61 protein-coding genes, 1 other RNA gene and 1 pseudogene (1 of these 63 cut by a window edge) are annotated in these 56,869 nt (G+C 47.6%); 37 read left to right on the top strand and 26 right to left on the bottom strand.

Annotated features, from left to right (window positions below; all coding sequences use genetic code 11):
- The 3 genes from AB7038_RS08730 to AB7038_RS08720 all read left to right on the top strand — a co-directional run.
- Positions 1-449: the 3' portion of a DUF554 domain-containing protein gene (locus AB7038_RS08730; protein ID WP_036414286.1), read on the top strand. Its footprint begins 247 nt before the window's first position; only the last 449 of its 696 coding nucleotides appear in the window; its start codon lies off the left edge, out of view; the stop codon is at positions 447-449.
- Positions 450-682: 233 nt separating this feature from the next.
- Positions 683-1,615, top strand: a complete 933-nt coding sequence (locus AB7038_RS08725; protein WP_004235888.1) for a nucleoside recognition domain-containing protein — start codon at positions 683-685, stop codon at positions 1,613-1,615.
- 17 nt (positions 1,616-1,632) lie between these two features.
- On the top strand, positions 1,633-1,914 hold the full coding sequence (locus AB7038_RS08720; RefSeq protein ID WP_004241818.1) for a GNAT family N-acetyltransferase: 282 nt from the start codon (positions 1,633-1,635) through the stop codon (positions 1,912-1,914).
- 54 nt (positions 1,915-1,968) lie between these two features.
- Here the strand turns inward: AB7038_RS08720 and AB7038_RS08715 are convergent, their stop codons facing one another.
- Both AB7038_RS08715 and AB7038_RS08710 read right to left on the bottom strand, forming a co-directional pair.
- Positions 1,969-2,310, bottom strand: coding sequence for a DUF1869 domain-containing protein (locus tag AB7038_RS08715; RefSeq protein ID WP_004235890.1), 342 nt, complete (start codon positions 2,308-2,310; stop codon positions 1,969-1,971).
- Positions 2,311-2,317: 7 nt separating this feature from the next.
- Entirely contained in the window at positions 2,318-2,650 is a 333-nt protein-coding gene (locus AB7038_RS08710; RefSeq protein WP_024474017.1) for a DUF1971 domain-containing protein, read from the bottom strand.
- 924 nt (positions 2,651-3,574) lie between these two features.
- Between AB7038_RS08710 and AB7038_RS08705 the strand changes: the two genes are divergently transcribed.
- The 8 genes from AB7038_RS08705 (at position 3,575) to AB7038_RS08670 (ending at position 10,997) form a co-directional block, all read left to right on the top strand.
- A complete protein-coding gene (locus AB7038_RS08705; protein ID WP_368888672.1) occupies positions 3,575-3,892 on the top strand; it encodes a helix-turn-helix domain-containing protein in 318 nt (105 codons plus the stop codon).
- 111 nt (positions 3,893-4,003) lie between these two features.
- Complete coding sequence (gene fimA / locus AB7038_RS08700) at positions 4,004-4,564, top strand: type 1 fimbrial major subunit FimA (RefSeq protein WP_369453141.1); 561 nt, start codon at positions 4,004-4,006, stop codon at positions 4,562-4,564.
- An 83-nt stretch (positions 4,565-4,647) separates the two neighbouring features.
- Positions 4,648-5,190: a fimbrial protein gene (locus AB7038_RS08695; protein ID WP_368888670.1), complete on the top strand. Its 543-nt coding sequence runs from the start codon at positions 4,648-4,650 to the stop codon at positions 5,188-5,190.
- A gap of 52 nt (positions 5,191-5,242) precedes the next feature.
- Complete coding sequence (locus AB7038_RS08690) at positions 5,243-5,923, top strand: fimbria/pilus periplasmic chaperone (protein WP_368888669.1); 681 nt, start codon at positions 5,243-5,245, stop codon at positions 5,921-5,923.
- 94 nt (positions 5,924-6,017) lie between these two features.
- A complete protein-coding gene (locus AB7038_RS08685) occupies positions 6,018-8,591 on the top strand; it encodes a fimbrial biogenesis usher protein (protein WP_369453140.1) in 2,574 nt (857 codons plus the stop codon).
- A gap of 439 nt (positions 8,592-9,030) precedes the next feature.
- Complete coding sequence (locus AB7038_RS08680; protein ID WP_368888667.1) at positions 9,031-9,618, top strand: fimbrial protein; 588 nt, start codon at positions 9,031-9,033, stop codon at positions 9,616-9,618.
- A 20-nt stretch (positions 9,619-9,638) separates the two neighbouring features.
- A complete protein-coding gene (locus tag AB7038_RS08675) occupies positions 9,639-10,196 on the top strand; it encodes a fimbrial protein (protein WP_368888666.1) in 558 nt (185 codons plus the stop codon).
- 24 nt (positions 10,197-10,220) lie between these two features.
- On the top strand, positions 10,221-10,997 hold the full coding sequence (locus AB7038_RS08670; RefSeq protein WP_072870832.1) for an outer membrane protein: 777 nt from the start codon (positions 10,221-10,223) through the stop codon (positions 10,995-10,997).
- 63 nt (positions 10,998-11,060) lie between these two features.
- On the opposite strand, the gene sfmF is transcribed toward AB7038_RS08670, so the two are convergent.
- The 6 genes from sfmF to AB7038_RS08640 form a co-directional block, all read right to left on the bottom strand.
- A complete protein-coding gene (gene sfmF, locus AB7038_RS08665) occupies positions 11,061-11,594 on the bottom strand; it encodes a fimbria assembly protein (protein WP_369453139.1) in 534 nt (177 codons plus the stop codon).
- 11 nt (positions 11,595-11,605) lie between these two features.
- Positions 11,606-12,610 (bottom strand): fimbrial protein, encoded by a 1,005-nt coding sequence (locus AB7038_RS08660; protein ID WP_369453138.1) that lies wholly within the window; start codon positions 12,608-12,610, stop codon positions 11,606-11,608.
- A 7-nt stretch (positions 12,611-12,617) separates the two neighbouring features.
- Complete coding sequence (fimD, locus tag AB7038_RS08655) at positions 12,618-15,206, bottom strand: outer membrane usher protein FimD (RefSeq protein WP_369453137.1); 2,589 nt, start codon at positions 15,204-15,206, stop codon at positions 12,618-12,620.
- A gap of 43 nt (positions 15,207-15,249) precedes the next feature.
- On the bottom strand, positions 15,250-15,945 hold the full coding sequence (locus AB7038_RS08650) for a fimbria/pilus periplasmic chaperone (protein ID WP_440590463.1): 696 nt from the start codon (positions 15,943-15,945) through the stop codon (positions 15,250-15,252).
- Between the two features lie 175 nt (positions 15,946-16,120).
- Positions 16,121-16,666: a type 1 fimbrial major subunit FimA gene (fimA, locus tag AB7038_RS08645; protein ID WP_369453135.1), complete on the bottom strand. Its 546-nt coding sequence runs from the start codon at positions 16,664-16,666 to the stop codon at positions 16,121-16,123.
- Positions 16,667-16,813: 147 nt separating this feature from the next.
- On the bottom strand, positions 16,814-17,047 hold the full coding sequence (locus AB7038_RS08640; RefSeq protein ID WP_369453134.1) for a helix-turn-helix domain-containing protein: 234 nt from the start codon (positions 17,045-17,047) through the stop codon (positions 16,814-16,816).
- A gap of 1,042 nt (positions 17,048-18,089) precedes the next feature.
- Between AB7038_RS08640 and AB7038_RS08635 the strand changes: the two genes are divergently transcribed.
- Positions 18,090-18,407, top strand: a complete 318-nt coding sequence (locus AB7038_RS08635; RefSeq protein ID WP_369453133.1) for a thioredoxin family protein — start codon at positions 18,090-18,092, stop codon at positions 18,405-18,407.
- Here AB7038_RS08635 and AB7038_RS08630 read toward each other — a convergent pair.
- On the bottom strand, positions 18,402-19,316 hold the full coding sequence (locus AB7038_RS08630; RefSeq protein WP_368888662.1) for an effector binding domain-containing protein: 915 nt from the start codon (positions 19,314-19,316) through the stop codon (positions 18,402-18,404). The two genes, AB7038_RS08635 and AB7038_RS08630, sit on opposite strands and share 6 nt — an antisense overlap.
- A gap of 345 nt (positions 19,317-19,661) precedes the next feature.
- Between AB7038_RS08630 and AB7038_RS08625 the strand changes: the two genes are divergently transcribed.
- The gene (locus tag AB7038_RS08625; RefSeq protein WP_175547159.1) at positions 19,662-21,221 is read left to right on the top strand and encodes a methyl-accepting chemotaxis protein; all 1,560 of its coding nucleotides are present in this window, start codon (positions 19,662-19,664) and stop codon (positions 21,219-21,221) included.
- A 6-nt stretch (positions 21,222-21,227) separates the two neighbouring features.
- On the opposite strand, the gene AB7038_RS08620 is transcribed toward AB7038_RS08625, so the two are convergent.
- Entirely contained in the window at positions 21,228-21,596 is a 369-nt protein-coding gene (locus AB7038_RS08620) for a MerR family transcriptional regulator (protein WP_368888661.1), read from the bottom strand.
- A 71-nt stretch (positions 21,597-21,667) separates the two neighbouring features.
- Here AB7038_RS08620 and AB7038_RS08615 point away from each other — a divergent pair, with 71 nt between their 5' ends.
- The 4 genes from AB7038_RS08615 (at position 21,668) to AB7038_RS08600 (ending at position 25,926) form a co-directional block, all read left to right on the top strand.
- The gene (locus AB7038_RS08615) at positions 21,668-22,456 is read left to right on the top strand and encodes an SDR family NAD(P)-dependent oxidoreductase (RefSeq protein WP_369453132.1); all 789 of its coding nucleotides are present in this window, start codon (positions 21,668-21,670) and stop codon (positions 22,454-22,456) included.
- Positions 22,457-22,547: 91 nt separating this feature from the next.
- Positions 22,548-23,081, top strand: coding sequence for a GNAT family N-acetyltransferase (locus AB7038_RS08610; RefSeq protein WP_368888659.1), 534 nt, complete (start codon positions 22,548-22,550; stop codon positions 23,079-23,081).
- A 113-nt stretch (positions 23,082-23,194) separates the two neighbouring features.
- Positions 23,195-25,369 (top strand): ornithine decarboxylase, encoded by a 2,175-nt coding sequence (gene speC, locus AB7038_RS08605; RefSeq protein WP_369453131.1) that lies wholly within the window; start codon positions 23,195-23,197, stop codon positions 25,367-25,369.
- A complete protein-coding gene (locus AB7038_RS08600; RefSeq protein ID WP_369453130.1) occupies positions 25,366-25,926 on the top strand; it encodes an SMI1/KNR4 family protein in 561 nt (186 codons plus the stop codon). Before speC ends, AB7038_RS08600 begins: the two co-directional genes overlap by 4 nt.
- 26 nt (positions 25,927-25,952) lie before the next feature.
- On the opposite strand, the gene aac(6') is transcribed toward AB7038_RS08600, so the two are convergent.
- Positions 25,953-26,402: an aminoglycoside 6'-N-acetyltransferase gene (gene aac(6'), locus AB7038_RS08595; RefSeq protein WP_369453129.1), complete on the bottom strand. Its 450-nt coding sequence runs from the start codon at positions 26,400-26,402 to the stop codon at positions 25,953-25,955.
- A complete protein-coding gene (locus tag AB7038_RS08590; protein WP_369453128.1) occupies positions 26,402-27,316 on the bottom strand; it encodes a LysR substrate-binding domain-containing protein in 915 nt (304 codons plus the stop codon). The genes aac(6') and AB7038_RS08590 overlap by 1 nt, the downstream gene beginning before the upstream one ends.
- Positions 27,317-27,414: 98 nt before the next feature.
- On the opposite strand from AB7038_RS08590, the gene AB7038_RS08585 reads away from it, so the two are divergent.
- Positions 27,415-28,329, top strand: a complete 915-nt coding sequence (locus AB7038_RS08585) for a DMT family transporter (RefSeq protein ID WP_369453127.1) — start codon at positions 27,415-27,417, stop codon at positions 28,327-28,329.
- 18 nt (positions 28,330-28,347) lie between these two features.
- On the opposite strand, the gene AB7038_RS08580 is transcribed toward AB7038_RS08585, so the two are convergent.
- Positions 28,348-28,884, bottom strand: coding sequence for a DMT family transporter (locus AB7038_RS08580; protein WP_072871335.1), 537 nt, complete (start codon positions 28,882-28,884; stop codon positions 28,348-28,350).
- Between the two features lie 94 nt (positions 28,885-28,978).
- On the opposite strand from AB7038_RS08580, the gene AB7038_RS08575 reads away from it, so the two are divergent.
- Positions 28,979-29,872: a LysR family transcriptional regulator gene (locus AB7038_RS08575; RefSeq protein ID WP_072870792.1), complete on the top strand. Its 894-nt coding sequence runs from the start codon at positions 28,979-28,981 to the stop codon at positions 29,870-29,872.
- Positions 29,873-29,875: 3 nt separating this feature from the next.
- Here AB7038_RS08575 and AB7038_RS08570 read toward each other — a convergent pair whose 3' ends face one another.
- Positions 29,876-30,316, bottom strand: a complete 441-nt coding sequence (locus AB7038_RS08570; RefSeq protein ID WP_072870789.1) for a hypothetical protein — start codon at positions 30,314-30,316, stop codon at positions 29,876-29,878.
- Positions 30,317-30,560: 244 nt separating this feature from the next.
- Here AB7038_RS08570 and AB7038_RS08565 point away from each other — a divergent pair, with 244 nt between their 5' ends.
- Positions 30,561-30,905: a DMT family protein gene (locus AB7038_RS08565; protein WP_004238534.1), complete on the top strand. Its 345-nt coding sequence runs from the start codon at positions 30,561-30,563 to the stop codon at positions 30,903-30,905.
- Positions 30,906-31,047: 142 nt separating this feature from the next.
- Positions 31,048-31,479 (top strand): carboxymuconolactone decarboxylase family protein, encoded by a 432-nt coding sequence (locus AB7038_RS08560; RefSeq protein WP_368888654.1) that lies wholly within the window; start codon positions 31,048-31,050, stop codon positions 31,477-31,479.
- 35 nt (positions 31,480-31,514) lie between these two features.
- On the opposite strand, the pseudogene AB7038_RS08555 reads toward AB7038_RS08560, so the two are convergent.
- Together AB7038_RS08555 and fosA13 are read right to left on the bottom strand one after the other, a co-directional pair.
- A pseudogene (locus tag AB7038_RS08555) lies at positions 31,515-31,961 on the bottom strand (VOC family protein).
- 35 nt (positions 31,962-31,996) lie between these two features.
- On the bottom strand, positions 31,997-32,428 hold the full coding sequence (gene fosA13 / locus AB7038_RS08550) for a FosA13 family fosfomycin resistance glutathione transferase (protein WP_368888652.1): 432 nt from the start codon (positions 32,426-32,428) through the stop codon (positions 31,997-31,999).
- Positions 32,429-32,754: 326 nt separating this feature from the next.
- On the opposite strand from fosA13, the gene AB7038_RS08545 reads away from it, so the two are divergent.
- From AB7038_RS08545 to AB7038_RS08520, 6 genes are all read left to right on the top strand, one after another.
- Positions 32,755-33,912 carry a double-cubane-cluster-containing anaerobic reductase gene (locus tag AB7038_RS08545; RefSeq protein ID WP_046024269.1) on the top strand — a complete coding sequence of 386 codons (1,158 nt, stop codon included), beginning with the start codon at positions 32,755-32,757 and terminating at the stop codon, positions 33,910-33,912.
- Between the two features lie 9 nt (positions 33,913-33,921).
- Positions 33,922-34,728, top strand: coding sequence for an acyl-CoA dehydratase activase (locus AB7038_RS08540; RefSeq protein WP_369453126.1), 807 nt, complete (start codon positions 33,922-33,924; stop codon positions 34,726-34,728).
- On the top strand, positions 34,721-34,963 hold the full coding sequence (locus AB7038_RS08535) for a putative Se/S carrier-like protein (protein WP_368888650.1): 243 nt from the start codon (positions 34,721-34,723) through the stop codon (positions 34,961-34,963). Before AB7038_RS08540 ends, AB7038_RS08535 begins: the two co-directional genes overlap by 8 nt.
- A gap of 118 nt (positions 34,964-35,081) precedes the next feature.
- Positions 35,082-38,636, top strand: a complete 3,555-nt coding sequence (gene nifJ / locus AB7038_RS08530) for a pyruvate:ferredoxin (flavodoxin) oxidoreductase (protein ID WP_369453230.1) — start codon at positions 35,082-35,084, stop codon at positions 38,634-38,636.
- A 5-nt stretch (positions 38,637-38,641) separates the two neighbouring features.
- On the top strand, positions 38,642-38,965 hold the full coding sequence (locus AB7038_RS08525) for a GNAT family N-acetyltransferase (protein ID WP_369453125.1): 324 nt from the start codon (positions 38,642-38,644) through the stop codon (positions 38,963-38,965).
- Between the two features lie 147 nt (positions 38,966-39,112).
- Positions 39,113-39,403, top strand: a complete 291-nt coding sequence (locus AB7038_RS08520; protein ID WP_369453124.1) for a DUF5339 domain-containing protein — start codon at positions 39,113-39,115, stop codon at positions 39,401-39,403.
- Positions 39,404-39,452: 49 nt separating this feature from the next.
- On the opposite strand, the gene AB7038_RS08515 is transcribed toward AB7038_RS08520, so the two are convergent.
- Complete coding sequence (locus AB7038_RS08515) at positions 39,453-40,115, bottom strand: HAD family hydrolase (protein ID WP_004241865.1); 663 nt, start codon at positions 40,113-40,115, stop codon at positions 39,453-39,455.
- A 157-nt stretch (positions 40,116-40,272) separates the two neighbouring features.
- Between AB7038_RS08515 and AB7038_RS08510 the strand changes: the two genes are divergently transcribed.
- Both AB7038_RS08510 and AB7038_RS08505 read left to right on the top strand, forming a co-directional pair.
- Entirely contained in the window at positions 40,273-40,767 is a 495-nt protein-coding gene (locus AB7038_RS08510; RefSeq protein WP_072871331.1) for a DUF523 domain-containing protein, read from the top strand.
- A gap of 106 nt (positions 40,768-40,873) precedes the next feature.
- Entirely contained in the window at positions 40,874-41,611 is a 738-nt protein-coding gene (locus AB7038_RS08505) for a phosphatase (protein WP_368888829.1), read from the top strand.
- A 33-nt stretch (positions 41,612-41,644) separates the two neighbouring features.
- On the opposite strand, the gene AB7038_RS08500 is transcribed toward AB7038_RS08505, so the two are convergent.
- The 6 genes from AB7038_RS08500 to AB7038_RS08475 all read right to left on the bottom strand — a co-directional run bounded on the left by AB7038_RS08500 (position 41,645) and on the right by AB7038_RS08475 (position 46,429).
- Positions 41,645-42,424: a creatininase family protein gene (locus tag AB7038_RS08500; RefSeq protein WP_369453123.1), complete on the bottom strand. Its 780-nt coding sequence runs from the start codon at positions 42,422-42,424 to the stop codon at positions 41,645-41,647.
- Positions 42,424-43,830 carry a purine-cytosine permease family protein gene (locus AB7038_RS08495; RefSeq protein ID WP_143970699.1) on the bottom strand — a complete coding sequence of 469 codons (1,407 nt, stop codon included), beginning with the start codon at positions 43,828-43,830 and terminating at the stop codon, positions 42,424-42,426. Before AB7038_RS08495 ends, AB7038_RS08500 begins: the two co-directional genes overlap by 1 nt.
- Positions 43,831-44,108: 278 nt before the next feature.
- Entirely contained in the window at positions 44,109-44,921 is an 813-nt protein-coding gene (locus tag AB7038_RS08490) for a DUF2145 domain-containing protein (RefSeq protein WP_369453122.1), read from the bottom strand.
- A 1-nt stretch (position 44,922) separates the two neighbouring features.
- Entirely contained in the window at positions 44,923-45,363 is a 441-nt protein-coding gene (locus AB7038_RS08485; protein WP_369453121.1) for an STM0539 family protein, read from the bottom strand.
- A 15-nt stretch (positions 45,364-45,378) separates the two neighbouring features.
- Positions 45,379-45,888 (bottom strand): DUF2569 domain-containing protein, encoded by a 510-nt coding sequence (locus AB7038_RS08480; RefSeq protein WP_072870754.1) that lies wholly within the window; start codon positions 45,886-45,888, stop codon positions 45,379-45,381.
- 37 nt (positions 45,889-45,925) lie between these two features.
- Complete coding sequence (locus AB7038_RS08475) at positions 45,926-46,429, bottom strand: GNAT family N-acetyltransferase (protein ID WP_072870751.1); 504 nt, start codon at positions 46,427-46,429, stop codon at positions 45,926-45,928.
- A 358-nt stretch (positions 46,430-46,787) separates the two neighbouring features.
- Between AB7038_RS08475 and AB7038_RS08470 the strand changes: the two genes are divergently transcribed.
- From AB7038_RS08470 to AB7038_RS08450, 5 genes are all read left to right on the top strand, one after another.
- A complete protein-coding gene (locus tag AB7038_RS08470) occupies positions 46,788-47,315 on the top strand; it encodes a histidine phosphatase family protein (protein WP_369453120.1) in 528 nt (175 codons plus the stop codon).
- Between the two features lie 866 nt (positions 47,316-48,181).
- The gene (locus AB7038_RS08465) at positions 48,182-48,700 is read left to right on the top strand and encodes a fimbrial protein (RefSeq protein ID WP_046892588.1); all 519 of its coding nucleotides are present in this window, start codon (positions 48,182-48,184) and stop codon (positions 48,698-48,700) included.
- 59 nt (positions 48,701-48,759) lie between these two features.
- Positions 48,760-49,434: a fimbrial biogenesis chaperone gene (locus AB7038_RS08460; RefSeq protein ID WP_369453119.1), complete on the top strand. Its 675-nt coding sequence runs from the start codon at positions 48,760-48,762 to the stop codon at positions 49,432-49,434.
- A gap of 51 nt (positions 49,435-49,485) precedes the next feature.
- Positions 49,486-52,026 (top strand): fimbria/pilus outer membrane usher protein, encoded by a 2,541-nt coding sequence (locus AB7038_RS08455; protein ID WP_369453118.1) that lies wholly within the window; start codon positions 49,486-49,488, stop codon positions 52,024-52,026.
- Between the two features lie 102 nt (positions 52,027-52,128).
- Complete coding sequence (locus AB7038_RS08450) at positions 52,129-53,028, top strand: fimbrial protein (RefSeq protein ID WP_369453117.1); 900 nt, start codon at positions 52,129-52,131, stop codon at positions 53,026-53,028.
- 55 nt (positions 53,029-53,083) lie between these two features.
- Here AB7038_RS08450 and AB7038_RS08445 read toward each other — a convergent pair whose 3' ends face one another.
- Both AB7038_RS08445 and AB7038_RS08440 read right to left on the bottom strand, forming a co-directional pair.
- Positions 53,084-53,383 carry an RnfH family protein gene (locus AB7038_RS08445; RefSeq protein ID WP_072870737.1) on the bottom strand — a complete coding sequence of 100 codons (300 nt, stop codon included), beginning with the start codon at positions 53,381-53,383 and terminating at the stop codon, positions 53,084-53,086.
- Entirely contained in the window at positions 53,376-53,810 is a 435-nt protein-coding gene (locus tag AB7038_RS08440) for a type II toxin-antitoxin system RatA family toxin (protein ID WP_004238510.1), read from the bottom strand. The genes AB7038_RS08445 and AB7038_RS08440 overlap by 8 nt, the downstream gene beginning before the upstream one ends.
- A gap of 300 nt (positions 53,811-54,110) precedes the next feature.
- Between AB7038_RS08440 and smpB the strand changes: the two genes are divergently transcribed.
- The 3 genes from smpB (at position 54,111) to AB7038_RS08425 (ending at position 56,453) form a co-directional block, all read left to right on the top strand.
- Entirely contained in the window at positions 54,111-54,593 is a 483-nt protein-coding gene (smpB, locus tag AB7038_RS08435) for an SsrA-binding protein SmpB (protein WP_004238509.1), read from the top strand.
- A 48-nt stretch (positions 54,594-54,641) separates the two neighbouring features.
- Positions 54,642-55,005: a transfer-messenger RNA gene (ssrA, locus tag AB7038_RS08430) on the top strand.
- Positions 55,006-55,085: 80 nt separating this feature from the next.
- Positions 55,086-56,453 carry a PIN-like domain-containing protein gene (locus AB7038_RS08425; RefSeq protein WP_369453116.1) on the top strand — a complete coding sequence of 456 codons (1,368 nt, stop codon included), beginning with the start codon at positions 55,086-55,088 and terminating at the stop codon, positions 56,451-56,453.
- A 185-nt stretch (positions 56,454-56,638) separates the two neighbouring features.
- Here the strand turns inward: AB7038_RS08425 and AB7038_RS08420 are convergent.
- The coding region (locus AB7038_RS08420; RefSeq protein WP_369453115.1) for a hypothetical protein at positions 56,639-56,869 on the bottom strand (231 nt) is incomplete at its 5' end.

Below are 56,869 nucleotides of genomic sequence, written 5' to 3'. Positions count from 1 at the left end.
CCGGTAAAATAAAAACCCGGCTTCCGGCACGGGGCGGGGCACAAGAAAGTTTTATCGAAAACTATGTGGTGCTGATATTCCTGTTCTGTGTCAGCGGTACCGGGATTTTCGGGGCGATGCATGAAGGCATGACCGGTGATCCTACCGTTCTGCTGACCAAAGCTTTTATGGATTTTTTCACCGCGATGATATTTGCCTGCTCACTGGGTATTGCGGTGTCGGTTATTGCCGCGCCGATGCTGATTATTCAGCTGGTACTGGCGGGCAGCGGTGCGTTATTAATGCCGTTTACCACACCGGCCATGATGGCTGACTTTACTGCGGCGGGCGGGGTATTATTAATCGCGACCGGACTTCGGATCTGCGGTATTAAAATGTTTGCGGTGATTAATCTGCTTCCGGCACTGGTACTGGTGATGCCGCTGTCTCTGCTCTGGTCATCTTTCTGAATTATGATGTAAATCAGCCGGATAGATATAGCAGACAGCGGCAGTCTATCATGCGGGGTTATTTTTTGGTTATTGATCCCGCAAAATAGCATCTGGTTGAATGAATTATCCGGAAATACAGGATTGGCTGCTTTTATCTGCTTTATTTGAACCACTTCAAAAAATTGAATTACTTCTGAAATCACAGGGTTATAATCCGGAAAACCGATTCAGTTACTTTCCGTATTCATTCCATGGATGTCATCAGTATTATCATTTCAGCGGGTAAATCCTCCGTTGATGTCGCGCTTTATACCTTATTACCGATTATGGTCGTGATGCTGATCATAATGAAATACCTTTCTGTCAGAGGCGTGCTGGATGTGATAGTCCGCTGGCTGGCACCTTTACTCAAACCATTCGGCTTAACCGGGATGAGTGCATTTGCGCTGATCCAGATAAATTTTGTCAGTTTTGCCGCACCGCTGGCAACACTCGCGATTATGGATAAGCGGGGAGTATCTGATCGCCATATGGCCGCCACTCTGGCGATGTGTTTTGCCATGGGGCAGGGGAATGTGTTTTATCCGCTGATGCCGTTCGGGCTGCACTGGACAACCTCCATTATTATCTCGGTTGCCGGGGGATTGTGTGCGGCGGCTTTTACCTGGTATGTCACCGGCCGCCGGTTATCGGCGACAGAGACCGCAAGCTCAGAGCCGCTGCCGGATGCGGAGCAGAATAATCAGGGAATTCTGTCGGTTATCAACAGCGCGGGGGCGGATGCTATCCGTCTGGCACTCGGGGCTATTCCGATGCTTATCCTGTCATTATCCATTGTCGGGTTAATGCAGGCCGCCGGGGTAATTGAATGGCTGCACCATATTCTGATGCCGGTACTGAATTTTATGCATATTCCGGACAGTTTTGTGCTGCCTGCCCTGGTCAAATGTGTGGCCGGCGGGACGGCGTATTTCGGGGTGATTTCTGATCTGGTACAGCAGGGCGCGGTAACCGCCAATCAGATTAATGCATCTGCCGGTTTACTCATCCAGACATTTGATTTACCGGGGATCGGCATTTTTCTCGGTATCAGTTCCCGGTTTGTCCGTCTGTTCCGTTATGTGATCCCGGCAGCACTGATCGGTATTCTCATCCGCACGGTTTTGCATATAGTATTATTTTAAGCCGGAGGAGATAAGTGATGGATATTCGTGAAGATGAAACCAGTTTTTATATTCTGTCTGAGGACGGCAAAAGCCGGATAGCGGAAATCACCTTTGTGTATACCGGGGATAATCTGGCGATTATTGACCATACTATGGTGGATGACAGCCTGCGCGGGCAGAAAGTCGGTAATAAGCTGGTTGCGGCGGTGGTTGAGAAAATGCGTCGTGAACAGCGGAAAATTATTCCGCTCTGTCCGTTTGCCAAAAGCGTGTTTGATAAAACCCGTGAGTATGACGATATCCGTCACGCCGGATAATGCACAATGCCGGAGGGGAAACGGGGTTTTCCCCTCACGGTACAGACAGAACAATTACCATCCGCAGATATTGGTTTCTTCATCCATATCGTAGCCGCGGATAATATTAATCAGATCCTTGACGATTTGCGCCGCGTTTTCAGCATCGGCTAATTCAGCAGCGGAATCCACGTCTTTATCCACTGAAACACCATTATTTTTATTGGTCATGGTGACCATCAGTGCCGCATCATTAATCTTTTCTTTGCCGTCTAATTCACTGACCAGCAACGCGATTTCTTCTGCTGCAATCTCAGGGATATATAACTTTTTCGGATTCAGAAAGAGTTTCTCCGCTTTCAGGCCGTTACTTTCATTTATCAGCTCTAATAAAAAGCCTTTGTTTTCGTCGTTCATGATTGTGTTACTCCTCGGTCAGGATCTCTGGGGCGACATAAAAATCGACATTAAACACAGTATCGTCAGTAACTGCTTCTATCCGGTGCCAGGTTTCCGGCGGAAAGACACCAAACTGCCCGGCTTCGATCACCAGGGTGTCAGTTGGTTCAGGGCTGGTTTCATCTGCATAGGAATAATAAACAATCGTGCCCTGCATAACAGACAGTTTAGGATAAACGCCCTGACGGGTGCCTTTATCCAGATGTCTTTGCCAGATAGATTTCGGTGCTGTTTCTTTGGTCCAGAGCGGCGTGCTCCTGACATGAATATAGTTAGTCGGAATAATGATGCGTTCCATCTGTGTTCTCCTGAAGTTAAACACATGATTAGGACTCAATCTTAAAATACTTTTCAAAATTTAAAAAGTATTTTAGATGCAACTTCAGAGGAAACCGCACGATTTACCCGCTGACAGCAGATAAGCCCGGAAAGCATACAATGCAGGATGATAACCTTTTTATTTTCATGGTTATTTGATAGTTTGCTTATTAATTGTGGTACTGTCGGAATGGAAGTGCTGAGGAATACGTGAGCAGAATCTTTTACATAGCATAATTATTATTAGCCTCGAAATAATATAAGACGTATTATTTAATTAACTTAACGCAATGAATAACATTAAAACGGAAGAAATGATTTCTTAATGAAAATTTATTCTTAATTAAAATGGTTTTTTATTTACAGAAAACAGATGTATCTACTCAATATTTAAACCTTCCTGAATAAAATAACAACAATTAAGTGTGTAATCACATATTATGAATAAAAAGGATTTATGAATCAGTGTAAATAATATTTTATGTTGAGTATTCAATCTGATGTGGTTTTATTTGTCTAATTTCAATCATGTGAGGACGAAATCGGATTAATTCATTATTAAGCACTTATTTTTTAGATATAAAATCTGACATAGATAAATTTTACGGAATTAACACATGTAACTAAATGTTTCATTTCAATGACAGTTGTATTTTATTAATTTATTGATTTATATGAAGTAATTTTAATTTTATTGATTTTGTATAATTATCAGTAATTGGATTAATACAAATCAATAGATAAAATCTATCATTAGTGAACATTAAAGGCGTAAATAACGATTGGATTAACGTGTTTGAACCTCAGTATTATTAGTCGCAAGTAAATAAATTAAGAGCATCACTGCATTTACTACAATGAGTATTTATAAAGTTTATATTCTGTAAAAGCATAAGGTATATTTATGCAATCACTAGATACTGTGCGATTTTTTGTCGAATATGACGCCAATAAGTATTTGGGAGCCTTGTTACGTCTGAGAAGAAAAGAACTGGGTATAAGTGGTCAGGAATTATCCGGAATGCTGAATATCAGTCAGCAGCAAATATCACGTTATGAGAATGGATTAACTAACTTCAATATCGTTATCCTTTTTCGGTTTTTTTCCTCATTAGGAATGACGTCAGAAGAGGTTGTCAGAATCTTTAAAGAATTGGGGCTGTTTTATTCTGATTTAAATATGAGTCAATATCAGAAATTAAGAATAGAGGAGGGGAACTAATAATATCAGAAAACATGGAGTAAATGGATTTTTTACAGGAACAACTCACCTGTCAGTTGCAAATAATAATATTTTAACATCAAATAAAATTAACAATGAGGATTAAAGCGTATGTTGAATAAACAACGTTTAGTTATGTCTGTGGTTGCTCTCGCTGTATTATCCGCAAGTCAGTTAAGTATGGCAGCAACAACCGTTACCGGTGGTACTGTTCACTTTACCGGACGAATTGTGAATGCTGCGTGTGCTGTCAGTGCTGACTCTACTGATCAGACAGTCAATATGGGGCAGTACCGCACTGCATTCTTTACTGCCAAAGGGAAAAAATCCGGTGATGTACCGTTTTCTATTAAATTAGAAGACTGTGATACCAGTGTATCCACCAAAGCATCTGTTTCATTCTCCGGATTATCGTCCGCAGATGACCCGACTGCATTGCAGACCAGTAATATCAGCGGCGGTTCAGCCGGTGCGGCGAAAGGTGTCGGTATTCAGATTGCTGATCACCTGGGGAAAGTGGTGAAACCGGATGGTTCTGTTTTTTCAACCGCACAGAACTTAGTGGATGGCGTGAACGTTCTGAACTTCTCCGCAAATTATATTTCAACTCAAGCCACGGTAACTCCGGGTGGCGCGGACGCGGATGCCACTTTTACAATGCAGTATCAATAAAGTCGCCTTTTATTGCCGAACCCGTTAGCGCGTTATTAGTGGCCCGGGTGACCGGGCCACTGTTTGCCGATTGGAGTAAAAGAATGCATAAATTAATCAGCACGGTATTTTTGTTGTACGGTATTTCTGCCGGTGCTTATGCCGGAAATAAAACGCATACCATTATTGACGGGGGTATGGTGCATTTAAGAGGCGGGCTGGTGGAGGCCGGATGTACCCTTTCAACAAACAGCGAAAATGATGTTATTGATATGGGGGAATTCAGAACAAATCAGTTTAAGGGAACCGGAAGTTATTCAGGTAATATCCCGTTTAAACTGGTAATAACCAATTGCAGTACGGCGGTAAGCAATAAAGTAGGGCTTTCTGTCTTTGGCTATATTAATGAAAAAGATCCGCAAATAATTAAACTTGAAGATAGTGATGAAACGGCCAAAGGCGTGGGAATAGCCATTCTGGATAGTGATGGCGATATTATTATTCCTGACAACATACCCTCAAAATGGATAAATTTCCACGAAGGTGAAAATGTATTGCACTTTAATGCCAGATACAGAGCGACGGATATGCAGGTAACCGGCGGAAAAGCCAATGCATCAGTATGGTTCCATTTAACATATAAATAATAATTAAATATTCTCTGCGGGGATTTAAATAATGTACAGGTCAGTATTTAATATGAGAAAAATATTATTTTCTTTTATCATCGTATTCCTTTTTCCGGCAGTGGCATCGGCAGGCGGAATTGCACTGGGTGCAACCCGTATTATTTACCCGATGGAGGCAAAGCAGGTATCTCTGGCGGTAACGAATACAGATGAAAAAAATCGTTTCCTGATTCAGTCCTGGATAGATGATGCTTCTGATAAAAAAACAAAAGTATTTACAGTGACTCCCCCTTTGTTTGTCAGTAAACCAAAGAGTGAGAATACGATAAAAATCATTAATACAGGTGCTGAGTTACCCAAAGACAGAGAGAGTTTATTCTGGCTGAACAGTAAAGCGATTCCGTCCGTTGAGCGTGAACAGGTCGCAGATAAAAACGTCCTGCAAATTGCCGTTCTGGCCAGGATCAAAATGTTTGTCCGCCCGGCAGGCTTACCGGTAAAAGCGGGGGACGCTTATAAGATGCTGAAGTTCAACAGAGTCAGCGGCGGAATAAATGTGACTAACCCGTCACCGTATTACCTGACCGTTGTTAATATGACGATTGCCAATCAGAAAGTTGAGAGTTTTATGGTTGCGCCATTCGCTGAAAAAATAATTAACACAGCACAACCGGCTGCCGGCAGAATCTCATATCAGACAATTAATGACTATGGTGCCAATACACCGGTAATTAACATTAATTCATATTAACTACTGTTATCTTATTTTATACGGAGCGCATTTTATGCAGAAATTAACTCTGCTGAAAGGATTGCCATGCTTTAAATTTAACAAGATAATGTTAATGCTTTCATGTGCAATAATAACCGGCAACATAGTCATTATTAAGAGCGGCTATGCAGATGAATTTTTTAACCCTGCGTTTTTATCAGATAATGGTAATGAAGTTGCTGATTTAAGCCGGTTTGATAAGGGACTGGGGCAGGCTGCGGGCGAATATCGGGTTGAGGTTTTTCTCAACGGGGAGTATGTGGCAACACAGGATATTTTATTTGTCAGTAACGACAAAGAGGGTGAAATAAAACAAGGTACAGATGATACCGGTTTAATGCCCTGTTTAACCATGGATTGGTTTAAAAAATACAATATTGATACCAGTAATGCGGTATTACTGAATGACAGCTGCGTGGATTTTCGCTCAACTTACGATAAATCACAGGCCCGTTTTGATTTTGAAGAACAGAAGCTGCGTGTGGATATTCCGCAGGCATCATTTATCAATAATATCAGAGGCTATATTCCGCCGTCAGAATGGCAGGAGGGAATCAACGCTCTGTTACTGAACTATGGTTTTACCGGCAGCCACAGTAAAAACACCAAAAATGATGAACGATATAATAACTATTTTTTAAACCTGGACAGCGGTATTAATCTCGGAGCGTGGCAGCTGAGAAATACCAGTACCTGGAATTACACATCTGACCGGCGCACAGATAACAGCCAGTGGAATAATATCCGCACCTATGTGCAGAAAGCGATTATTCCGCTGAAAAGTCAGCTGACCATCGGTGACAGTTTTACAGAAAATGATATTTTCGACAGCGTGGGGTTCAGAGGGGTAAAACTGGCCTCTGATGATAATATGCTGCCGGACAGTATGCGCGGCTTTGCACCGACTGTCAGAGGCGTTGCCAACAGCAATGCTCAGGTGACTATCCGTCAGAACGGTTATGTTATTTATCAGTCTTATGTTTCCCCCGGTGCATTTGAAATTAAAGATCTGTATGCAACGTCCAGCAGCGGTAATTTAGATGTCACGGTAAAAGAAAATAACGGCACGATCACGCAGTTTACGGTTCCGTATTCTGCGGTACCGATGTTACAGCGTGAAGGCCGGACAAAATATGAAGTAACCGCAGGGGAATACCGTTCCGGTTCATCCATGCAAAATAGCCCGGATTTCTGGCAGGGAACTATCAGCCACGGCTTTTCAGAAGGTGTGACGGTATATGGCGGAACACAGTTATCCGATAATTATCGTGCGTTTTCTGCCGGTGCCGGGAAAAACCTCGGTGTATGGGGTGCTATCTCAGCGGATATTACACAGGCCAACAGCCGCTTACCTAATGGTGAGCATAAACAGGGGCAATCTGTCCGGTTTTTATATGCCAAATCACTGAACGAACTGGGAACAAACTTTCAGCTGATGGGATACCGTTATTCCACCAAAGGGTATTACACATTAAGCGAAACCAGTTATAAACAGATGAGCGGCTATAATATCAAAACCCAGGACGGGCCTGAGTATAAAGACGCTGAAATCATTGATTATCATAACCTCTATTATACCAAAAAGGGGCAGTATCAGATCAATATCAGTCAGCAGTTTGATGGTTACGGCTCTGTATATATTACCGGTAGTCATCAGACCTACTGGGGAACCAGTGAAAGTGATCAGTCATTTCAGCTGGGTTTTAACGGCAACTGGGAAGATATCACCTATGGCGTAAACTGGTCACAAAATAAATCGGTCGGATTAGCAGATAAAGATAAGCGGATTGCCTTTAATATTTCGGTACCGCTGAGCCGCTGGTTTGGCGGCGGGGATGCTGCGGATATTACCGGATCCCGGAACAATATTTATTCCACGTATACCCTGACAAGGGATGACAAGAATAAAGTCTCTCAGCAGCTCGGGATATCCGGGACATTACTTGAGGATAATAACCTTAATTATAACGTTCAGCAGGGATATGCCAATAAAGGTGAAAGCGCATCCGGCAGTGCATCGGTTAATTATCAGGGAGGATACGGTGAGGCCGGTGCCGGTTATAACTACGGCAGGAACTGGCAGCAGGTGACTTATACGGTCCGCGGCGGTGTTCTGGCGCATCAGAATGGTATTACATTAAGTCAGCCGCTCGGCCAGACCAATATATTGGTTGAAGCGCCGGGAGTTAAAGATACCTCTGTTGAAAATGCAACCGGTGTTTTCACCGACTGGCGCGGCTATGCCGTTATTCCGAATGCGACCGCTTACCGGAATAACCGGGTTGCACTGGATGTTACCTCATTACCGGATAATGCCGAACTGGATAATGCCGTGGATTATGTGGTTCCGGTACAGGGTGCGATTGTTAAAGCGAATTTTAAATCCCGTATCGGCCTGAAAGCCATGGTGACACTGTTACAGAAAAACGGAAAAGTGGTGCCGTTCGGGGCAATTGTTACCGATGAGCATACCGGTAAAGCCAATATTGTCGGTGACGATGGTGTCGCATTTATGTCAGGTCTGCCGGAAAAAGGAAAACTGAATATTGTCTGGGGAAATGGTGCTGATTCACAATGTACGGCTGAATATCATTTAACGGCCGGAAATAATACCCCGATCAGTAATATCAGTGCCCGCTGTTTATAACACGAATCAGGTAAAGTGAGTTTTAATTATGCGTAATATTATATTATCAGGTTTACTTCTGGTTTGTGCAAACAGCTATGCGGTAACCTGTACTTCAGGATGTAATAACGTCTATCTGACGATAGATAAAAATCTGGCGTCAAGTGAAAATACGCCGGGTGTCCAGATGGACAGTAATACTATTACAATACCGGCCTTAAAAATGACGGCATCGCATAACGGATATCTTATGCAGTGGGCTAAATTTAATGGTGACCCGATTCCGACTCCGCCGTTTTATACTACCAACTGGCAATTTAAAAAGGTGGATGATTATATTTCGGTGGCATTATCCAGGGATAGTCCTTGTATCGGTAATACCGGAACAATTTATGTGCCGTTTAATGCCAGGGTTTATGGTCCCGGTTGTGTCCCCATAGTTCATCAGCCTGGAGATGCCATGTCAGTAACTCCCCGTGACTGGCAGAGCCGGCTTCGTATAGACAGACAAATTGTCAGTGGCACGTATTCAAAAAATATTCTGATTGGTCAGTTTGGTTTTTGTCAGCCGGATAACTGTGCTTCCGCACAGGCGGTACAAAATGTGTATTTATCTCTGAATATTACGGTTCCGCAGACATGTTCCATTAATGCAGGGCAAACAGTGACCGTCGATTTCGGTAATGTTTCAACCGGCGCATTTAAAACAGCAGGCGGAAGAGCCCGGGGTGTAAATCCGAAGGAAAGCACCTTATCAGTGACCTGCGACAATATCGCGGCGGGAACAAACTTAAGAATGCGTTTACAGGCTAATAACGTCGCCGGAAATATTGTGATCTCTAATAACAGTGATGTCGGGTTTATTGTCACTGACAGCAGTGATAAAGAACTGACCCCCAACAGCCTGTCGAGTTTTATTCCTTTTTATCTCGACGGAAACACGCGGGCTAATGCACGGATCCGTGTTTATCCGGCCAGTGTGACAGGCGTCAGACCTGATGAAGGCCCGGTTACATCACAGGCTTATTTGCGGATTGATTTCCCGTAATTTTCCGGAGGATACCGATAATGAAAAGTACTAACAGTAATTTTTCCGGAACAGGGAATATAAAAGGCATTCTGGCTTTTATGCTGGCGGCAGTATTCAGCCCGGCAGCTGTTTCGGATATCGGCAGTATTAACTTAATTATGAAAGCCAACCTGGTTTCTAATGCCTGTACAATTACGCCGGGGACAATGAACCAGACCGTTGACCTGGGAACATGGGCGGTAAAGCAATTTAAAGAAACGCCGAGAGGTGTGCCGCCGAAGCGGTTTGTCATTAACCTGATTGATTGCGGCCCTTTGGCCTCGGGCGTAAAAGTGAAATTCTCAGGTACGGTGGATCCTGTAAACAATACATTATTTAAACTGGATGCCGGCAGTACGGCCACAAATCTCGGAATTTCTGTTCTCGACAGGAATAAGAGTGTTGTAAGGCCTAATACAGAAACTATTGTATATCCGCTGAGACCGGATGCCACGAATGTTACCCTGGAATTTTATGCGCAATATGTCGCCACCGCTAATTCTGTCGGGGCAGGAACCGCTAATTCTCAGGCAACCTTTACGCTGGAATATCTTTAATATTAATTATTCAGGAACAACATAATGATAAAGAATAAATTACTGACCGGTTGCCTGCTGGCGCTGGCTTCCGCACATGCATTTTCCGCATCACAACCGGGTTTTTATATGTCGGCTAAAGCCGGTGCCGGGTTATTAAAAACAACGGATAATTCGTTACAGGGATCCGGTATGACAGCAGGGGCGTTGTCATATAATATTGAGAAAGAAAATCTGAAAAATATAACGGACACTGTTTTTTCACCGGGGATCGCGGTGGGATATCAGTTTACCGGTGATACTTATCAGCCTGTACGTGTTGAACTTGCCTATCAGCACTACGGAAAGCAGGATGATACGATGTCTTTTTCACCGTCTGTTTCCGGTTACTGGCATAATCAGAAAAATAATACCTTTCCGCTGCCGTCAGAGTCTTCGCTGTATATGAAAACAAAAGCCGATACGCTGATGGTGAATGTCTATTATGACATTCCGGTCAATAATGATATCAGTGCTTATCTGATGGCGGGTGCGGGTGCGGCATTTATCCGTAATGATGTTTCCTGGGATACCAATGTGGCCGGGCAGGCTCTCAGTGCCGGGGCATCAAAAAATGTGACTAATCTGGCATGGTCTGCGGGTGCCGGTATTTCGTGGAATATTAATGAGAATATTTCGCTGGATACCGGTTATACCTATACCGATGCCGGATCGGCAGAAAACAGAATTGTTGCCCGCAACGGGATTAATACCGCAACAGGTTATACTAATACGGATGTGAAATTACATTTACTGTATGCCGGGATCCGATATCATTTTTAATCTGTTCTCCGTCTCTGCTGTTATTTTGCAGAGACGGAAATACCCGGCTGAAATATAACGTGATTAGTCGTAGGTAATCATAAAGGTGGCATCCGCGTCAGCGATGCCGGGGGTCGGACGATTACCGGTGGCGATATAGTTAGCGTAAAACTGCGCCTGGCCGTTGCCGTTAATATCCATGGCAATTTTCGGACTTTTGGTTTCCATCGGCAGCCGGTTTTTCTGACTGTCGAGGATCTCTACCGCCACAGAGCCCGCCGCACTGGCTCCCTCATTTATCGCCAGCAGTGAGCTGTCCTGTTTATCTTTCTTACCGCTGAATACAAAGGTGACGGCAGAAGAGGGCGGACAGTTCTGTAACTGAAAACTGAACGGCATGGATTGTGTTTTATCACCGGCAGAGCGGAAGTTTTTCAGCGGCCAGCGTCCCAGTTTCACGTTTTTATTTGCCTGTGAGACTTCAACCCCGCAACTGTAAGCGACAATTTCACCGGACAACTCAATATTTACCCGGCCGAGTTCATAGGCGGCGGCTGAATGGATCAGCAGACCGCCGCACAGCAGGGGGAGCAGAGCCTGTTTAATGTGTTTCTTCATTGCCGTGCCTGTTATTCGTAGTCAACGCGTAAATAACCGCGGGATTGGAAAACACCTTCTTTCGGTTTATTGCCGGTCACACTGACAGGCCAGGCGGTAATTGCCGTCCGGGCAGAACCTGCGCCGTCGAGCTGGAACGGAATCAGGCTGCCGATATTATTGGGTGTTAACGGATGACCATCTCTGTCACCCACGACAAAGCCGACATCCGGGTTATCCGAGACAATCATGTTGCCATTTGTTTTTTCGGCTTCGATACGCAGCGTAAGGTACGCTTTTGATTCCACGTTGGTACACTGGATCGCAATATTCTCGAGTTTCCTGTTCACTGATGCCGGTTTATTACCGGCACCGGCCTGGCTGAATAACTGCGAGCCTATTTTACCGAAGTTAATCACCACAATATCATTAACCCCGACTTTGCACTGCTGCGGCACATTAATAATGCCGCTGTAGCTGATGGTATAAACCGGGATACTCAGGGGATCGGTACGTCCGGTGGTCACATACACCGTGAATAATGTTTTCTTAGGGATAACAACCTGGTCAACAAAACGCCGCGTCACTTTCAGGCGGAAAATAAAGTTACGATCCAGCACTTCAAACGATGCTCCCGTGGCCACGTTCGGGTGCATTCCCATCTGAACATATTCCTGCGGCGGGTAGAATGTGCCGGCATAGGAATCGGTAATACTCATCGCACCAATAAGGTATTCATTGAGCCTCAGATATTTGTACCGGCCTTCGGTTTCCACCACGGGGATATTGGCGATATAGCTGCGCATGGTGGTACTGTTGCTGCCGGAGACTGCCGGACAAACCGCCATGACCCGCTCGCTGAATTCTTTGTTTAAGACTTTTATCTGACCGACCTGGTTATTGGAAGAGGTGAAACTGTTTGTCAGGTTATAAAAGACTTCACTGGTTCCGCCCGCGGCATTACGGCATACCACTGCCAGCGCCGGAAGAGGTAAAAATGCGATTAATAACGGAATTGCATATCTCTTTTTCATCATTAACTCTCTATTTACATTCAAGCGTGGTCCGGAGTAACGGCCCTTTGATTTCCTGACGGGTAAAATCATAATCCGCGGTGCACTGGTCACCCGGCTGATTCCCCCACTGCACCAGTAATTTCCCGGTCAGCGGCAGGCCGGTTAAATACACTCGTCCGTCATCATCGGCAATACTGCTGATCTGAGAGCCGGTTTCCTGCACCATACTGCCGAAGCGGATCGGTTTGCCGTTGTGGGTCAGCGAGAGCAGCGCCCGGATCCCGATACTGGTATCAAATGTGGCACGGGCAACAGCGCCGCTGATCGGCACCACGTTCTGTACGTTATTTTTAATTTCCGTATTGTCATTAAACGAATCCGGATTCAGGGCAATGCGGTTGTTCCGGTATGCGGAGGCATACGGGATGATGGCGTAACCGCGCCAGTCCGTTTTTACCCCGGTGTAGTTTTCCACTGCCACACCGGCAGCCCCCGGCGCTTTGACCAGCACGGTGGTGTCATTGATTGACTGGCCGAATGTCAATCCGTTTTCATGCAGCAGCACCGCACCCGATGCCCGGTAGTTCAGTTGGTTCTGATCAGGATCGTAGTTATAACTGATCCCGAAATCGCCGTAAGTTCCCTGATAATCCAGGCCGGCCGAACCGTTATATCCCTGCCGGGTAACATGCCCTTGTGAAACGGAATAACTCAGGTTTCTGTTTTCCAGCAAGGTGCCGTTAACACCGGTACGGTAAGCATCCCGGCCACCGGAGTTCGTGGTGACGGAGAAGGTGGCATAGGCGTTATTAAACGCATTATTACTGTGCGCGTTGCGTGATGAGAATGATGAGAACGGTACGGACACATTCACCGACAGCATGTTATCGCGCTCTTTGATTTCCAGCGCTTTGGTGGTGCTCAGTGAGACAGAATAATTTATACCATTCCGGCTATTGGAATAGCCGGCCTGATACCATTCATCCTTACCGCTGCGGTTCCAGTAAGATTGCTGGTTACCGGATATATAGAGCGAGCCGTACTGGTCAAATGATTGTGAGATATTGACCTGGAAGCGCCCTTTTTTGTTATAAAACAGGTTGTGATAATTAATAATAATCGGTTTGCTGTTCTCCCCGTCTTCACCGTCCGGCGCAAATTCATAGCCGGACATCTGCTTATAGGCGACATCGTTTAAGGTATAAAAGCCTTTGGTGGAATAGCGGTAACCTAATAACTGGAACGTGGTGCCGGTTGCGTTCAGGGATTTCGCATACAGGAAACGGAATGACTGTCCGCTGTGGGTTGATCCGTCCGCCAGTTCACTGTTTGCATGGGTGACATCAAATGAGAATGCCCCGAAACGGCCGATATTCTGGCCGACACCGGCCAGTACCGATTTATATTTGTCCGCGAGCTGAGTCCCGGCATAGACGGAAATATCCCGTGTCAGGCCGGTGAGCAGCGTCGCCTGAACAAATGATGGTTTGTCCTGATTTCGGTTCCCGCTGCGGAATTGTCCGGCCAGAACGTCATACTTCACGCGGCCTTCACGCTGAAGTACCGGCAGTGTCGAATAGGGAACGACGTATTGCTGCTGCGTGCCGTCATTTTCTTCAACCGTTATCTGTAAGTCACCACTGGTGGTGGCCGGGTTTAAATCGTTGATGACAAACGGCCCCGGCGGGACGTAGATCTGATAAATCACATAACCGTTCTGGCGGACAACCACTTTGGCATCGGTTTTGGCGATACCGCGCACGGTCGGGGCATACCCCTGCTGACTGTCAGGATGCATATTATCGACAGAAAACAGCCGTATCCCCCGGAACCCGGCGGAGTCAAACACGCTGCTGTCTGAGTTGCCGTCACCGATGATCAACTGACTTTTCAGTGCAATAACCGGCCGCTGAACGTAGTTCATCAGTGTGCGCCACTGGCTGCCGGCGGTATTTTTACCTTTGTTATAACTCCAGGCGCCGGACTGACGGAATTGCCATGCACCGAGGTTAATCCCTGAATTCAGGTTTACGTAATAGCTGCCGGTATTATCTGAGTTGTTATTCCCGGAAGCGAAATAGTTCACAAACAGCGCGGGAATACCGGATTCCCATCTGTCAGACGGAATATAGCCGCGCGCCTGTCCGGAAAGACTGGCCTGAGGGAAACTGAGCATCAGCCGCTGTTTCTGAAAATCAAACTGATATTCTGAGCCGGGAATTTTACCGGTAAACGGAAAGCACTGCTTATCCTGCGCCGTTAATTCTTCCGGACGGGCGATATTCACGCCGAAGCCGGTAATGGTCTCAGCACTGAGGCAGGGAAATAAATACGATCCGCCCTCTGCATTTTTCAGTTCGGTAAAGGGAATTTCTGAGGAGGATTCAAAATCATTATTGACGTACAGTTCAACCAGATAATTACCGGGTGGCTGATAACCACCCGATTCAAAGCGGGACAGATCAGAAATATCGGCATCAGACAGGTCATCGGTTAAAAACGCAGCATTAAAGGACGGCGCTGCACGGGTTGTTCCCGCAGGCAGAAAACACGTAACAGCCGCCATCACAGCAAAATAGACGGGTGTATGTGTGAAAACTTTTTTGATGTTACTCATTTCAGCCTGTTCCCTGCATGACAACAATAAAATAATGAATGTTTTAATTCAGATTCACTTCCCGCTGTTTACGTAAACCGCCGTAATCATTAATGGTCTGGTAGGTCATTTTCCGGCCGTTTTTACCGGTTATCTGCCGGGCACTGAATGGCGCAACCATGATGTTTTCAAGGGGACGCCCGTCTAAAATGATATTGACGAACGTGATGTAATAAGGCGTCGGGTTATCAAGGGTAATTGTGCCGCTTTTCTGCGTGATGGTTATTTTGTCCGCCGCTTCTTCGGTCTGGATCGGTAAATTCACCGGTCTGACAAATAATTTAATCCGCGACAAAATAGCGAGCTGGAGAACGTTTTTTCCCTCCAGGGATTCTTTATCCACGGACGGGATCGCTTTTACGTTCAGCCAGAATACAGACTCCCGGTCCTTCGGAAGATTTTCTGCCAGATTGACAATCCGCAGAATATTTTCGCTGGCAGGCTCCATCACAAATAACGGGGGAGTGATAACAAAGTTTTTATCTTTGCCATTTTCGTTATCAACCCATGAATTGATTAAAAAGCGTTCTTTCGGGCTGTGATTAATAACAGAAAGTGAAGTTTGTTTTGCATCCTGAGGGTAAATAACCCGTGTTGCACCCAGTGCAATTCCTGAATTCTGATTTGACGCTGAATAGGAAAATCCGGATATCAGTGTGAAAAACAATATTAATGCACTATTTTTAAAATAATCAGAAATCACAAAAGCACCTCTTGGTATTCTCTGTCAGAAATAACGCACGGAGCAGGATATTCAGACAGATAAAACGCTCTCTGCTCCCTGTTGCAGATACAATCCATCATCAGAATTAATGAAATATAATTCTGTGCAGAGAGAGTTTTTATTTATTTAATTAATTACGGACAGTAATTTATTATTCGTATTTAACAACGAAAGTTGCATCAGCATTTGCCTGACCCGGAGTTGTTGCGCCTTTGGCAACGTAACGGGCAGTAAAGTCTAATACGTTAGAACCTTTAACCAGAGTTTTGGTTGCGGAGAAATCAGCACCGCTTGGTGATAATACTTTAGCTGCAGTATCGCTGATCTGAATACCAACGTTCTGTGCTGCCGGGGCGTTCGTTCCGGAGCTGACCGCCAGTAATGTTGCGTCACCGCTCATGGCCGGGCCGGAGAAGGCAACAGCAGCAGTCGTTGCCACAGCCGGGTCACAGTCAACCAGTTTAATTTTGAACGGAACCGGGTTAGACATATCGCCTGACACAGCTAATTTGGCAGTACGATACTGACCTAAATCCACCGTCTGGTTGCTGGTTTCAGTGCTGACGGCACATGCTGCGTTAACCAGTTCCCCGGTAAAATGTACAGTACCGCCGTTTACGATAACCGGATCTGCGGACGCAGCAGCGGAGAATAATAAAGCGGATACAACAGATGCACTAATAATATTTAATTTCATAATGCTGAATTCCTAAAAAATAGACGACATCTTCAAATTTTACTATTCTTTTAAGATAGTAAACCACTACATCTGAAGAAATTAATCTTCAGATACAATCAGAATTTTATTTGTGTAAGAAAGGAAAGACGGGAAAGTGTAATAAACTTAATACATCAATTCCCGGCTATTATTCAGAACACCAAACAGCTTTACAAAAGGTACTTCCAGCACAAGTGAAATGGTCAGCAGCATATCAAGCGGAATGTTACATTCCCCGCGTTCATAGCGGGATATCTGTTGCTGACTTAATTTTAATTTGTCACCTAATTCTGAACCGGATAATCCCTGTTCTTTCCTGTGTACTCTGATTTGTTCTCCAACAATTTTATTTATATTCATGATGAGTCGTACTCAAAAATTACCAGTTTATTATGGGAATAATATGTAAGCTATCCTTCATAATTAATCAGATAATACAGGCATGAATTCCGCCATAATAAGGTGTGGCCGGAAAGACGTGATTGCATTTCGTAATTAAGTATTAGCGCTTGCAGATTCTAAGTAAAGTTAGTTATAACGAACAAAGTCTGATGATTGATAGATTTTTTCTATCAATTATTATTTTTTGATCGTGATAGTCTTTTTTGGGTGTTAACAATTTTTGTGGTATTGAAAAAAAGATGTCTTTATTTTTTCACTAAGTATGTAGTTTGCTGATAAATAAGTAAATGTGATTATTGTATTATTCCGGTTTCTTTTGTAAGAATCAGTTAGTTTGTTGTTTTTTCTGTTAGTGCCTATTTTGAGTGACTAATTTTTTAACTTATTGATATTAAATAATTAAAAATTTAAATAAGTATTTAATCAAGTTTTTCGTTTTGTAACTAAATGCTGTCATTTAATATTTATATAAACTAAAAAACCCACCTATTAAAAATAGTCAGGTTAAAATACTAACATCATGTTTTTTGTTTTAACACAAATACACTGTTTGTACTAAAAATAGGTAATAATGGTTAAAACCATGAATTGATATGTATTTTTAAACATAAAACACACATAATAAAAACAGGTATTTCATTGTGTAAGTGTAAAAAAAACCATTACATTACATGCGGTTATTTGTGATTGAACGCAAAGTACCTGATATATTACAAACTGTTACCATAATAAGGCAGTTCACAGGTTTAAGGCGTAAATGCAATTTAACACATTTTATAGGTAAATTCAGGTTGAATAGTATTTTACCTGATAAAAAAGACACAAAATTTTCCTTTGTTGAAAAATGTCATATTAATCAATATATTGATATGTAAAAATGGGATGAAAATACCGGTTGTCAGTGGGGATTTCACGGACTGGCCGGGCTTTTTGTCCGTTACCTTGTAAAGGCAGGGCAGCAAAATGCCGCCATTTTCACTTTTAAGGAGGGGAAAACAGTATGATAACGGACTACACAGAAAGCAATTTTGCCGGTATTGAGCACGGTGACGGGATCTCGGTGATCCGCTTTCATGCCCCCTGGTGTGAGCCGTGCCGCCGGAGTGAACATCAGTTTGATGAAGCGGTAACACAATTTCCGGCCGCCGTCCGGGCCGGAAAAGTGAATGTGATGCAGGCACCGGTGCTGGCGGCCAAATATGCAGTATGGGGATTGCCGGTTACTCTGATCTTTAAAGACGGACAGGAATTTGCCCGTATTTCCGGGCCGCAGCCGGCTTCTGTTTTCACACAAGCCGTACATAATGCGTTGTTATAGCATGACCGGGATGTAGTAATTAATCTCTTCCACATACTGTAAGCCGTTGGCAATAAACTCGTCATGCCGCTCTGCCGGCAGCAGTTTATAGTGCTCAATATCCGGTCCCCGTCTGCGCAGCAGGTTCATTTCTGCCAGGGTGCCGGAATAGGCGGCATGAATAATATTGTTGTAATCACCGGGCAGATTTTTCAGCATGGCCGGATCAATAGTAATTCTGAGATAATGCCCGCCCGGTAAGGTCACCGGGGAAAGTGACGCGCGGCGGATACTGTCCTCTGATAATACGGACGGAATAACTGCCGTGGTATAGGCATAACTGATGTCATCTGCGGTTGATTCATAAGGGGCATGTATGGCATACAAATCCGCCGGAATAATATCCACTTCCTTAAAAAACTTTTCCCAGAATTCACGCCGGAATTTCCGGTTTTCAGTTTGCCAGTCCGACAGATGTTTCCGGTGATAATGATGAGAGCCTGCTAACGACATTTCCGGTAATTCGGTCAGTTCAGACTGAAACGGAATCAGGTTTTCCGCCTGTAACGGAAAACAAAAGCCGTTGCTGTCCCAGCCTGCTTTCTTGCGGTAGGCGGAAGGGGTGGTATTAAACTGGGATTTAAAGGCGCGGCAGAATGTCTGCTGTGAATCGAAGCGGTATTTCACGGAAATATCGAGAATACTGCTGCGGGTGATCCGCAATGCTTTCGCTGCACAGGATAAGCGCCGGGCACGGATATATTTTCCGATCACGACACCGGTGTGCTCTTTAAATAAGCGCTGTAGATGCCATTTGGAATAACCCGCCCGTGCGGCAATGATATCCAGTGATAAATCAGATTCCAGATTTTGCTCAATCCACAACACCAGACTCTGAATAATACTTCCGCGAAGCCCGTCTATGTTCATTCTTTTTATTACCAACAGAGAGTGTTATCGCTCAGTTATCGTGCGATACAAAAGTTAACCTTCTAATATTAAATGAATTTACCTTTTATATCCGCAAGGAGTGTAAATATCTGTATGTAGTGTGCAGTAGTTTGTATTTTTTTATCAGGAATTGTCTGTTTTTGTGTGAATTTGAGACATACAGACAGAAAAATATCTTGATCCGTCGGAAAACGTGCAGCTATTAACCTGAAAAACAACAAAATTTTAAAAAATAACAAAAAATTATAACTTTTGGATTTTCTGCCGATAACAGTATCCGTATGGCCCTGCCAGATCATTTTGTCGCCCCTTAAAGGAAACTGTATGCAGTTACTTCGAAACTTATCCATCCGGTTCGTCATGCTGTCGATACTCGGTATTTTGTGTCTGACACTCGGATGTGTCAGTTTTTACAGTGACTGGTCACTGTCGAGAGTGTCTGACGGCAATGCGACCGATCGTCAGTTAGTCCGGCAGCTGACAGTACTGAATCAGGGAAATGATCAGTATTTCCGGTTTATTTCCCGGCTGAACCGCGAAATGCAAAAAAAAGCGGAAGGGGAAGCGCCGGATTTAAAACCGTCTGCGGAAGCGATGGAGAATATGGGACTGCACCTGGCTGAGATGAAACGGATTTCCCCGGGGCCGATGGATGTACAGATGTCAGAAAAGGTGATTGCCCGCTGGCAGGCACTCTATGATGAGGGCGTTAAAATTCAGATGCAGCTGGCGGAGCAGGGGGATCAGGCGGGTTACCGTAAGCAGTCCCATGATGTCACACCGCAGCTGAGCAAAGAATTCGGGACTGTCAGTGTTGAGTTCACGCAGGTGGCAGAGGCGCGGATCGAACAGACCCGTACCCTGGTGGACGGCCTGATGACCACCACACGGATTGTGATTATCAGCGGTACACTGTTTGGCCTGCTGATCCTGATTTTTGCTGATCGCTATCTGGTGAAGATGATGCAGCGCCCGCTGAACAATGTCCGTCAGCATTTCCGCCGTATCGCCGGGGGTGACCTCAGCCAGCCGGTGGAAAATGACGCGGCAGGGCGTAACTGTGTCGGTAAATTATTCCCGCTGCTCAGTGAGATGCAGGACAGCCTGCGGGACGCGGTGAGTTCTATCCGCGAAGGCAGTGATACCCTGCGTGACAGTGCATCTGAGATTGCGCGCGGCAATACGGATCTCTCCTCGCGTACCGAACAGCAGGCAGCGGCGCTGGAAGAGACGGCGGCGAGTATGGAAGAGATCACGGCGACAGTGAAACTGAATGCGGATCACGCGCATCATGCCAGCGAACTGGCAGAAGTGACGTCCTCAACGGCGCATCAGGGCCATGAGATGATCGCCTCTGTTATCCGCACAATGGACGAAATTTCCGAGAGTTCACGGAAAATTGCTGAAATCACCAATGTGATCAACAGTATTGCATTCCAGACTAACATTCTGGCGCTGAATGCCTCGATTGAAGCAGCACGGGCCGGTGTCCACGGACGCGGCTTTATGGTGGTGGCCGGTGAGGTGCGGACACTGGCCAGCAACAGCGCGGATGCTGCCAAAGAAATTGAACGGCTGATAGCCAATGCAGTGTCCCGTGTTGATCAGGGTATTAAACTGGTCGCCGGAGGCGGGGAAACCATGGAGGAGATTGTCCGTGCCTCCGGTGAAGTGACGGCGATCATGAAAGAGATTGCCATTGCGTCAGAGGAGCAGACCAAAGGGATCTTACAGGTCGGCACCGCGATCACCCAGATGGATACCGTTACCCAGCAGAATGCCTCGCTGGTCAGCAATGTTTCTGAAACCGCCGCCGGGCTGGAATTACAGACTCAGGCGCTGCAAAATTCCGTACAGAAATTCCGCCTCAGCGCTGCGGACTGACGCGGCTCAGATTGCTGCCGTGGTCAGTAAATCACGGTAGTAATCTATCTTTCGTTCCAGGTGCTGAAAATGATCATTCAGCACCGCTATCTGTTGTTGTAATGCCCCGCTGTGTGCCAGCAGCAAATCCATACGCTCCTGTGCCGTCTCCTCTCCCTGAGCCCGTAAATCCGCATAATGTTTGATGGATTTCAGTGGCATGCCGGTTTCTTTCAGTCGTGTGATAAACGTCACCCACTCCGCATCACGGGCGGAATAACTGCGGTGATTATTTGCCCGGCGCTGCGGGATCAGAATGCCTTCTTTTTCATAAAACCGCAGGGTATGGATACTGAAACCGGTTAAGGCAGAAAACTCACTGATAGAATAATGCATACAAGAAACCTCTTGACCTCGAGTGAACTCTATCTTTTACGCTCCGCAGACTAATGTCAAAGGAGGTTTGTATGAACAATCAGAATTATGTGGTGATCACCGGTGCCAGCGCCGGTATCGGGCGGGCAATTGCGGCGGCTTTTGCACGCTGGGGTAACAACGTGGTGCTGGTGGCGCGGCGTGAGGATGCATTACTGGCACTGAAGGCGGAGCTGATGCAGCAGAACCCGGACATTACCGCAGAAATCCGTGTGTGTGATTTGTCTGTGCCCGGCAATGCGGCGGTGCTGTATCACTCGTTGTCTTCACTGAATATTATTGCGTGGATTAATAATGCCGGTTTCGGCTATTACGGCACGGTGGCAGAGCAGCCGGTGGCGGAAGCTGAGAAGATGCTGGCCCTCAATGTGAATGCCCTGATGGTGTTGTCGGCGCTGTATGTGCAGGATTATCAGCATACGGAAGGTGCGCAGCTGATCAATATCAGTTCGGCGGGCGGATATACGATTGTTCCCTCTGCAGTGACTTACTGCGCCACGAAGTTTTTTGTCAGTGCGTATACAGAAGGGCTGGCGCGTGAGCTTATCCGCAGCGGGGCAAAACTGCGGGCAAAAGTACTGGCACCGGCTGCCACACAGACAGAATTTGGTCAGGTGGCAAATAATACCGATTCTTATGATTATGACCGGGCTTTCGGGCGTTATCACACCAGTGACGAAATGGCCGCATTTGCGCTTGAACTGTATGACGCGGACAGTATTACCGGCATGATTGACCGCGATGATTTCCGCTTTCAGCTGGCGGATACCCGGTTCCCGCATGCGGAAAACAGCCGGTCAAATCAGAAAGTCACTTCATAAGATTCTGCGGGTGCAGCCGGGATGATTGCTGTCACCCGGCGTTACTGATAATGTGAGGTAATTCTCATTTTTCAGGTTGGATACCTTTTTTATGCTGCAATTACTTCCGGTTATCTCACCGGCTGACCCGGTACTTGATGATATTCGTCCGCTGTATGAATCCGCTTTCCCGCTGCATGAACAGCGCACGCGGGCAGGACGGGAGAAACTGTTTTCACAGCCCGGCTATTATCTGTATCAGATAAGGGATAATGACCGCTTTGCCGGATTTACCGGCTGCTGGCAGATTGGTTCCCTGTTTTATATTGAGCACATTGCTATTGCGCCGCAGATGCGCGGCAGTGGGATCGGGCAGCAGGCGTTGTCGCTTTTTTGTCAGGAGAAACAGCGGGTTGTGCTGGAAATTGATCCGCTGACGGATGAGGTGGCGCAGCGCCGTCTGCGTTTTTATCAGCACTGTGGTTTTGCCGTTAATGACTATGTTCATCATCACCCGGCTTACCGCCCGGAATTTCCGCCGCATGAGCTGGTGATCCTGAGTTATCCGCAGGTTATTAATCCGGAAGAATATCAGCAAGTTAAACACTCTCTTATCCATCACATTATGCCGGAAAATCTGTTGTAGCGCCCGGCTCACCGCATGTTATGATGACCGCTTTTCCGGCGGTCTGCCTGCCGGTTTCCGTACCGTACTCTGCTGACACCTGTTGTCTGCGGGGATGACTTTGCAGGGTTGTCATGAACAAGAAAAAATGTGCGGTAAGTGTGCTGCTCAGCGGCATGCCGGATCTCCCGTTTGAAACGGTTTCTCTCAGTGAGTGTGATTTCACGGCGGTGTCCGTGTGTCTGGTGGCACCGGCAGATACCGGCAACGGCCAGCTGGCGCGGATCCGGCAACAGGGCTTCGGCCAGCCGGTTTTTATGGTGCTCAGTGACGGTGAAACAGAGACGGTGCCGGATGGTATCAGCGGGGTTATCGATCTCTGCCGCGATGACCGCCATACCGTCTGTGACACACTTCTGCGTGCGGCACAATCCTATGAAGAGAGCCTGCTGCCGCCGTTTTTCGGGCGGATGAAACACTATACCGCACAGCAGAATATCTCTTTTGCCTGTCCCGGCCATCAGGGCGGGGAATTTTTCCGCCGCCATCCCGCCGGACAGCAGTTTACGGATTACTTCGGGGATGCGCTGTTCCGTGCCGATCTCTGCAATGCAGATACCGCGCTGGGGGATCTCCTGATCCACGAAGGGGCTGCGCTGGCCGCGCAACAGCATGCCGCGAAAGTCTTTCATGCGGACAAAACCTGGTTTGTGCTCAACGGCACATCCTCATCCAACAAAGTGGTACTGAATGCTCTGCTGACACCGGGTGACCTGGTGTTATTCGATCGCAATAATCACAAATCCAACCACCATGGCGCACTGATCCAGGCAGGTGCCACGCCGGTTTATCTGGAAGCGGCGCGTAACCCGTTTGGTTTTATCGGCGGCATCGATGCACATTGTTTTGATGAGGATTATCTGCGGGCGCTGGCGGCAGAAGCCGCACCGGAAAAAGCGGGCAATAAACGCCCGTTCCGGCTGGCCGTGATCCAACTGGGGACGTATGACGGCACGGTGTACAACGCCCGTCAGGTGGTGGACAGCATCGGCCCGTTGTGTGATTACATTCTGTTTGATTCCGCGTGGGTCGGTTATGAGCAGTTTATCCCGGTGATGCAGATGTGTTCGCCGATGCTGCTTGAACTGAATGAAAACGACCCGGGAATACTGGTGACGCAATCTGTCCACAAACAAATGGCCGGGTTTTCTCAGGCATCCCAGATCCATAAAAAAGACAGACATATCAAAGGGCAGGATCGCTATGTTTCCTTCCGGCAGATGAATAATGCCTTTATGATGCATGCCTCCACCAGCCCGTTTTATCCGCTGTTTGCCGCACTGGATGTGAATGCGAAAATCCATGAGGGCGCCGCCGGACGGCGTTTGTGGGCGGAATGTGTCAGAACAGGGATTGAAGCCCGTAAACTGCTGCTGCGCACCTGTCAGCATATCCGTCCCTTTATCCCCGATACTGTGGACGGCCGGCCGTGGGAAGAGGCGGAAACCGGTGTTATCGCCGCAGACCGGCGTTTTTTCAATTTTGTGCCGGGCGAGCACTGGCACGGTTTTGAGGGTTATGCGGACGATCAGTATTTTGTCGATCCCTGCAAATTATTGCTGACCACCCCCGGGGTGGATGTCAGCTGCGGGGAATATGACGATTTCGGCGTTCCGGCGACGATCCTGGCGTATTATCTGCGCGAAAATCAGATTGTCGCGGAAAAATGTGACCTGAACTCTATCCTGTTTTTGCTGACACCGGCAGAAACACCGGAAAAAATGCAGCGGCTGATCCGGCAGATTGCCCGGTTTGAGCAATTACTGGACAACGACGCGGCACTGGAAACCGTTCTGCCGTCACTGTGCCGCACGTATCCGGCGCGTTATGCGGGATACACACTGCGGCAGCTGTGTCAGGAAATGCACGATCTGTTTGTGAAACATAATGTTAAACAGCGCCAGAAAGAGATGTTCCGCCGCCGCTGCTTCCCGGCGGTGCGGATGTCGCCGAAAGCGGCACATACTGAATTTGTCCGCGGCAATACAGAGCGGGTTGCTGTGTCAGAGATAGCCGGACGTATCGCGGCGGAAGGGGCTCTGCCGTATCCGCCGGGTGTCTTGTGTGTGGTGCCGGGGGAAGTCTGGGAAGCCCCGGTTCAGCGCTATTTCCTCGCGCTGGAAGAGACCGCCGATCGCTTTCCGGGCTTCGCGCCGGAATTGCAGGGGGCGTATATTGAACAGGATGACAGCGGACACCAGCGTGTGTATGCCTGTGTTATCCGCCATCAGCAGGGAGAAGGACAATGACAGCAGAACAGTTTCATCAGCGTATATGGGAAATTCTGGAAGATCTCAACAGCGACTATTTTCAGGTGGTTGCCGCCCCGGCACCGGAACCGCAGGCTATCGCAGCAGCAGAGGCACTGACCGGCGTACCGGTACCGGCGTATTACTCTGCATTTTGTCAGCGCACTAACGGTCTGTGTGTGATGGCCCGGGAGGAATTCTGGCCGGAAGCGGAGCTCTATTCTGTCGGACCGGCATGGACGTTCTGGCGCGGTGTGGTATTGCTCGGATTTGATACCCCCGATTTGCCGGAGTGGGCATCCGTCACGGCGGCCTGTGAGCGGCTGGCGGATTACGACGTCACCGGTGTACTGCCGCTGATGAAAGTAGTCGGTGACGGCAATATCATCTGGGGGCTGGATAAATCCGGCACCCCGGTTGAAGTTGCGGAAGGTGAAATCACCCGGCTGCCAGCGGACTTTACCGCATGCTATGAGGAGCAAATCCGTGGTCTGGCAGAACGCCAGACGGAGATGATGGAGCGGATTGCGGAGCAGGGCCGGAAAACACCGCAGTAATGGCTGTTTAATCTGCTGCCGGGGGATTATTTCTCCGGCAGCAGTGGCTGACAGTAAAAGATCACCCGCTCGGTTTCGGTAAACCCGAGAGCCCGGTGTAACAACTGCGACGCGGTGTTATCCGGTGAGGTATCGGAGGCCAGTTCGCGGCAGCCGTTTTCGGTTCCCCACTGTTTTACCTGTGCAATCAGCTGCCCGGCAAATCCCAGCCGCCGTGCGCTTTCCTCACAATAAATCCCCTCAAGATAGGCAACCGGTGATGTGGTACAGCCGTTAACATAATCTGTCCGCACAGAGGCTTCTGCAAAAGCGGCGGTTTGTCCGTCTGCGGTACAGAGGAAAAAGGCACTCAGTGACGGATTGCGGATAATATCGCGGATTTCATCCCTGTGCTTCTGCGGCGGACAGTCCGGCCATAATTTTTGCCGCAGTGCCAGCCAGGTGGTTTCCGGAATATCATGTTTATTTTTAATCATCACAGGCTCCATGATGTATTCTCCGCAGTGTGAGCAAATGCATGACAAAACCAGTCACTGACGGCACTGATCATCGCCTGATCGGCACTGTGGCGGTTATGCAGCAGATAAAATCCTTTGCCGGAATGCAGCGTCAGTTCCGGAAACAAAGGAATAAGCGTCTGCTGTGCCAGCTCATGTTCCAGCAGGAAATCGTTGGCAATCAGAATACCCTGCTGATGTACCGCCGCATCAATCGCCAGTAAGAACTGATCGAAATGCAGTCCGGCGGTAAACGGTGTGCCGCCGGATGCTATCCCGGCATAGTGTTCCAGCCAGCTGTCCCAGTAAGGATAGAGCGTAGTGTGCAGCAGTACCGCATTTTTCAGATCTGCCGGGTTGTGCAGTGACAGCCGTGCGGCATAAGCGGGATGGCAAAACAGACGGCAGGGCGCGTCAGACAACAGTACCCGTGCCGGTTGCGTACGGGATAAATCCGTATAGCGGACAGCCAGATCCACATTATCTTTTTCCAGCGAGACCAGGGCAGCTGTAGCATTCAGGTGCAAATCCAGCCCGGGAAAGGTGCGGACAAAATCACTCATCCGGGGGGAGAACCATTTGGAGGCCAGCCCGGGCGGCATGGACAAGGTCAGGGTATGACGCGCCGCATAGCGGATTGTCTCACCGGCGGCGCGGATCTGTTCCAGCGCAGGCTGAATTAAGCGATAGTATTTCTGTCCTGTCTCTGTCACCGTCAGCTTGCGGATCTCACGCAGAAACAGTATCACGCCCAGTTCTTCCTCCAGCTTTTTTATCTGCTGGCTGATCGCGCCCGGCGTGACATGCAGGGATTCTGCCGCTTTGATAAAGCTGCCGAGCCGGACACTTGCTTCAAAGGCCAGTAATGCTTTCATCGGCGGATAACGGTTCATGAAATAGTTTTTCTCTTTCATAAGGCAATTTAAATCGGTTGTAGCACAGCCCCGGATTCAGAACAATAGCCCCATCAGAAAAAAGGGGTAGCGATAGTATGAACAGTAAAACGGCAGCAGCCTTCGCGTTTCTCGGGATTATCTGGGGAACCAACTTTATTTTTATGCGTCAGGCGAGTGAGTGGATCTCGCCGGTGCAGATTGTATTTCTGCGGGTGTTATGCGGCTTTGTGCCGATTGCGGTGATGGCGTGGATGCAGAAAGCGGTGCGCCGCGAGCACCTGAAATACACCGGGCATTTCCTGGTGATGGCGCTGCTGGCCACGGTAATTTATTACTGGGCATTTGCTTCCGGCACCTCATTACTGCTCTCCGGGGTCTCCGGCGTGCTCAGCGGGGCAATTCCGCTGTTCTCGTTTATTGTCGCGGCGATTTTCCTGCGGCAGGAAAAAATTACGGTAATGCGTCTGTGCGGACTGATGCTCGGCTTTGCCGGCGTGATTCTGATCGCCAAGCCGTGGCAGATCAGCAGGGAGAGTATCAGTCTCGCCGGGGTGGGCTATATGATCCTGGGATCACTGAGTGTGGGGATTTCTTTTGTGTATGCCAAAAAATTTCTCGCGGATAAACAGATTGCTCCGCTGGCACTGACAACTTATCAGATTGGCCTTGCGCTGCTGATCCTTGCCTGCATCACACCGTTTACCGGCATTACCGCGATTGCACAGGACAGCACCGCCAGCCTCGGGCTGATTATCGGGCTGGGATTGCTCGGTACCGGGGTGGCGTATCTGACGTATTACTATCTGATCCTGAATCTGGGGGCGGTGGTGGCCTCATCCGTAACTTACATCCCGCCGGTGGTGGCACTGCTTGTCGGGTTCCTGGCGGCGAATGAACAGCTCGGTGTGACAGAGATTCTGTCGATGGTGCTGATTATGAGTGGTGTCTTCTTATTACAGCGTCCTTCGCGCCGCCCGGAAGCGGAGAAGGAAGCTGAAGCTGTGCAGTAATATTCCGGGAAACCAAACCTATCTTTTTATTGTCTGTTCGATTTGAGTTGCATTTCCTGCCCCGCTGTCAGTATCGCGGGGCTTTTTTTCACCCGCAAACTGCATCACCAGCACACCTGCCACCACCAGGCCGATACCGGCGAGTTTGGCTATCTGAACCGGCTGTTTCGGCATTCCGAACAGACCGAAGTGTTCAATCAGTGCGGAAATCACCAGCTGACCGGCAATGACCATCACGAAAAAGGTAATGCCGCCGATTTTCGGTACCAGGATCAGGGCAGAGGTCAGATACAGCATTCCGGCTATCCCGCCGATCCAAATCCAGAACGGCTGATGCAGTAAATCTGCACTCAGTACCGGCTTCGGAACTTTAAAAATAAATAATAACGGTGCTAAAACAATAATACTGATTAATAATGATACAAGACTGGCCCATAACGGATGACCCAGATGGCGTGCTAACACTGCATTGCTGACCGCCTGTACCGGCACAATGGCACCGGCAAAAAAAGCACAAACAATCAAAGCAATAGCGGATAATGATAAGGTTGACATAGTGGCCTCCCTGGTTAACGTTTTATTAACATCAATCATAGGTGATCCCCGGAAGAACCGGAAATGATCAATTTTATAGGGCACTATTCGCACCATGAATAATATAAAGAAATTAGATTTAAATCAGCTTGTTACCCTGCATGCATTGCTGCGTGAACGCCATGTCAGCCGGGCGGCGGTGTCTCTGCACCGCAGTCAGCCTGCTGTCAGCCACACACTGAACCAGCTGCGGGATTTATTTCAGGATCCTCTGCTTATCCGCAGGCAGGGCCGTTATCATCTGTCCGGTAAGGCGGAAGCACTGTATGCGCCGCTGACGCAGGCACTGAGCCAGCTTGATGACCTGATCGCACAGCAGGATTTCCGGCCGGAAAATTGTACACGGCGGTTTAATATCGCTATGTCCGATTACGGGGCGGCGATTTTCAGCGGAAAATTAATCCGTTATCTGCGGACTGCCGCGCCGCAGGTCGATTTGCAAATCTGGCAGGGCAGCCGCGAGGAAATGCAGGGAAAATTGCAGGAAGGCAGTCTCGACCTGGCATTCGGGGTATTTACAGCCACGGATTACACTCTCCGCACAAAAACGGTTTTTACGGACACCATGGTCAGTGTTGCGGACAAACAATACTGCACCAATGGCACGATGCCGATGGCGGACTGGCTCTCGCACCCGCATATCCTGGCGAGCATGAAGCCGTATGAAGCCAATGAAATTGACCGGCAGCTACAGCTGCTCAATTACCGGCGGCGTATTGCGGTCTCTGTTCCTTACTGGCAGATTGCTTCGCAACTGCCGGAAGGCACGGATCTGATCCTGACGGTGGCGCAGCGGGCACTGCCGGAGACACTCAGCCCGTCATTACAGGTATTTACGCCGCCGCTGACTATCGCGCCGCTCAGTTTTCAGATGTTATGGCACCAGCGCAGTGAAGGGGACGCGGCACTCGGCTGGCTGCGGGAAGCAGTGATGCAGGTGTGTGACTGATGCTCAGCGTGTTGTCCGGCGGCAGTTTTGCAGTTCCAGCAGAAACGAGCCGTTATTACCCCCGGTGCGTTTATTTAAGCCGAAAACAAAGCGCCGCTGCGACGGTGTGAAATAGGCGAGCCCGTTGTAAGTACCGGCATAAATCAGGGTATCTTCGCCGATCTCCTGTAAATCCTGCTTTGACATGGTGGCAAACTGTTTTATCGGCGTCAGTGCCGGGGAGTGATAGGGGGACGGTTGCGTATCCAGCACCGTAAAGCGGTCACTATGAAACAGAACGACGGATTCACGCTGTTTATCCGGAAAATAAAAATCACGCATTGCGCCTTGTTTTCGCTGATAACTGGCGGATGAAATCTCACATTTATAATAGCCGTTCAGTGATCCTCCGGCGGCATAACCGGATAAAGAGACAAACAATAATAAGAAAGTTAATAAACGCATAAACAGGATAGTTGTTTTTACAAATATTAAGTGTAATCGGGTGCGGTTATCCGCACAATCAGTTCAGTACAATCTTCCGGAAATCAGCGGAAAGAATAAAGGGCTGAATACGTGTAAAATGCAAATTTTATAAGAGCATAGCGGGAAAGTTAGTTTCCGGAACTATCATCCTGATCATATATCCGTTTATCAGAGATCGGCGTAAAATAGCGGCTGATATCATTTTTTACTGACGGATCTCCCTATGCTGGCGAAGTTTCTCCCGATTTTTCTGCTTGTTCTCTCAAATATTTTTATGATGTTTGCCTGGTACGGACATCTGAAGTTTGCCGGTAAGCCCCTCATTGCGGTGATTTTTTTCAGCTGGCTGATTGCACTGGCGGAATATTGTCTGGCGGTGCCTGCCAACCGGATCGGACATCAGTATTACAGTGCTGCCGAGCTGAAAACCATGCAGGAAGTGATTACCCTGTGTGTCTTTATGGTGTTCTCTGTCGCTTATCTGGGTGAAAGCATTACGCTGAATCATCTTATCGGCTTCGGATTTATTGCCGCCGGGGCTTTCTTTATTTTTAAAGGGCCGTTTTAACCGCCACCACACAATGACGATAACGACACTGTGAATTTATCCATAATATAGCGGGATGACTGGTTATATCACCAGGTATTATTGCCGGGTATAGCGCCCGGTTTCCGGGATACTTTTTCACTCTGATCAAGGCAGGTCTGTTATGTCATCATTACGTTTATCTTATCCTAAACTCAGTCCGGCAGCGTATGCGGGGCTGATTGCCTGTAAAAATGCACTGGAAAGCAGCGCGTTATCCCCTGAACTGGTTGAGTTGGTGTATCTGCGGGTATCCCAGATTAACGGCTGCGCATTCTGTCTGGAAATGCATACGGTTGCACTGCGCAAGCGGGGCATGGTTCAGGAGAAACTCGATGCACTCGCGGGCTGGCGCGTGAGTGAACGTTTCAGTGAGCGCGAGCGGGCGGCACTGGAATGGACGGAAGCTGTCACACAGTTATCGGCTCAGAATACTGATGATGCAACCTGGCAGCGTGTGAAGGCATATTTTTCTGATGCGGAAATGAGTGATCTGACAATCGCGGCCGGGCTGATGAATGCCTTTAACCGGATTGCTGTCAGTCTGCGTCAGTAGCGGATCACAGCAACCCGGCACCGGCAGTTATTCGGTTATTCGCCGGTGTTATCCCGCAGCCACGGGGTGATAGTCAGCCCGACAAGTAAACCTTCCGGGCTGAGCAGACGGGTGACGGATTGTCCCCACGGCTCGGTTCTGTTTGCCACCAGCAGCGGATAGCCCTGTGACTGTAAAAATTCTGTGGCCGCTGCCAGGTCGCGCACTTCAAACTCGACCCACGCCTGCGGCACCGGATGTGACGGCGGTCAGCTGTTCTGCCCGAAGCAGGAGACAGCTGCGTGGCTGAGCGGCCAGAGCGCGAAGTGCTTCACACCATGCAGGCTGTGATCGGCAGTCAGGTAATCGGGCACGCCTTCAGATTCACTGAGCGGCAGGCCGACAGTATCCGCAAAGAAGTGTTTGCTGCGGGCGGGATCGCGGGTCACCGGACCAAAACCGGCGACAAACAGCACACCGGGAACGGCTGGATAATCAGACATAGCAGTGTCTCCGTAAGATAAGGGTTTATCCCATCTTACACATTAATCTGCCCGGGTGCCGGAAATATCATCTCTTCATACGGCGCTTCGCGGCAGGCATTCAGCCGCTGCTGTATTCCGCCGGAATGCGCCTCAAGCTGATGCCCGTCCGGGTCAAGAAAATAGACAGAATCCCCTTCACTGCGGTTACGTTTCCAGAGTGTTATCTGATGAGCGGCGAGAAGCGAGCGGAAGGCCGGGAACTGTTCGGGAGGAAGGGTAAAAGCGTAGTGGGTATAACCCTGATGAATAGGCCGGTGAATGATTTCCGGGTCTGCTGATAAACAGATCCACAGTTCCCCGCAGGTCAGGTAAGCCCCGTATTTCCAGCGGGTATGCAGCGTCATTTTCAGAATATCATGGTAAAAATGCAGGCTGCGATCCAAATCGGCGACCGCCAGGGTTAGATGATTCATTCCTGTTAACATATATCCTCCGTCAGCATCCGGCAGTTATAAACAGCACGTCTGAGTCAGGTGAAAGGAAGCCGTATCAGTGGTTGTACGGTGGGCGGTTATCATCATCGGGAAGCTCTCAGGGTAAAATATCAGTCAGGTTTATGATTACCCTGAAGCTTACTGACTGACAACATAAGGTGCCAGATAATTCCGCAGCCGGGCGTTGTGATTTAAGATCACGTTAATTTAGTCCCGTCAGGGATATTCACCCTGAATATGATTTACCTCAATTATCCTTATTATTAATAGGTCTACTCTGGCGCCACACTTTAATAATGATAATGGTAGGTCTACTTATGTCATTAGTCACACAACTTCCGTCGATCTTTTCTGATTTCTCCGATGCCCGTCAACAGGGCTTTCTCACTGTAATGGAACTGAAAGAGCAGGGTGTCCCGCTGGTGGGAACCTATTGCACCTTTATGCCGCAGGAGATTGCTATGGCCGCCGGTGCAGCGGTTGTCTCCCTCTGTTCAACCAGTGATGAAACCATTGAAGAAGCGGAAAAAACCTTACCCCGCAACTTATGTCCTCTGATCAAAAGCAGCTACGGATTCGGTAAAACCGATAAATGCCCCTACTTCTATTTTTCTGACATTGTGGTCGGTGAAACCACCTGCGACGGCAAAAAGAAAATGTATGAATATATGGCGGAATTTAAACCTGTCCATGTGATGCAACTGCCGAATAACAGTGAAAGTGCGGAATCTGTCGCGCTCTGGCGCTCGGAAATCATCCGTTTTCAGAAACGGCTGGAAGCGCAGTTCGGCTGTGAAATTACAGAACAGGGGATCCGCGATGCTATCGATCTGCGTAACCGTGAACGCCGTGCATTAACCGAATTTTACCGCCTCGGGCAGCTCAATCCGCCGGCCATGACCGGTCGTGAAATTCTCAGTGTGGTGTATGGTGCCACCTTCAAATTTGATAAACGCGCCCTGATCGGTGAGCTGGAAACGCTGACCGCCAAAGTGCGTGCGGAATATGCCGCCGGTAAACGGCTGGATCCGCGTCCGCGCATTCTGATCACCGGCTGCCCGATTGGCGGGGCGGCGGAAAAAGTGGTGCGGATTATCGAAGAGAACGGCGGTTGGGTGGTCGGTTATGAAAACTGCACCGGGGCGAAAGCCACCGAGCAGTGTGTGGATGAAAATCCGCAGGCCGATGTTTATGATGCCCTGACCGAAAAATACCTTGCTATCGGTTGCTCCTGTATTTCACCGAACACACAGCGTCTCAATATGCTCAGTGAGATGGTGCAGGACTATCAGGTGGACGGGGTGATTGATGTGATCCTCCAGGCTTGTCACACCTATGCGGTGGAATCCCTGCTGATAAACCGGCATATCCGTGAAAAACACGATATTCCGTATATGGCTATCGAGACAGATTATTCCACTTCTGACACCGGTCAGCTTGCTACCCGCATTGCCGCCTTTATTGAGATGTTATAAGGAGGCGTCATGCTGAGTATCGGTATTGACTCGGGCTCGACGGCCACCAAAGGAATTTTGTTCAGTGATGAAAACGGCGGCGTGATCCTGCGCCGCTTTCTGATCCCGACTCCGTTCCGGCCGCAGTCCGCTATTCTGGAAGCCTGGGAAACCCTCTGTGGTGAATGCGACACCAGGCCGTATCTGACCCTCACCGGCTATGGCCGCAAACTGGCGGATTTTGCGGACAAACAGGTCACAGAAATCTCCTGTCACGGGGTCGGTGCGCGCTGGCTGCATCCGCAGACCCGCACGGTCATTGATATCGGCGGTCAGGACAGCAAGGTGATCCGGCTTGATGAGCAGGGGCACCTCACGGATTTTCTGATGAACGACAAATGTGCCGCCGGAACCGGGCGTTTTCTGGATGTGATCAGCCGGACACTCGGCACCGATATCACGGCAGTGGATGACACCATCCGCGGGATTGAGCCGCATGCTATCTCCAGCATGTGTACGGTCTTTGCCGAATCAGAAGTGATCAGTCTGCGATCTGCCGGGGTGGAGCCGGAGTCGATTCTGTCGGGAATTGTCAATTCAATGGCGCAACGTACTGCCGGTTTTGCCAAGCGGCTGAGTACCGTGCCGTCAGTGCTGTTCAGCGGCGGGGTCAGCCGCAGTCAGACGTTCTGTGAGCGGCTTTCACAGCATCTGGGGGCGGAGGTGATCACGCATCCTGACGGGCAGTTTGCCGGTGCCATCGGTGCGGCCATTTACGGCATCCGTCAGTTACAGAAACAGGCTGCCGTCACCTCCGGGGGATCCGTTCATGAATGACTATCTGATTTTGTTCGAAAATATGCTCGGTGTGGTGGCGATGCGCAAGCATCTCACGGCGGCCGGGCAGTCTTTCACCGTGACGGATATCCCGCCGTCACTGGGCAAAGCCTGTGGTCTGGGGATCCGCCTCAGTGTCAGTGATGATTCACTCCCGGCACTGCGTGACCGTCCGCAGGTCACGGAAATTTACCGCTGTGAAGCGGCGGAATATGTACTGACGGCAACGGAGTAAACCGCCCTTACAGACAGATAACAAACCACAATCACGATAATCCGGCATTTTTTATTCTGATATGTTGTAAAAAATAATAAAAATGAAGGGTCTTATTGTGAGCAACGAAATACATAGCATGATCACCACTGATGCTAATCAGGCGGTGGCCCGGATGGCGTATCAGCTGAATGAAGTGATCGCCATCTATCCTATTACCCCGAGTTCCACCATGGCCGAATATGCCGACCACTGGTCAGCGACCGGGGAACCCAATTTGTGGGGCGATGTCCCGCGCATGATGGAAATGCAGTCGGAGGGCGGAGCCATTGCCACCGTTCACGGCGCACTTCAGACCGGCGCACTGTCGACCACTTTCACGTCCTCCCAGGGATTGCTGCTGATGATCCCATCGCTGTATAAAATCGCCGGACAGCTGATCCCGTTTGTCCTGCATGTGGCGGCACGGACGGTTGCGACTCACGCGCTCTCTATTTTCGGCGATCACTCGGATGTGATGGCGGTACGCCAGACCGGCTGTGCATTGCTGTGCGCCAACAGCGTCCAGCAGGCTCAGGATTTTGCGGTGATTTCACAGATAGCCACGCTGAACAGCCGCGTGCCGTTTATTCATTTCTTTGATGGTTTCCGGACCTCTCATGAGATGAACAAAATTATTGCTGTCAGCCGTGCGGAGCTGAGCAAACTGATCCCGGCAGAGGCGATCCGCGCTCACCGTGACAGAGCATTATCGCCGGAACATCCGGTAATACGCGGCACGTCGGCAAATCCGGATACCTATTTCCAGGCCCGTGAGGCGACTAACCCGTGGTATGACGCGGTTTATCAGCATGTCACTGATGCGATGGATGCATTTGGTGAGGTGACAGGCCGTTATTATCAGCCGTTTACCTATTACGGACACCCGCAGGCAGAGCGCCTGATTATCCTGATGGGATCTGCCGCCGGTCCGGCGGAGGAAGTGGCGGACAAACTGATTGCGCAGGGCGAAAAAGTCGGCGTGCTGAAAGTGCACCTTTACCGGCCATTCTCCGCACAGCATTTCCTCGATGCCATTCCGGGCAGTGTGCAGCACATTGCCGTGCTTGACCGGACCAAAGAAGCAGGTGCCCAGGCGGAACCGCTCTATCTGGATGTGATGACCGCCTTTGCCGAAGCGTATCAGAACGGGGAGCGGGCGCAGTTACCGCGTATTATCGGCGGACGTTACGGGCTGTCATCCAAAGAATTTGATCCGGATTGTGTGATGGCGATTTTCCGCGAACTGACACTAACCTCGCCGAAACGCCGCTTTACAGCCGGTATTATTGATGATGTCACCGGGTTGTCCCTGACACCGGTTCCGGCGGAACTGCCGGTCACACACCGCCTCAGTGCGCTGTTTTACGGGCTGGGCAGTGACGGCACGGTTTCAGCCGCCAAAAATGCCATTCAGATCCTCGGCAGTCACACAGATAACTACGCTCAGGGCTTTTTTGTCTATGACTCGAAAAAAGCAGGCGGCCTTACTGTTTCTCATCTGCGCATCAGCGGGCAGCCGATCCGCGCTACTTATCTGATCCGGCAGGCGGATTTTATTGCCTGTCATCAGTGGCAGTTCCTCGACAAATATGAAATGGCGGAAAAACTGGCGCCGGGCGGGATTTTCCTGCTCAACAGTCCGTATCCGGCGGATGAGGTCTGGCACCATATCCCGCAGGATGTTCAGGCGATCCTGGCGGAGAAACAGGCGCAGCTGTATGTTATCAACGCTTACCGTATTGCCCGTGAATGTCGCCTCGGTGCCCGTATCAATACTGTTATGCAGATGGCGTTTTTCCATCTGACAGCCCTGTTGCCGGCAGCGGAAATTCAGTCTTATTTACAGCAGGCGATCATCCGCAGCTACAGCAAAAAAGGGGAAAGTATCGTTCAGGATAACCTGATGGCGATAGCCCGTACCCCGGAAGCCCTGCACCGCGTACCGTTGCAGGCGGTGGATCCGCACAGTCTGCCGCGTCCGCCGGTTGTACCGGATAACGCGCCGGACTTTGTCAAAACTGTCACCGCGATGATGCTGGCCGGACGCGGTGATGCGTTGCCGGTATCGGCATTCCCGCCGGACGGCACCTGGCCTTCCGGCACCACCCGCTGGGAAAAACGCAATATCGCGGAGATGATCCCCATCTGGAAACCGTCTCTCTGTACCCAGTGCAACTACTGTGTCGCGGCCTGTCCGCATGCGGCTATTCGTGCCAAAGTGGCCGATCCCGCTGATTTCAGCGGCGCACCGGATACACTGCAGCGCCTGCCGGTCAAATCCCGTGATATGAAAGGGATGGATTATGTCCTTCAGGTCGCACCGGAGGATTGTACCGGCTGTAATCTCTGTTATGAGGTCTGTCCGGCGAAAGACCGTGAGGATCCGGCCATCCGCGCCATTAATATGCAGCCGCGGCTGGCTCATCTGGCAGAGGAAAAAGCCAACTTTGATTTCTTCCTGCAACTGCCGGACACCCCGGCATCCCGGCTTGAGCGCATTGATATCCGGACATCACAACTTATCACGCCGCTGTTTGAATTCTCCGGCGCCTGTGCGGGCTGTGGTGAAACACCGTATATCAAACTGCTGACCCAGTTGTACGGCGAACAGTTGCTGATCGCCAATGCCACCGGCTGCTCGTCGATTTACGGCGGCAATCTGCCGACCACGCCGTACACCACCAATAAAGAGGGACGCGGTCCGGCCTGGGCCAACTCGTTGTTTGAGGATAATGCTGAGTTCGGGCTGGGGTTCCGTCTGACAGCGGATCAGCATAAAAAACGGGTGAAACGTCTGCTGATGACCTTTGCGGCACAACTGCCGGATGAGTTACGGCAGCGGCTGACGGATGAGACATTGTCTGCGGATGAAAAACGAGCGGCTATTACGCAACTGCGGACACTGCTGGCGGATAACCAGGATCCGCGAGCCCGTGAGCTGTCTGAGGATGCACATTACCTTCTGCCGAAATCCGTCTGGCTGATCGGCGGTGACGGCTGGGCTTATGATATCGGCTTCGGCGGGCTCGACCATGTGCTGAGCAGCGGTGAGAATGTCAATGTGCTGGTGCTCGATACTCAGTGTTACTCCAACACCGGCGGCCAGCAATCAAAAGCCACACCGATGGGGGCCGTCACCAAATTCGGGGAGGAGGGTAAAGGTAAATCCCGCAAGGATCTGGGCGTATCCATGATGATGTACGGCAACGTGTATGTGGCACAGATAGCCATCGGCGCACAGATGAATCAGACGGTGAAAGCGATTCAGGAAGCGGAATCCTATCCCGGCCCATCCCTGATTATTGCCTACAGCCCGTGTGAGGAGCACGGTTATGACCTGGCATTCAGTTACGACCAGATGAAAGCCCTGACCGCCAGCGGGTTCTGGCCGCTGTACCGGTTTGATCCGCGCCGTGAGGGAACCGGTAAAGCACCGCTGATCCTGGATTCCCGTCCGCCGTCACAATCCCTGGCGGAGGTGATGCATCAGGAGCAGCGTTTTAACCGCCTCAGCAGCAGTGACCCGGCGAGAGCCGCTGTTCTGGCAGAAAAAGCCGAACAACGGACGGCAAAACAGTATGCACTGCTTGAATTGCTGGCTTCACAAAAATCTGAACCGGCCGGAACCGGCATTGTTCAGGAGGATGCCTGAAAGTCATGATGACAAATAACCGGAGCGCCGGGGAAATATCCCCGGCAACGGAACAGGATCTCGCTGCCTTAATTGCTCTTGATACCGTTGCGGCACAGGAGCCGCAACGGGGTGAAGCAATCCGCCGCTGGATTGAGCAGAAAATCTGTTTTGTGCTGCGGCGTGAAGGCAACATTATCGGTTACGGTGTGCTGCATTATCACTTTTTCGGCTGCGGATTTATTGAGTTACTGATGGTGGATCCGGTGCTGCGCGGGCAGGTGGATAATCTGGATGACGGTGATCCGGAACTGTTTTATTTCCGCAGACTGAGTTGTAAAAATAATTAATAATATTAATTATTAATCATATTGAAACTATTTTCCCGGATATATTTCCTGCTCCGGAGAGAGGGTAATTAAGAGCAAACTGATAGCAGGCTGAAATATTAGTGATTACATTACAGGCTCAATAACAATGCATTAAAGGGATGTTTAATGAAAAAGTTAATTTTAGCTGCCGGCCTGTTATCACTTTCTTCTGCTGCATTTTCTGCTCAGTTATCTGCCACCTGTGAAGATTACTTTAAACAGGTTGATGGGTATATGGAACTGCTGGCCAAAAATGATGCAATGAAAGGTCAGATTGAAACCATGAAGCAGCAGTATGATAATTCCAAAAAGCAGTTTATGGAATTACCAGCCGATGCACAGGATGCAGCCTGTAAGCAGGGTATTGATGCGTTAGCGCAGGCTAAAGCCATGATGGAACAGCAAATGCCGAAATAAAGGCGGCTGTGATTATTGACGGGCTGTATGATACAGCCCGTTTTTGTTTTCAGCGGGATGAAAACTGTTTGCGGCGTTTTTCATATTTTGCCGGATTGCGGTGAAAATGACGCCAGTGAGGTTCACCGGCGGCATACAGCAGTTCATAATCCCCCCGTGAATCGCCCCAGGCACGCATATGGTATGCGGATAAATCGCCGTAAACCTGTTGCAGCCGGGCAATTTTCTGGCCGCAGCGGCAGTTGTTGCCGTTGATTTTCCCGGTCAGAATACCGTCTTTCTCTTCCAGCTGAGTCCCGATAAGTTTGATCCCCAGCCGCTCTGTAAACGGCTTCAGCACCAGCTCCGGGGATGCGGAACAGAGTGTGACTTCCGCACCCGATGCAATTTCCGCTGCCACCGCGCGCAGACCTTCCGGGCGCATCATCTTATGCCAGTAACGTTCACAAAATTCCTGTGCTTTCTTCTCCACCCAGCGGGCATCGGTACCGGTCAGAAAGGTGGTGATCAGCACTTCTTTCAGCTCGTCGCGGGTCAGTTTGCGTGAGAAGCAGCGCAGTGTCGGCAGAACCAGGCGCAGCATCCGCAGGGAAAAAACACGTTTCCCGAAGGCAAAACGCAGAAAAGGAACAAAACTGTCACGGCGGGTCAGCGTGCCGTCAAAATCAAAAACGGATAACACCGGTTTTTCTGACGGGGTGGGTGCGTGCATAAAGAGGTATACTCCGGTTAAATAGGTGATCGTGCAGAGTTTAGCATTTTTTCCGGCAAAAGGAGACACCTGCCCGGCTTGTCCCGCGCTCATAAGTTATTTACTATCAGGTATTGATTATCACTATCTGAATTATACCGGTAAACACTGCGAGAATATGATGATTGCAATCAGTGCCTGCCTGGCAGGCGAAGCCGTTCGTTACGACGGCAGCCATAAATTATATGCCCCGCTGAAAGCCTTGCAGAACAGCGGTATGGCGGTTCCGGTATGCCCTGAAATCCTCGGTGGTCTGCCGGTGCCCCGTGCCCCGGCTGAAATCACCGGCGGTGAGGGCAGTGATGTCTGGGCTGGCACCGCCCGGGTAACCGGCAGCGACGGCGAAGATGTCACCGGTGCGTTTAAACAGGGCGCACTGCGGGCGCTGGAGCATCTGCAACAGCGGAATATCACGCATGTGATCCTGAAAGCCAACAGCCCGTCCTGCGGCAGCGGTCTGATCTACAGCGGCGCATTTGACGGCACGCTTAAATCCGGCAACGGTGTGGCAACGGCGCTGTTTGAGGCAAACGGGATCACCGTCTGGCATGAAGACCATCCGGAGCTGCCCGCACTGATTGAACAGCTGTTACAGAACGGAAAAAGCGCATGATAACCCTGACACCCGCCAGTGTGTTAATCCGTGTGCCGGGTTGAAGACCCGTTTCAGAATCTGATAGGGTTAAGAGGTGCTTAACCGCAGAAAGGAGAGCAGAGTGATATATCCGGTTGATTTACATGCCCATACGGTTGCCAGTACCCATGCTTACAGTACCGTCCGTGAATATTTTACCGAAGCGGCGGAGAAGGGTATAACCCTGTTTGCGATCACCGACCACGGGCCGGACATGGCGGACGGGCCGCATCCGTGGCATTTTGCCAATATGCCGGTTCTGCCGCGCATGATTAACGGCGCTGGGCTGCTGTACGGTATTGAGGCTAATATTAAAAATCAGGCCGGAGAGACGGACTGCACGGATAAAATGGCGCAGCAGCTGGATATTATTCTCGCCGGTTTTCACGAACCGGTGTTGCAGCCGCAGGGACAGGCCGCCAATACCGAAGCGATGATCGCCACTATCCGCAGCGGAAAAGTGCAGATTATCACCCATCCCGGAAACCCGAAATACCCGCTGGATATTCAGGCGGTGGTGCAGGCGGCAAAAGAGTGCAATGTGGCGCTGGAGATGAATAACTCCTCATTTCTGCATTCGCGGACGGGCAGTGAGAAAAACTGCCGTGCGATTGCTGAAGCGGTGCGTGACCACGGCGGTTGGATCTCGCTGGGTTCGGATTCCCACTATGCCGGTTATCTGGGTAATTTTGAGCGGGTGGTGACTATGCTGCGGGAGATTGAGTTTCCCGAGGCGCGCATCCTGAATGTCACCCCGCGCCGGGTACTGGATTTTCTGGAATCACACGGACGACCGCCAATCCCTGAATTTGCCGGACTCTGAAAAAAAGCCCCGCATTGCGGGGCTCCTTACTCTTTACTTAGCGCGTAAATCATAATTCCAGTTGGTTTTTTCCAGCGCCTCAATACTTTCCACCACCAGGTCAGTCAGGGCATCCAGCATTTTTTCGCCTTTCTCAATGCTGGCGTAAGTCGGGTCGCCGGTGGCACCGGTGACAGACACCTCGGTGATATCCCACATAATCTGCACATTATCGCCGTGGCGGATGCTGTCTTCCGGCATCTGGCGCACCGCTTTGCTCAGGTCGCACAGATCAGGACATACCGCAGCGGTAATGGAGGATTCCCCCTCACCACCATGCCCCAGACCGTTCCATTCACGGAAGAAATTATCCCCGAGACGGCCGCCGAGTACAGACCACCAGGCCGGCAGGAACGCAAAGACCACATCTTTATGACGCGCTTTGACGTTTCGCTGCGCGATATCCAGCGACGGAATATTCCCGTCGTGACCATTGAAGACAAAAATGTGTTTGATGCCGTACTGAATCAGGCTCTCAAACATGTCTTCCGCAATCGCAATGACGGTTTCAAAGCGGATGTTAATCGCCATCGGTGTGCCGTTATAGTGTGCGGAAGTGCCGAACGGCACACCCGGTACCACAATCGTGCGGGACAAACGCTGTGCCGCACGGCGGGCAACGGCTTCCGGCACAAACAGATCCGGACCGAGCGGCAGATGCGGGCCGTGGCTCTCGCAACTGCCGAAAATGGTAATGGCGCTGTCAATTTCGCCCTTATCGAACCGGTTTTTCAGCTCTTCAGTCGTAAATTCATTCAGATAGACTTTTTTCATTATGATCTCCCTGTGGCCGGTGAGGTGGCTTTTGCCGCCAGCAGCGGATGCAATATCAGATAAATAATAACGGTAATAACTAATGCCAGCAGGCCGGTCGGCCAGTCAGACAGAATGTTGTTCAGTGCCATCACCAGACCGGAAGCCATCCCGGCCAGCGCACTGATCACCCCGGCATAGTTGTATTTCGGCTGACTGTTAATCTGCGTGATGTCGTAGCGGCATTTGCGGGTGATGTAGTAATCCGCCAGCAGCGGCCCGGCCAGCGGCGGTGCCATAATGCCGAGATAGTTAATAAAATCAGCAAAGAAGATCTGGTAAAAACCGATAGCCCCCAGCACAGTACCGATAATCCCGGTGGTCAGGATCAGGACGTTTTTATTCACTTTCACACCAACGGAATCCAGCACCGGCCCGGTATAGAGCGAGTTACAGTAGAGTTCCGCGTCGTTGGTGGTCCACAGTGACAGTGTCCAGGTGATCACCCCGATCAGCGCCAGCAGGAAGCTTTTCTCGATCATCCAGGTAATGTAGTTCGGCATCCCGACGGTCATGGTGCCGATATAACCGACCACATTGAGCAGCGGGTTGGTGAAAATAAAACAGGCCGCCGATCCCCAGAATACCGCAGAAATACTCTTATTAAAGCGGAACAGATCCACCCCCATCACCGCCCCGGCAATCCAGCTGCCGACCACCATCGTGATCGCGGTGGAGAGCATCAATCCTTCATTACGGTTGGAATTCTCAATAAAGACCGATAACCCGCCGCCCTCCTGCAACATGGCATAGCCGGTGATTACGGCGATAATCATAATAATCGGCGATACCGGAATGGCGATAATTTCCAGTCCTTTCATGCCGTGCAGTGAGGTGTAGGTAAACAACAGACCGGCGACGACACAGGAAAGAAAGACTTCCAGGGTGATCGGCACGCCGTTGTAGCCGTGCTCTGCCGGGTTAAAGACGATGATCCCGCTGGGATTGCCCAGGAACGTGCCCCAGATATCCCCGACCATCCCGGTTATCGCCGCAAACCAGCCGAGGGTCAGCAGCCCCATAGCAATCATCGGCAGGTTCGCGCCGAAACGGCCATAGGAAAAACGGCTGATCAGCGCCAGGCTCAGCCCGGTGCGCTGCGCCATAATGCCGAGCAGCGAGGTGAGAATAAACAACAATCCCATCCCGATGGCGATAGCCAGCAGTGCCATCGGAAATGACATTCCCGGCCCGCCGTTGGCGCCGGCCAGGGCGCCGCCGATAAATAACCCGGTTGCCACATAACCGAAACCTATCCAGACCAGCACCTGTTTCCAGGTCTCGCGGCGGTGTGTCATCGGTATGGGCGTAAACATAAAATCGTGGTCATGCGCCGGAGGCGCGGATGACGTTTCGTGTTTGCTCATGGTGTTTCCCCTGTCTTACGTGGTGTTGGCAGTTGCCGCTAAAAGTGTTTTTAAAATAAAAGGCCATGCTCTTGTTATGATTTATTATTAGCCTGGTAAAGTAATTGTTTGCAACTAAATTAATGAAAATAAAAGGAAAAGAAAATTTAATATAACGGACAGGTTGTCGGTAAAAGCGGGGCGGAAAATCACATAAACGGGAAGGGGAACAAAAAAGCGACGAAAAATGCTGCCATCAGAAATAATGGCAGCAGGATATAAAATAACCGGGGTGGTAATTATTCCGGCAGCGGCACCATACAGACGGCACTGCCGAAGCTGCCGTGACTGCACTCAACCCGGAATTTACCGTAACGGCTGAGAAACCCGAGCAGGCTGTCGCCGGAGTTAAAGGTGACAATACCGGTCACCGGCTGCCCGTCAGTGGACATATGCGGCATCAGGTTGTCTGCCAGTGCCCGTTTGATCAGCCCGGCCTCAGCGGAAGAGCCGATATAGAATTCTGATTTCAGCCAGTTTACCCCGGCAGAAACCGAATTCACGCCCGGAGAGCGGGCTGCGGCGAACACCATCAGCACCCAGCCGTTGGAGTTCTGGCTGTCGGTCGCAAACGGATGCGCCACCATGTTGTAAGCCGGATTGTGCAGGGCTTTGCGCAGTTCCGGATCACGCAGTACTTTCAGCAGCTGGGATTGCAATGCAGGCGGAAAGTGCAGGGTGGCGATGGTATTTCCGGCCAGGTCATCATCAATAAACTGATAAAGCCCCTGGATCCACAGCTCAGACTGCGCGGTGCCGCAGGTGTTGAGATTATGATACACCCGCCAGGTGCCGTTCCTTTCCCGTACGGCATAACCGGCATGGGAAAAGCTCAGCCCGTAGTCACTCAGTGCCTGACCCTGGCGGACCAGCAGAACGACCCGGTCGCCCTGTTTCTCCAGCCAGTCATTCAGCACTTTGGCCTGTGCGGTACGCTGTGCGGCTTCCTGCGGTGTGGGCGGGGATTTATCCGCACAGTTCTGACTGCTGCTGTATGCAAGGCCGGACGCAGTAAGCAGGGCAGCCGCAAAAACGGATTTCAGCAGTCGCATATTATGGCATCTTCTCCTGATGGGTTAATTCACGATCATCCTGAGTCACCATATGGGAAATGATTTTCCCGTCCTTTTTCAGATACGCACCGGGGCCTTTTTCGGCCGGTTCCAGTGTCAGTTTGTCACCCGGATTCACCGGGATTTTCTCCAGTTTTTCAGTGGCGACCAGCAGGGCGATATCTTCATTTTTATCGGTCTTGCCGGTGATGGTGGTGACTTTTTCTTTTTTATTGTTTTCCACAGACTCCGCGCTCAGCTGAGCCGGTAAAATGATCGGTGATAAAATCGCACCGCTTATCATCACAGAACTGTAGACACTGCCCGCACTACTGAGTACCGCAGCCGATAAATAAGGATTATCCGGCAGTTTACCTGCATTCGCAGGCAGTGTGACCAGTGTGGCGGCACATAATATTGCCGGAAAAATAAACTTATTCATGCTGTTTCCCTTAAATTAATGAACAAACGTTCTTTTTACCCGTTCAGACACCAGGAAATACGAAACCCAGATGATAGCGTAAATGACCAATCTTATCAGCGGATAATAAAGAGTGAAGTCCACATTAACATCCAGCAGATTAACCAGCACTATTTCCTGAATGGCTTCCGAGGCGATGGCAAAAAGAATAAAGGCAATAAACAGCTTCGGCAGATAACGGGAGAGCCTGAAGAAATAATACAGTGTTGTCAGTATCAGCAGCATGGTCAGTATGGTAAAAGCAATATTAATATACATGACCTGCAATACGCGGTCAGGAATAAACCCCGCATTTTGCTGATATAAATCATACCACTCACTCAGCGAGTAACCACCGGCACCCAGTGACAGAAAAAGGGTAATTAACGGCAGCCACAGCCAGCCGCCGATCCGCGACATCCGTTTTTCCGCGCACTCATCACAATATTCCGCGTATTGCGGAATCTCTTTTTCCCCGCACTGAATACAGACCCATTTATGTTCCATACATTATTTTCCGTTTTCGTCTTTCCGGATTATCCGGTTATTGGGGTTGGTTGTTAATCCGGCTCATCAGAATAGCATCGACATAGCGCCCGTCGCGGAATGCATAATCGCGGGCAATTCCTTCGCGCTGAAAACCGAATTTTTCATACAGTGCCAGGCCATCCGGATTATTGGCAAACACCTCTAATTCAATACGGCGGATCCCCAGCCAGTTATCACAATAATCAATCATTGCCTGCATTAATGCACTGCCGACACCCTGGCCGCGGTAGCTTTTATTTACCGTAATACCAAAATTCACCACATGGCGGCGGCGGGGATTACTGTTCTGATTAATACCCAGCAGCCCGACCACCACGCCGTCAATAACCGCCACCAGCCGGGTGGCTGACTGATCACCCTGGCTCATCCGGTGTTCCCAGAACTTCCGCGAGGTGTACGGCATCTGTAAGGTATTGGCATAAGACGTAAAATCCTGGTGCATATCGCACAGTGCCGCCGCATCGGAAGGGTCGGCTAAGCGGATGGTAATCTGACGCATAAATAATATCCTTGATGTAATACTGTTATATTCCATTATTAATGGCATCGAAATAGTGTACCCGTCAACGGAACGAAAAAGCCTTACCGGGAAAGCAAAAACGGAGTAACCGTGTTTTTTCCTGTTATTTTCATTTTCACGGATCAAACTGTCTGAGAATGAAAGATGACGATAAAATAAGCGGGGTAACATACTGACATAAGCCGGAAAGTACATTTTTTCTGAAAAATAAAAATTCACGCAAAAAAGTAGGCTAACCGGCGGCGGACGATTACACTAAATCCTTCCGGAAACAAAAGGGATTGTCATGGACATCCGGTTTCTTAAATCCGTATTCTGCAAATCAGGTATCAGCCGGATGACACATTCAGTACAGACACTGGTTTTTCTGCGCCACGGCGAAAAACCGGATAACGACAGCGGGCAGTTAACCGGCAAAGGATTAAACCGCGCACTGGCGCTGGCGGATCTCCTGATCGCCCGTTACGGAAAGGCGGATGCCCTGTATGCCGCCGCACCGAAACAGAGCAAGCTCGGCAATTCGCTGCGTTCCCTTCAGACCATCACCCCGGTGGCTGTCCGCCTGTCACTGCCGGTGCATCTGGAATTTCACGCCAAAGAAACCAAAGCTCTGCGCGATGCGTTACTGGATAAAACACATCACGGGCATACGGTCTTTGTGGTCTGGGAACACGATAATCTGATAAAAGTGGTGAGGGATATTCTGAAACAGACCGGCGGGGATTATTCCGATATGCCGGCCTGGCCGCGTGATGATTTTGACAGCCTGTGGGTTCTGACAATTACCAGAGAGGAACAGGATATCAGTATTGCATTCTCTCAGGAAAAACAGGGACTGAACAATCTGAAAGATTATTATTCCTGAGTGGAGTGGGTTCTCTGCTATTTATTGATATAAATAAGAATAAAATTATTTTCATTCTTTAAAATAAAAAAGGATGAAAAATAACAGCAAGGCCGTACTATAGTGTAAAATTACTTATTTATTACGTAATTCGGATGCGGTTTTTATTCCTTTTACAGATGAGAAAAATCTCAATAATAGAGATAGTTTGTCAGTATTTTATAATATTCCTGTCTGAATTCCTCACGTATAAAAAATCCTGTGCAGTTATTATGCGCATAAAGTAAAATTAAATGAAGTCAATTTAATTTAACTCTGGGTTACTCTTCCTGATTATTATTTCAACATTATGCATTTATGCTGTTTGTCAATTTTCATCTAAAGATATTTACTTGTTTTTCGTTATTTGCCGGTATTTTATTTTCATTTTAAATCAATGAGTTATTGTTTAATTAGTCATCAAGTAAGAGTATTTTATTAGTAGTATCATTGATGTAAGGATTAAACATGATATTTATCAATAATTGGATTTTTAGTTATTAAAACATACACCCATTAAATTTATTTAATATTAATACAATTGTGAAGTATGAATACGATATGCATTAAATTATTCTGGACTGACGAAAAATATAAATTATAGTGTTTGCACAGTGTGCAGAGCCTGTTAAAAAATATATTCTTTCTGCATGCGAAGATTTATAACAGGAATATTAATTAAGAACGAAATACGTAAAAACAATAGATTTTAATTTAATTTTTTCAGATAGAAAAATTTGGGTGTCAATATTCTAGTATACACAGTTAATGATTAGTTTACGGCTGATAGCCGAAATTAAAAATGGAGTTGTAAATTATTACTGTTAATTTCTATAAAAGGAAATATTATGAAAATTAAGTATGCTGTTTTACCAACTGCTATTGCCCTGTTATTCAGTGCTTCATCATTTGCTGACAATACCGGTAAAATTTTCTTTACCGGCTCAGTGAAGGCGCCTACATGTACAGTTAATAATGGCGCCAAGAATGTTTATATTGACATGGGTGTTCACGAAACCGGTGAATTCCCTGCTATGTATACAATGGTTAAAAGTGATGAAAAAGTAATTCTTTCACTGACAGAATGTGATGGTAATACAGCAAATCTGGCGTTGACAGCGAATGAACGTGACGGTAACGATATAATTAAATTAAAAGACACGGCAAACAGTGCCAAAGGTCTGGGTATCGTGTTAGTTGATTCAGATACCAATACCTACCGTCAGGTAGATGGTACAGTTACCGGTAAAGCAATTGTCAGCCGTGAAGCCACTTTTGAGTTTCAGCCGTACCTGATCAGTCTTGCAGATGTAGTGACAGCGGGTCGCATTAATGCAACGGTAGATTATACTATTACCTATAACTAACAGATATATCTATTGCAGGGCAGATAATTCTGCCCTGTTAATTATCTTTAGGCGGAGTTATGATTAAATCAATTAAAATAGTTATACTTATCTTTTCATGTATATTTATTAATAACAGTTTTGCTGATATATCTCTGGGTTCGACGCGTATAGTTATCAGCGACGGAAAGAATGAAGGTAGTGTAAGTGCCCATAACAGAGATAAAATAAACTATCTTATTCAAAGCTGGGTTTTGGATGAAAATGATAAAGAAACTGATAAGTTTGCAATAACACCGCCATTATTTAAACTGGAAAGTAATACATCGAGCAGTCTCCGGGTTGTGATGGTCGGTGATTTGCCGGAAGATCGGGAATCGCTGTATTGGCTGAATGTAAAATTTATTCCTTCAACGGATAAAGATATAAATACAAATAAATTGACATTTGCCGTTAATAATAGAATTAAAGTTATTTACAGACCGAAATCATTATCTTTCTCTGAACCAGTGGAAGTGTTTAAAAGAGTTTCTGTCCGGTATGTTGATGGTAATATAGAATTTAAAAATCCGACAAAATACTTCATTAATATTAGTGAAGTCAAAGTTAATGATGTGATTTTAAAATCACCAAGTTATATAGAGCCTGAGTCTTCAGTGTTGGTTTCTGTAGGGAATAAAAAGAAGCCATCCAGGGTAGGGTATACATTAATTGATGATTTGGGAAAATTAAATCTGTTTCAGGCTGAATTGTGATTTTTAAATAAATTTTCTTTTCATGATAGGGATTTTCATGGAGATATTATTATGAAATCATCAGAAAGAACATTGTCTTACAGTTCAATTCTGATTGTTGTGTTGTTTGGTGTTAACATTGCAAAAGCTGACGACTACTTTGATCCGGATTTCCTGACCAGCCCGTCGGGTGAGGCGCTTAATGTCGATTTATCTGCATTTGAAAAATCATCTTTTATACCCGGAACTTACCGGGTTGATGTCTATTTGAATGAAAAATATGTCAATACGCAGGAAGTTCTGCTAAATCTTGATAAAAATACAAATAAACTACAGCCTTGCTTTTCAGATGTTCAATTAGCCGACTACGGAATAAAACCGGAATATTATTCATTATTAGACAAGTCCGGGGATTGTGTTAATTTGAGCGGGATTCCGGGAGCTGATGCTGAATTTAAAGGGAATATTGGCCGTTTATATCTCAGTATGCCACAGGTGGCTTTTGATCAGAAAGCGCTGGATACCAGGCAGGAGTTACTATGGAATGACGGCATTCCTTCAGTTTTCACTGATTACAGTTTTTCCGGTCTGCATATGGAGGATAGTAAAAACCACAGTTCAGATGATTCTCTTTATCTGAGTTTGCGTTCCGGAATAAATATCGGCAGCTGGCGCTACCGTAACAACAGTACCTGGAATAAAAATACGAATGGCTATCAAAAATGGGAAAGCCAGCTGAATTATATTGAACGTCCATTGCGATCAATAAAAAGTAACATTCTGGTTGGTGATAATTTTTCTGATTCAGATATTTTTAATAACGTAGAGTTTCGTGGAATAAAACTATGGTCTGATGATCAGATGTATCCGCAATATGCCAGTATATATTCACCGACTATCACCGGTGTGGCAACAATAGATTCCACGATTGAAGTATATCAGAACGGGTATGTTATTTACCGGACTAATGTTCCCGCAGGGCCTTATGAGTTAACAGATGTTATTCCGCTGAACAGCGGAGAGAATTTGTATGTTGTCCGTAAAGGTGTTGATGGCAGTGAGTTCCGTTCCGTTGTTCCTTTTTCATCTCTGAATTTCATGCAGCGTAAAAGTCGCTATAAATACAGTATCACTGCTGGTGAGTACAGAATGAATCATTACAGGAATTCGGAGGGGACAGGTGATAAAACAAAATTCATGCAGACAGATGTATTTTACGGATTAACCGACAATACTACGGTTTTCGGTGGTGTGCAGACAGCATCCCGTTATCAGGCCTATGATGCCGGTCTTGGGATGAATATTCCGGTTATTGGTGCAGTAGCTGCGGATATTATGTTCACCAGAGCACGTCCGGATTTTATTGAAGATATGGACGGCAGAGCATTTCGTTTTCGCTATTCAAAATCATTGGAAAGCACAGGCACAAATATTAGTTTCGCCGGATATCGTTATATGAGTGGTGATTATCTCACCATGACAGATATGTTTGATTATTACAGCGGTCAGGCTGATACGTCGGCATATCTGATGCGTAAAGGACAATTTGAACTGACAGTGACTCAGGATTTACCGGATGATTTTGGTACACTGAATGCGACAGTATCCCATCAGACCTATAATACATATTATAATAATGAAGAAAAAAGTACGGAATCCTATAACGTTGGTTATTCGAATATATTTGATGATATATCTCTGAATGTTAATTACGCATATTATAAAAATTCACTCAACAGAAAACGTTATACAACAGATATATTTGAAACAGAACGTAATAATGACCATGTTATTTCTGTAAATATCAGTATTCCATTGCATGGCCGCTTTAAAGACCAGTGGGTAACTTATGGAGCATCGTATAACAAAGACGGGAACTTTGATAATTACGCAGGAATCGGCGGTATCATTCTGGATGAAAAGAATCTCTCATGGAACGTTCAGCAGGGGTATGGAAATAAAGGGAACGGTAATTATGGCAGCGTACACAGTAGGTATAAAGGGCGTTATGGCGATGTGAATGCCGGTTATTCTTATAAGAAAGATAATCGGCAGGTTTCTTATGGCCTGAGCGGCTCTCTTATTATGAGCGGGTACGGCGTCGTATTATCACGGCCGCTGGGTAATACTAACGGATTAATATATACACCGGGTGCAGAAGGTGTCCATATTATTAACAGTCCCGGTGTGGCAACAGACAGCTCGGGCCTGGCTGTCGTCTCTAATCTTATTCCCTACCGTAATAACAGTATCCGTCTTGATAACCTGACCTTGCCGGAAAATGCTGAAATTGAAGCAACAATAAAAGAAATATATCCGACCCGTGGCGCAATTGTTTTAATTGATTATAAAACGACACTCGGAACAAAAATTCTGGTCACACTGCGGGACGAAGATGGTCAGCTGATTCCGTTTGGTGCTTATTCAGAAAATGACAATGAGCGCAGTTATGTCAGTAACTATGGACGGCTTTATCTCACTGGTGCAAAAGATAAAAATGATATCCGGATTACCTGGGGAGATAAGAATCAGTATCAATGCAGTTTTTCTTATGATATTGACGGAAAACGAAAAGTAAATGGGTTTTATATTTTCGATGCAGTTTGCCGCTGACCGGAATATGACAATACCGGCAGATACTGCCGGTAAATAGCATTAAGTGAGGTTATGATGATAGGGAATAATCAAAATAGATGGCTGATGCTGGTATTACTTATGCTTTCAATACCGGCTTCAGCGGATTGCGGTAACACCACTGCCGTATTCAAAACAGCAGAATCACATCTGCTGGCGCGTATCGAAGGCAAAATCAGCGCAGGTGCATTGCTGGCTACTGATACATTACAGGTAGATAATATTTCCACCTGTAATAACAGTACATATGAAGAGTTATGGCTGGTTACGACGCAGCTGAACAGTGATTCATCGCCTGAGTTTTTCAGAATGATTAACGGTGTACCTGCATATTATCTTAATAAGGACTATGCCTATTCTGTCCGTCTTGACGGCGTTCAGCCTTATTCATCACAGGGTGTGGCTTTTTCTGCGGAAAACCGGAACGGTATTATGTACATTCCCCGTGCCGCCATTTCCATCTATGCGGCAACAGATAATCCTGAACCACTGAGATTATCTTCATCACAAGTCGGGTTGATAAAAAATAGCGGGCATGAAACGATAGCGAGACTGAAATTATCCGCCAATATCGATACCGTTGAAACATGTGTTATTGATACTCCGCAGATAGCCTATGATTTCCGTGACCTGGAGATTTCTGATTTTCCGGCAGAACCGGGCAGAACAGGTATCCGCTCTGATAATACGCTTTCAGTCAGTTGCAGTAATGAAAAAACAGCCAAAAGTGTTTCGATTATATTAAGTGAGACAACGCGTTTTGCACAGGCGGATAAATCAGTTATCGCCTCAACGAATCCGGCTATCGGGTTTGTACTTTATTATGGTGAGGAACAAATTACTGCGAAAAACAGGGCGTATCTCGGCGATATGCAAAAACAGTTAAATGCGTCAGTCACGGCCTATATTTATAAGCTGAAAAGCCGGGTTGAGCCGGGGCCGTTCTCAGGAACTGCGGAATATATCATCCGGTTTAACTGATAAACGGACATATATCTGCGTTACCTCCCGGAATTATCTGCCGGGAGGTCTGTCATCAGCTCTCTTTCTTCTTACGGCTGGCTTCTTCTGCACGTTTACGGCGCATTTCTTTCGGGTCTGCGATCAGCGGGCGGTATATTTCCACGCGGTCACCATCACTGACAATATCCGTCAGTTTTGCCGGACGGCTGAAAATACCGACTTTATTCTGCGTTAAATCCACATCATCCCGTAATGACAAAATACCGGAGGCAAGAATAACGGCTTCCACCGTGGCGCCTTCGTTTATTTTCACCGGGATCAGAAACTGTTTATCAGGCAGGGCATAACAGACTTCAACAGAAATATCAGACACGATAAACCTCTTTTGCCCGTTTGGTAAATGCCATCACCATATTACCGGCCAGCTCTTTAAATATACGGCCGAAGGCCAGCTCAACCAGTTTATTGGTAAATTCAAAATCCAGATTCAGCTCAACTTTGCACGCTTCAGGACTCAGCGGAATAAACGACCAGCCGCCCATCAGTTTACGGAACGGGCCTTCCACCAGTTGCATACGGATATGCTGATTGCTGGTCAGCTGATTGCGGGTCACAAAGGTTTTACTGATACCGGCTTTGGATACATCCACAGACGCGGTCATCTCATCCTGCTCGTGGCTGATAATACGGCTTCCCACGCAGCCCGGTAAAAATTCCGGATACGCACGGACATCATTCACAAGGTTGTACATCTGTTCCACACTGAACGGAACCAGTGCGGAGCGGCTAATTTGCGGCATAACACATCCTGCAGTCAAAAATCACGAAACGGCGGAAATTATCGCCGCCTGTTAAATCGTATTATACTGTGCTCCGGCGCGGAGATAAATGCACAATGCGGCGTGTGCTGATGACAGAATGTATCTTAATGACAACAAAGATGTTTGTCACAAAAAGCACTTGCCAAATCCCGCTGACATGTTAAAAACAGCGTACAGGGACAGAAAACCCGCAAAGGCGCTTAAAATAGCAGCATTTACCGTGCGACGGATAAATAAGCAATTTATTTCGGGTGTGCATAACGTATAATAGTGGTCATTATGACAAAGAAAAAAGTTCACAAACCAGGCTCTGCCACCATCGCGCTGAACAAACGCGCCCGCCACGACTACTTTATCGAAGAAGAGATAGAGGCAGGTCTGGCGCTGCAGGGCTGGGAAGTCAAATCATTACGCGCAGGTAAAGCTAACCTGGGGGACAGTTACGTCATCCTCCGTGACGGCGAAGCTTTCCTGTTTGGTGCCAACTTCACACCGCTCAGCGTGGCCTCATCCCACGTTGTCTGCGACCCGACCCGGACACGCAAACTGCTGCTCAACCAGCGTGAACTGGACAGCCTGTACGGCAAAATCAACCGTGACGGGCACACCGTGGTCGCACTGTCGCTGTACTGGAAAAACGCCTGGTGCAAAGTCAAAATCGGCATTGCCAAAGGTAAGAAAGAACACGACAAACGCGATGATATCCGTGAACGTGAGTGGAAATTAGACAAAGCAAGAATTATGAAGCACGCAGGGCGTTAAGTACTGGTATTCCGTACTGATTTTCTGATATACTGCGTTTCACAACTTGGGGCTGATTCTGGATTCGACGGGATTTGCGAAACCCAAGGTGCATGCCGTGGGGCGGTTGGCCACGATAAAAGCCGCAAAAAAATAGTCGCAAACGACGAAAACTACGCTTTAGCAGCTTAATAACCTGCTCAGAGCCCTCTCTCCCTAGCCTCCGCTCTTAGGACGGGGATCAAGAGAGGTCAAACCCAAAAGAGATCGTGTGGACTTCCTGCCCGGGGAGAAAGCATTAAAACGAATCGGGCTAGTTTGTTAGTGGCGTGTCTGTCCGCAGCTGGCAAGCGAATGTAAAGACCAGACTAAGCATGTAGTACCGAAGGTGTAGAAATTTCGGACGCGGGTTCAACTCCCGCCAGCTCCACCAAATAAAACAAGGGGTTACGCGAAAGCGTAGCCCTTTTTTTTGATAATGTCCGTTTTGTGTCCATCCACGGATTTTATGCAATGGGGTTATTATATATGAAAAATATTTTCTCTGGTTTCTATTCTTTGGATGATTCTGAGATGGAATCTATCTGGAATGATGATAAAACGCTTTTTATTTTTGATACTAATTGTCTCTTGAATTTGTATAGATGTGAGGAAAAAACTCAAAATGATATACTTTCTGTCATGACGGTTATTGCAGACAGAGTATGGATACCATTTCAGGTGGGTCTTGAATATCAGAGAAATAGAAAAAAAGTTATTTATGAAAGCTTATCAAGTTTGCAAGAATTTGAAGAATCTTTAAAAAAAATTCCAGACTCAATATCAAATAGCTTTTTAAATGGTAAATTTAAAAAAAATCTTTATAGCCCCCTCTCCGGTGAGTTGGATAAATTGAAAGAAAATATCAAAGAATCTATAGATAAATATATAGATGAAAAAATATCTATAAGAATTCAGCATAAAGAAAATATTTCAAAAAATGATGTGGTTAGAAAAAAAGTAGACGAAATTATAAAGGATAAAGTTGGTGAGCCTTTTAGTCAAGATGATATAAATGAATTTAATGTTGAAGGAAAGAATAGATTTGAAAATAAAATACCTCCTGGTTATCAAGATGAAAAATTAAAAGATGAAGATACTTTTATTTTTTCATCTATAACATATAAACGAAAATTTGGTGACTTATATCTATGGAAGGAAATAATAAAAAAAGGTAATGATGGAACTGTTGATAATATTATTTTTGTTTGTGATGACTTAAAAGATGATTGGTGGTATGAACTTAAAGGACACCGTCATGGTGCCCTTCAAGCATTGAATACCGAAATATTATCTAATTCAACGATTAATAAATTTAAAATGATAACTCAATCTACGTTTTTATTTGAATCTAAGAAGTATATTAAAGATATAGATCTAGAAGAATCATCATTATCGGAAGTGAGACAATTACAAGAAGTGACCTTATCGCATTATAATAGTAATAAAACTATAGAGTGTGATTTTAAGAAGGATAATGGTCAAGGCGATTTTTATTTTGATGAGAGGATAGGTGGTATTTTAAATGAAATTAGCATAATTAAGTCTAAAATTGAAAGTACTGAAAATATTATTCATATAGCTGGTGAGAAATATAAAGTTGGTGAAAATACCCAAATTAACTCTTTAATATTAATGCTTCCTGGGTTTTTGGATTTGTTATTTGAAAAGGAAATGGATATTAATATTTTACAACGTAAGGTTCATGATGGATATAAAAACAATCTAACGGAAAAAGATTTATTGTTATTTGAGAAAACTTTATCTGTATATAAAAAGGAAATTACTGAAATAACAGATGATATAAATAATAATCTTGCAAAAATAGTTTTTTCTCAGTGATTTCAGTTTTCCAAATCCCGCAACGCCGCGCCGTTCTTGGCTTTTTGTAATTCTGCGGCGTTTGTGGTGATCTTTTCTTTCCCACGTAAAATAGAATATTTCCTTTAATTTCAATGTGTTGATTTTTATCGCGATCCTTTTTTAGATCTTCTGACTGAAAAAAACTGAAAAACCTTTCACAGATTTCAGTTGCAGGATATCTGCAACGCCCCAGCAGTGGCGCGGTCTGGCGTACCGGTTTGAAGAATTTTAAAACTGAAATAATTTTCTGATCCAAAAACCGCAGGCGGGTGCGGTGTAGTGCGTTTTACGTGGTGAAGTGGATTACTTCGTGCGGTTTGTAAGTATCCCGGAAAAAAGTCCCATTCACTTTCAGAGATCTTCATCCATACTGATATGTATCCTGAGGAGATCGC

This window comes from Morganella morganii (assembly GCF_041099235.1).
GTDB classification, from domain to species: Bacteria; Pseudomonadota; Gammaproteobacteria; order Enterobacterales; family Enterobacteriaceae; genus Morganella; species Morganella morganii_E.
Note: the sequence above shows the minus strand (reverse complement) of the source record. Positions and strands in the feature narration are given on the sequence as shown.

Coding starts and splice junctions, on each gene's coding strand:
- AB7038_RS08610 (WP_368888659.1), top strand. CDS start 22,548: ATGCTGCAATTACTTCCGGTTATCTCACCGGCTGACCCGGTACTTGAT.
- AB7038_RS08565 (WP_004238534.1), top strand. CDS start 30,561: ATGCTGGCGAAGTTTCTCCCGATTTTTCTGCTTGTTCTCTCAAATATT.
- AB7038_RS08570 (WP_072870789.1), bottom strand. CDS start 30,316: ATGCGTTTATTAACTTTCTTATTATTGTTTGTCTCTTTATCCGGTTAT.
- AB7038_RS08560 (WP_368888654.1), top strand. CDS start 31,048: ATGTCATCATTACGTTTATCTTATCCTAAACTCAGTCCGGCAGCGTAT.
- AB7038_RS08465 (WP_046892588.1), top strand. CDS start 48,182: ATGAAAATTAAGTATGCTGTTTTACCAACTGCTATTGCCCTGTTATTC.
- AB7038_RS08660 (WP_369453138.1), bottom strand. CDS start 12,610: ATGATGAAAAAGAGATATGCAATTCCGTTATTAATCGCATTTTTACCT.
- AB7038_RS08515 (WP_004241865.1), bottom strand. CDS start 40,115: ATGCACGCACCCACCCCGTCAGAAAAACCGGTGTTATCCGTTTTTGAT.
- AB7038_RS08520 (WP_369453124.1), top strand. CDS start 39,113: ATGAAAAAGTTAATTTTAGCTGCCGGCCTGTTATCACTTTCTTCTGCT.
- AB7038_RS08670 (WP_072870832.1), top strand. CDS start 10,221: ATGATAAAGAATAAATTACTGACCGGTTGCCTGCTGGCGCTGGCTTCC.
- speC (WP_369453131.1), top strand. CDS start 23,195: ATGAACAAGAAAAAATGTGCGGTAAGTGTGCTGCTCAGCGGCATGCCG.
- AB7038_RS08675 (WP_368888666.1), top strand. CDS start 9,639: ATGAAAAGTACTAACAGTAATTTTTCCGGAACAGGGAATATAAAAGGC.
- AB7038_RS08485 (WP_369453121.1), bottom strand. CDS start 45,363: ATGAATAAGTTTATTTTTCCGGCAATATTATGTGCCGCCACACTGGTC.
- AB7038_RS08620 (WP_368888661.1), bottom strand. CDS start 21,596: ATGCATTATTCTATCAGTGAGTTTTCTGCCTTAACCGGTTTCAGTATC.
- AB7038_RS08490 (WP_369453122.1), bottom strand. CDS start 44,921: ATGCGACTGCTGAAATCCGTTTTTGCGGCTGCCCTGCTTACTGCGTCC.
- AB7038_RS08545 (WP_046024269.1), top strand. CDS start 32,755: ATGTCATTAGTCACACAACTTCCGTCGATCTTTTCTGATTTCTCCGAT.
- AB7038_RS08715 (WP_004235890.1), bottom strand. CDS start 2,310: ATGAACGACGAAAACAAAGGCTTTTTATTAGAGCTGATAAATGAAAGT.
- AB7038_RS08640 (WP_369453134.1), bottom strand. CDS start 17,047: ATGAATATAAATAAAATTGTTGGAGAACAAATCAGAGTACACAGGAAA.
- AB7038_RS08475 (WP_072870751.1), bottom strand. CDS start 46,429: ATGCGTCAGATTACCATCCGCTTAGCCGACCCTTCCGATGCGGCGGCA.
- AB7038_RS08690 (WP_368888669.1), top strand. CDS start 5,243: ATGAGAAAAATATTATTTTCTTTTATCATCGTATTCCTTTTTCCGGCA.
- nifJ (WP_369453230.1), top strand. CDS start 35,082: ATGATCACCACTGATGCTAATCAGGCGGTGGCCCGGATGGCGTATCAG.
- fimA (WP_369453141.1), top strand. CDS start 4,004: ATGTTGAATAAACAACGTTTAGTTATGTCTGTGGTTGCTCTCGCTGTA.
- AB7038_RS08535 (WP_368888650.1), top strand. CDS start 34,721: ATGAATGACTATCTGATTTTGTTCGAAAATATGCTCGGTGTGGTGGCG.
- AB7038_RS08630 (WP_368888662.1), bottom strand. CDS start 19,316: ATGAACATAGACGGGCTTCGCGGAAGTATTATTCAGAGTCTGGTGTTG.
- AB7038_RS08590 (WP_369453128.1), bottom strand. CDS start 27,316: ATGAACCGTTATCCGCCGATGAAAGCATTACTGGCCTTTGAAGCAAGT.
- AB7038_RS08425 (WP_369453116.1), top strand. CDS start 55,086: ATGGGGTTATTATATATGAAAAATATTTTCTCTGGTTTCTATTCTTTG.
- AB7038_RS08510 (WP_072871331.1), top strand. CDS start 40,273: ATGATGATTGCAATCAGTGCCTGCCTGGCAGGCGAAGCCGTTCGTTAC.
- AB7038_RS08455 (WP_369453118.1), top strand. CDS start 49,486: ATGAAATCATCAGAAAGAACATTGTCTTACAGTTCAATTCTGATTGTT.
- AB7038_RS08580 (WP_072871335.1), bottom strand. CDS start 28,884: ATGTCAACCTTATCATTATCCGCTATTGCTTTGATTGTTTGTGCTTTT.
- fimD (WP_369453137.1), bottom strand. CDS start 15,206: ATGAGTAACATCAAAAAAGTTTTCACACATACACCCGTCTATTTTGCT.
- AB7038_RS08625 (WP_175547159.1), top strand. CDS start 19,662: ATGCAGTTACTTCGAAACTTATCCATCCGGTTCGTCATGCTGTCGATA.
- AB7038_RS08495 (WP_143970699.1), bottom strand. CDS start 43,830: ATGAGCAAACACGAAACGTCATCCGCGCCTCCGGCGCATGACCACGAT.
- AB7038_RS08450 (WP_369453117.1), top strand. CDS start 52,129: ATGCTTTCAATACCGGCTTCAGCGGATTGCGGTAACACCACTGCCGTA.
- AB7038_RS08685 (WP_369453140.1), top strand. CDS start 6,018: ATGCTTTCATGTGCAATAATAACCGGCAACATAGTCATTATTAAGAGC.
- smpB (WP_004238509.1), top strand. CDS start 54,111: ATGACAAAGAAAAAAGTTCACAAACCAGGCTCTGCCACCATCGCGCTG.
- AB7038_RS08615 (WP_369453132.1), top strand. CDS start 21,668: ATGAACAATCAGAATTATGTGGTGATCACCGGTGCCAGCGCCGGTATC.
- AB7038_RS08695 (WP_368888670.1), top strand. CDS start 4,648: ATGCATAAATTAATCAGCACGGTATTTTTGTTGTACGGTATTTCTGCC.
- AB7038_RS08720 (WP_004241818.1), top strand. CDS start 1,633: ATGGATATTCGTGAAGATGAAACCAGTTTTTATATTCTGTCTGAGGAC.
- AB7038_RS08635 (WP_369453133.1), top strand. CDS start 18,090: ATGATAACGGACTACACAGAAAGCAATTTTGCCGGTATTGAGCACGGT.
- AB7038_RS08500 (WP_369453123.1), bottom strand. CDS start 42,424: ATGAAAAAAGTCTATCTGAATGAATTTACGACTGAAGAGCTGAAAAAC.
- AB7038_RS08585 (WP_369453127.1), top strand. CDS start 27,415: ATGAACAGTAAAACGGCAGCAGCCTTCGCGTTTCTCGGGATTATCTGG.
- sfmF (WP_369453139.1), bottom strand. CDS start 11,594: ATGAAGAAACACATTAAACAGGCTCTGCTCCCCCTGCTGTGCGGCGGT.
- fosA13 (WP_368888652.1), bottom strand. CDS start 32,428: ATGTTAACAGGAATGAATCATCTAACCCTGGCGGTCGCCGATTTGGAT.
- AB7038_RS08460 (WP_369453119.1), top strand. CDS start 48,760: ATGATTAAATCAATTAAAATAGTTATACTTATCTTTTCATGTATATTT.
- AB7038_RS08540 (WP_369453126.1), top strand. CDS start 33,922: ATGCTGAGTATCGGTATTGACTCGGGCTCGACGGCCACCAAAGGAATT.
- AB7038_RS08440 (WP_004238510.1), bottom strand. CDS start 53,810: ATGCCGCAAATTAGCCGCTCCGCACTGGTTCCGTTCAGTGTGGAACAG.
- fimA (WP_369453135.1), bottom strand. CDS start 16,666: ATGAAATTAAATATTATTAGTGCATCTGTTGTATCCGCTTTATTATTC.
- AB7038_RS08705 (WP_368888672.1), top strand. CDS start 3,575: ATGCAATCACTAGATACTGTGCGATTTTTTGTCGAATATGACGCCAAT.
- AB7038_RS08525 (WP_369453125.1), top strand. CDS start 38,642: ATGATGACAAATAACCGGAGCGCCGGGGAAATATCCCCGGCAACGGAA.
- AB7038_RS08680 (WP_368888667.1), top strand. CDS start 9,031: ATGTCAGTAACTCCCCGTGACTGGCAGAGCCGGCTTCGTATAGACAGA.
- AB7038_RS08480 (WP_072870754.1), bottom strand. CDS start 45,888: ATGGAACATAAATGGGTCTGTATTCAGTGCGGGGAAAAAGAGATTCCG.
- AB7038_RS08725 (WP_004235888.1), top strand. CDS start 683: ATGGATGTCATCAGTATTATCATTTCAGCGGGTAAATCCTCCGTTGAT.
- AB7038_RS08600 (WP_369453130.1), top strand. CDS start 25,366: ATGACAGCAGAACAGTTTCATCAGCGTATATGGGAAATTCTGGAAGAT.
- AB7038_RS08575 (WP_072870792.1), top strand. CDS start 28,979: ATGAATAATATAAAGAAATTAGATTTAAATCAGCTTGTTACCCTGCAT.
- AB7038_RS08710 (WP_024474017.1), bottom strand. CDS start 2,650: ATGGAACGCATCATTATTCCGACTAACTATATTCATGTCAGGAGCACG.
- AB7038_RS08470 (WP_369453120.1), top strand. CDS start 46,788: ATGACACATTCAGTACAGACACTGGTTTTTCTGCGCCACGGCGAAAAA.